The sequence below is a fragment of the Variovorax guangxiensis genome, assembly GCF_003952165.1.
Lineage (GTDB): Bacteria > Pseudomonadota > Gammaproteobacteria > Burkholderiales > Burkholderiaceae_C > Variovorax > Variovorax guangxiensis.
The window spans coordinates 111379-166540 of sequence record NZ_RXFT01000015.1; the positions used below are offsets into that span (position 1 = coordinate 111379).

At 66.9% G+C, this 55162-nt stretch carries 54 protein-coding genes, 2 tRNA genes and 1 pseudogene (2 of these 57 running past the window's edge); 35 read left to right on the plus strand and 22 right to left on the minus strand.

Annotation, left to right across the window (positions count from 1 at the left end; all coding sequences use genetic code 11):
* On the minus strand, positions 1 to 142 hold the start of the coding sequence (locus EJP67_RS27435; protein ID WP_126024900.1) for a glutathione S-transferase family protein. Its footprint begins 524 nt before the window's first position; the window shows 142 of its 666 coding nt (coding positions 1-142); the start codon lies at positions 140 to 142; its stop codon lies off the left edge, out of view.
* A 27-nt stretch (positions 143 to 169) separates the two neighbouring features.
* The gene (locus EJP67_RS27440) at positions 170 to 1291 is read right to left on the minus strand and encodes a 5-methyltetrahydropteroyltriglutamate--homocysteine S-methyltransferase (protein WP_126024901.1); all 1122 of its coding nucleotides are present in this window, start codon (positions 1289 to 1291) and stop codon (positions 170 to 172) included.
* A gap of 150 nt (positions 1292 to 1441) precedes the next feature.
* On the opposite strand from EJP67_RS27440, the gene EJP67_RS27445 reads away from it, so the two are divergent.
* The 8 genes from EJP67_RS27445 (at position 1442) to EJP67_RS27480 (ending at position 9210) form a co-directional block, all read left to right on the plus strand.
* A complete protein-coding gene (locus EJP67_RS27445; protein WP_126024902.1) occupies positions 1442 to 2548 on the plus strand; it encodes an aromatic ring-hydroxylating dioxygenase subunit alpha in 1107 nt (368 codons plus the stop codon).
* 5 nt (positions 2549 to 2553) lie between these two features.
* Complete coding sequence (locus tag EJP67_RS27450; protein WP_126024956.1) at positions 2554 to 3330, plus strand: GntR family transcriptional regulator; 777 nt, start codon at positions 2554 to 2556, stop codon at positions 3328 to 3330.
* 49 nt (positions 3331 to 3379) lie between these two features.
* Positions 3380 to 4369, plus strand: coding sequence for a PDR/VanB family oxidoreductase (locus EJP67_RS27455; protein ID WP_126024903.1), 990 nt, complete (start codon positions 3380 to 3382; stop codon positions 4367 to 4369).
* A 176-nt stretch (positions 4370 to 4545) separates the two neighbouring features.
* Positions 4546 to 5718, plus strand: a complete 1173-nt coding sequence (locus EJP67_RS27460; protein WP_126024904.1) for an ABC transporter substrate-binding protein — start codon at positions 4546 to 4548, stop codon at positions 5716 to 5718.
* Positions 5719 to 5871: 153 nt separating this feature from the next.
* Positions 5872 to 6744, plus strand: a complete 873-nt coding sequence (locus EJP67_RS27465; protein WP_126024905.1) for a branched-chain amino acid ABC transporter permease — start codon at positions 5872 to 5874, stop codon at positions 6742 to 6744.
* Positions 6745 to 7746 carry a branched-chain amino acid ABC transporter permease gene (locus EJP67_RS27470; RefSeq protein ID WP_126024906.1) on the plus strand — a complete coding sequence of 334 codons (1002 nt, stop codon included), beginning with the start codon at positions 6745 to 6747 and terminating at the stop codon, positions 7744 to 7746.
* A complete protein-coding gene (locus tag EJP67_RS27475; RefSeq protein WP_126024907.1) occupies positions 7743 to 8513 on the plus strand; it encodes an ABC transporter ATP-binding protein in 771 nt (256 codons plus the stop codon). The genes EJP67_RS27470 and EJP67_RS27475 overlap by 4 nt, the downstream gene beginning before the upstream one ends.
* Positions 8506 to 9210, plus strand: a complete 705-nt coding sequence (locus EJP67_RS27480; protein ID WP_126024908.1) for an ABC transporter ATP-binding protein — start codon at positions 8506 to 8508, stop codon at positions 9208 to 9210. The genes EJP67_RS27475 and EJP67_RS27480 overlap by 8 nt, the downstream gene beginning before the upstream one ends.
* A 16-nt stretch (positions 9211 to 9226) precedes the next feature.
* Here the strand turns inward: EJP67_RS27480 and EJP67_RS27485 are convergent, their stop codons facing one another.
* From EJP67_RS27485 to EJP67_RS27495, 3 genes and pseudogenes are all read right to left on the minus strand, one after another.
* A complete protein-coding gene (locus EJP67_RS27485; RefSeq protein ID WP_126024909.1) occupies positions 9227 to 9967 on the minus strand; it encodes a DsbA family protein in 741 nt (246 codons plus the stop codon).
* A pseudogene (locus EJP67_RS27490) lies at positions 9961 to 10854 on the minus strand (MBL fold metallo-hydrolase); the annotation flags it as partial. The pseudogene EJP67_RS27490 and the gene EJP67_RS27485, both read right to left, overlap by 7 nt.
* Before the next feature lie 122 nt (positions 10855 to 10976).
* Positions 10977 to 11879: a LysR family transcriptional regulator gene (locus EJP67_RS27495; protein ID WP_126024911.1), complete on the minus strand. Its 903-nt coding sequence runs from the start codon at positions 11877 to 11879 to the stop codon at positions 10977 to 10979.
* A gap of 113 nt (positions 11880 to 11992) precedes the next feature.
* On the opposite strand from EJP67_RS27495, the gene EJP67_RS27500 reads away from it, so the two are divergent.
* The 3 genes from EJP67_RS27500 to EJP67_RS27510 are packed head-to-tail and all read left to right on the plus strand — an operon-like array spanning position 11993 to position 15177.
* Positions 11993 to 12940 carry a hydroxymethylglutaryl-CoA lyase gene (locus EJP67_RS27500; RefSeq protein WP_126024912.1) on the plus strand — a complete coding sequence of 316 codons (948 nt, stop codon included), beginning with the start codon at positions 11993 to 11995 and terminating at the stop codon, positions 12938 to 12940.
* The gene (locus tag EJP67_RS27505; protein ID WP_126024913.1) at positions 12937 to 14145 is read left to right on the plus strand and encodes a CaiB/BaiF CoA transferase family protein; all 1209 of its coding nucleotides are present in this window, start codon (positions 12937 to 12939) and stop codon (positions 14143 to 14145) included. The genes EJP67_RS27500 and EJP67_RS27505 overlap by 4 nt, the downstream gene beginning before the upstream one ends.
* Before the next feature lie 42 nt (positions 14146 to 14187).
* Complete coding sequence (locus EJP67_RS27510; RefSeq protein WP_126024914.1) at positions 14188 to 15177, plus strand: tripartite tricarboxylate transporter substrate binding protein; 990 nt, start codon at positions 14188 to 14190, stop codon at positions 15175 to 15177.
* 19 nt (positions 15178 to 15196) lie between these two features.
* Here EJP67_RS27510 and sugE read toward each other — a convergent pair whose 3' ends face one another.
* The 4 genes from sugE to rpoD all read right to left on the minus strand — a co-directional run bounded on the left by sugE (position 15197) and on the right by rpoD (position 20197).
* Positions 15197 to 15517: a quaternary ammonium compound efflux SMR transporter SugE gene (gene sugE / locus EJP67_RS27515; RefSeq protein WP_126024915.1), complete on the minus strand. Its 321-nt coding sequence runs from the start codon at positions 15515 to 15517 to the stop codon at positions 15197 to 15199.
* A gap of 18 nt (positions 15518 to 15535) precedes the next feature.
* On the minus strand, positions 15536 to 16672 hold the full coding sequence (locus EJP67_RS27520) for an HPP family protein (protein ID WP_126024916.1): 1137 nt from the start codon (positions 16670 to 16672) through the stop codon (positions 15536 to 15538).
* Between the two features lie 4 nt (positions 16673 to 16676).
* Complete coding sequence (locus EJP67_RS27525; protein WP_126024917.1) at positions 16677 to 17912, minus strand: multidrug effflux MFS transporter; 1236 nt, start codon at positions 17910 to 17912, stop codon at positions 16677 to 16679.
* A gap of 101 nt (positions 17913 to 18013) precedes the next feature.
* Positions 18014 to 20197 carry an RNA polymerase sigma factor RpoD gene (gene rpoD / locus EJP67_RS27530; protein WP_240650803.1) on the minus strand — a complete coding sequence of 728 codons (2184 nt, stop codon included), beginning with the start codon at positions 20195 to 20197 and terminating at the stop codon, positions 18014 to 18016.
* Between rpoD and EJP67_RS34030 the strand changes: the two genes are divergently transcribed.
* The gene (locus EJP67_RS34030; RefSeq protein ID WP_240650804.1) at positions 20190 to 20630 is read left to right on the plus strand and encodes a hypothetical protein; all 441 of its coding nucleotides are present in this window, start codon (positions 20190 to 20192) and stop codon (positions 20628 to 20630) included. The genes rpoD and EJP67_RS34030 overlap by 8 nt on opposite strands.
* A gap of 15 nt (positions 20631 to 20645) precedes the next feature.
* Here the strand turns inward: EJP67_RS34030 and dnaG are convergent, their stop codons facing one another.
* Positions 20646 to 22682 carry a DNA primase gene (gene dnaG / locus EJP67_RS27535; protein WP_126024919.1) on the minus strand — a complete coding sequence of 679 codons (2037 nt, stop codon included), beginning with the start codon at positions 22680 to 22682 and terminating at the stop codon, positions 20646 to 20648.
* 81 nt (positions 22683 to 22763) lie between these two features.
* Between dnaG and EJP67_RS27540 the strand changes: the two genes are divergently transcribed.
* Positions 22764 to 23714 (plus strand): YihY/virulence factor BrkB family protein, encoded by a 951-nt coding sequence (locus EJP67_RS27540; protein ID WP_126024920.1) that lies wholly within the window; start codon positions 22764 to 22766, stop codon positions 23712 to 23714.
* Here the strand turns inward: EJP67_RS27540 and EJP67_RS27545 are convergent.
* Together EJP67_RS27545 and EJP67_RS27550 are read right to left on the minus strand one after the other, a co-directional pair.
* On the minus strand, positions 23662 to 24420 hold the full coding sequence (locus EJP67_RS27545) for a 3-hydroxyacyl-CoA dehydrogenase (RefSeq protein ID WP_126024921.1): 759 nt from the start codon (positions 24418 to 24420) through the stop codon (positions 23662 to 23664). The genes EJP67_RS27540 and EJP67_RS27545 overlap by 53 nt on opposite strands.
* 136 nt (positions 24421 to 24556) lie before the next feature.
* Positions 24557 to 25108 (minus strand): phasin family protein, encoded by a 552-nt coding sequence (locus tag EJP67_RS27550; RefSeq protein ID WP_019655862.1) that lies wholly within the window; start codon positions 25106 to 25108, stop codon positions 24557 to 24559.
* A gap of 242 nt (positions 25109 to 25350) precedes the next feature.
* Here EJP67_RS27550 and EJP67_RS27555 point away from each other — a divergent pair, with 242 nt between their 5' ends.
* The gene (locus tag EJP67_RS27555; RefSeq protein WP_126024922.1) at positions 25351 to 25806 is read left to right on the plus strand and encodes an acyl-CoA thioesterase; all 456 of its coding nucleotides are present in this window, start codon (positions 25351 to 25353) and stop codon (positions 25804 to 25806) included.
* 66 nt (positions 25807 to 25872) lie between these two features.
* Here EJP67_RS27555 and EJP67_RS27560 read toward each other — a convergent pair whose 3' ends face one another.
* Entirely contained in the window at positions 25873 to 26280 is a 408-nt protein-coding gene (locus EJP67_RS27560) for a hypothetical protein (RefSeq protein ID WP_126024923.1), read from the minus strand.
* A 69-nt stretch (positions 26281 to 26349) separates the two neighbouring features.
* Positions 26350 to 26583 carry a CsbD family protein gene (locus EJP67_RS27565; protein ID WP_126024924.1) on the minus strand — a complete coding sequence of 78 codons (234 nt, stop codon included), beginning with the start codon at positions 26581 to 26583 and terminating at the stop codon, positions 26350 to 26352.
* A gap of 177 nt (positions 26584 to 26760) precedes the next feature.
* Here EJP67_RS27565 and pncB point away from each other — a divergent pair, with 177 nt between their 5' ends.
* From pncB to EJP67_RS27595, 6 genes are all read left to right on the plus strand, one after another.
* Positions 26761 to 27981, plus strand: coding sequence for a nicotinate phosphoribosyltransferase (gene pncB / locus EJP67_RS27570; RefSeq protein WP_126024925.1), 1221 nt, complete (start codon positions 26761 to 26763; stop codon positions 27979 to 27981).
* A 35-nt stretch (positions 27982 to 28016) separates the two neighbouring features.
* Positions 28017 to 29432, plus strand: coding sequence for a sodium:proton antiporter (locus EJP67_RS27575; protein WP_126024926.1), 1416 nt, complete (start codon positions 28017 to 28019; stop codon positions 29430 to 29432).
* Between the two features lie 14 nt (positions 29433 to 29446).
* Positions 29447 to 30433, plus strand: coding sequence for a 2-hydroxyacid dehydrogenase (locus tag EJP67_RS27580; protein ID WP_126024927.1), 987 nt, complete (start codon positions 29447 to 29449; stop codon positions 30431 to 30433).
* Between the two features lie 22 nt (positions 30434 to 30455).
* Positions 30456 to 31850, plus strand: a complete 1395-nt coding sequence (locus EJP67_RS27585) for a DNA recombination protein RmuC (protein WP_126024928.1) — start codon at positions 30456 to 30458, stop codon at positions 31848 to 31850.
* Positions 31847 to 33010 (plus strand): MFS transporter, encoded by a 1164-nt coding sequence (locus EJP67_RS27590; protein ID WP_126024929.1) that lies wholly within the window; start codon positions 31847 to 31849, stop codon positions 33008 to 33010. The genes EJP67_RS27585 and EJP67_RS27590 overlap by 4 nt, the downstream gene beginning before the upstream one ends.
* 120 nt (positions 33011 to 33130) lie before the next feature.
* A complete protein-coding gene (locus EJP67_RS27595) occupies positions 33131 to 33802 on the plus strand; it encodes a TetR/AcrR family transcriptional regulator (RefSeq protein ID WP_126024930.1) in 672 nt (223 codons plus the stop codon).
* A gap of 41 nt (positions 33803 to 33843) precedes the next feature.
* On the opposite strand, the gene EJP67_RS27600 is transcribed toward EJP67_RS27595, so the two are convergent.
* The 3 genes from EJP67_RS27600 to earP form a co-directional block, all read right to left on the minus strand.
* The gene (locus EJP67_RS27600) at positions 33844 to 34707 is read right to left on the minus strand and encodes an LOG family protein (protein WP_126024931.1); all 864 of its coding nucleotides are present in this window, start codon (positions 34705 to 34707) and stop codon (positions 33844 to 33846) included.
* Positions 34708 to 34826: 119 nt separating this feature from the next.
* Positions 34827 to 35381 (minus strand): elongation factor P, encoded by a 555-nt coding sequence (gene efp / locus EJP67_RS27605; protein ID WP_126024932.1) that lies wholly within the window; start codon positions 35379 to 35381, stop codon positions 34827 to 34829.
* A 146-nt stretch (positions 35382 to 35527) separates the two neighbouring features.
* A complete protein-coding gene (earP, locus tag EJP67_RS27610) occupies positions 35528 to 36616 on the minus strand; it encodes an elongation factor P maturation arginine rhamnosyltransferase EarP (RefSeq protein WP_126024933.1) in 1089 nt (362 codons plus the stop codon).
* Between the two features lie 74 nt (positions 36617 to 36690).
* Between earP and EJP67_RS27615 the strand changes: the two genes are divergently transcribed.
* The gene (locus EJP67_RS27615; protein WP_126024934.1) at positions 36691 to 38124 is read left to right on the plus strand and encodes a M20/M25/M40 family metallo-hydrolase; all 1434 of its coding nucleotides are present in this window, start codon (positions 36691 to 36693) and stop codon (positions 38122 to 38124) included.
* A gap of 19 nt (positions 38125 to 38143) precedes the next feature.
* On the opposite strand, the gene EJP67_RS27620 is transcribed toward EJP67_RS27615, so the two are convergent.
* Entirely contained in the window at positions 38144 to 40228 is a 2085-nt protein-coding gene (locus EJP67_RS27620; RefSeq protein ID WP_126024935.1) for a gamma-glutamyltransferase family protein, read from the minus strand.
* 144 nt (positions 40229 to 40372) lie between these two features.
* Between EJP67_RS27620 and uvrC the strand changes: the two genes are divergently transcribed.
* The 3 genes from uvrC to EJP67_RS27635 are packed head-to-tail and all read left to right on the plus strand — an operon-like array spanning position 40373 to position 43844.
* Positions 40373 to 42334 carry an excinuclease ABC subunit UvrC gene (gene uvrC, locus EJP67_RS27625; protein ID WP_126024936.1) on the plus strand — a complete coding sequence of 654 codons (1962 nt, stop codon included), beginning with the start codon at positions 40373 to 40375 and terminating at the stop codon, positions 42332 to 42334.
* 48 nt (positions 42335 to 42382) lie between these two features.
* Positions 42383 to 42949, plus strand: coding sequence for a CDP-diacylglycerol--glycerol-3-phosphate 3-phosphatidyltransferase (gene pgsA / locus EJP67_RS27630; protein ID WP_093051202.1), 567 nt, complete (start codon positions 42383 to 42385; stop codon positions 42947 to 42949).
* Between the two features lie 4 nt (positions 42950 to 42953).
* Positions 42954 to 43844 carry a DMT family transporter gene (locus EJP67_RS27635; RefSeq protein WP_126024937.1) on the plus strand — a complete coding sequence of 297 codons (891 nt, stop codon included), beginning with the start codon at positions 42954 to 42956 and terminating at the stop codon, positions 43842 to 43844.
* A gap of 20 nt (positions 43845 to 43864) precedes the next feature.
* Here EJP67_RS27635 and EJP67_RS27640 read toward each other — a convergent pair whose 3' ends face one another.
* Positions 43865 to 44812 (minus strand): LysR substrate-binding domain-containing protein, encoded by a 948-nt coding sequence (locus EJP67_RS27640; RefSeq protein WP_165909713.1) that lies wholly within the window; start codon positions 44810 to 44812, stop codon positions 43865 to 43867.
* A gap of 53 nt (positions 44813 to 44865) precedes the next feature.
* On the opposite strand from EJP67_RS27640, the gene EJP67_RS27645 reads away from it, so the two are divergent.
* The 6 genes from EJP67_RS27645 to EJP67_RS27670 all read left to right on the plus strand — a co-directional run bounded on the left by EJP67_RS27645 (position 44866) and on the right by EJP67_RS27670 (position 50306).
* Entirely contained in the window at positions 44866 to 45828 is a 963-nt protein-coding gene (locus EJP67_RS27645; RefSeq protein ID WP_420824283.1) for an alpha/beta fold hydrolase, read from the plus strand.
* Positions 45825 to 46910, plus strand: a complete 1086-nt coding sequence (locus EJP67_RS27650) for a tartrate dehydrogenase (RefSeq protein WP_126024940.1) — start codon at positions 45825 to 45827, stop codon at positions 46908 to 46910. The genes EJP67_RS27645 and EJP67_RS27650 overlap by 4 nt, the downstream gene beginning before the upstream one ends.
* 222 nt (positions 46911 to 47132) lie before the next feature.
* The gene (locus EJP67_RS27655) at positions 47133 to 47405 is read left to right on the plus strand and encodes an HU family DNA-binding protein (protein WP_007830705.1); all 273 of its coding nucleotides are present in this window, start codon (positions 47133 to 47135) and stop codon (positions 47403 to 47405) included.
* 28 nt (positions 47406 to 47433) lie between these two features.
* Positions 47434 to 47509: transfer RNA gene (locus EJP67_RS27660), tRNA-Val, on the plus strand.
* A gap of 77 nt (positions 47510 to 47586) precedes the next feature.
* Positions 47587 to 49503: a SurA N-terminal domain-containing protein gene (locus tag EJP67_RS27665; RefSeq protein WP_126024941.1), complete on the plus strand. Its 1917-nt coding sequence runs from the start codon at positions 47587 to 47589 to the stop codon at positions 49501 to 49503.
* 128 nt (positions 49504 to 49631) lie between these two features.
* Positions 49632 to 50306, plus strand: coding sequence for a histidine phosphatase family protein (locus tag EJP67_RS27670; RefSeq protein ID WP_126024942.1), 675 nt, complete (start codon positions 49632 to 49634; stop codon positions 50304 to 50306).
* A gap of 30 nt (positions 50307 to 50336) precedes the next feature.
* On the opposite strand, the gene EJP67_RS27675 is transcribed toward EJP67_RS27670, so the two are convergent.
* Entirely contained in the window at positions 50337 to 50669 is a 333-nt protein-coding gene (locus tag EJP67_RS27675) for a hypothetical protein (protein WP_126024943.1), read from the minus strand.
* Between the two features lie 50 nt (positions 50670 to 50719).
* Positions 50720 to 50968 (minus strand): GlsB/YeaQ/YmgE family stress response membrane protein, encoded by a 249-nt coding sequence (locus EJP67_RS27680; RefSeq protein WP_019655888.1) that lies wholly within the window; start codon positions 50966 to 50968, stop codon positions 50720 to 50722.
* A gap of 47 nt (positions 50969 to 51015) precedes the next feature.
* Between EJP67_RS27680 and EJP67_RS27685 the strand changes: the two genes are divergently transcribed.
* The 3 genes from EJP67_RS27685 to EJP67_RS27695 all read left to right on the plus strand — a co-directional run bounded on the left by EJP67_RS27685 (position 51016) and on the right by EJP67_RS27695 (position 52602).
* Positions 51016 to 51816, plus strand: a complete 801-nt coding sequence (locus EJP67_RS27685; protein ID WP_240650805.1) for a YbhB/YbcL family Raf kinase inhibitor-like protein — start codon at positions 51016 to 51018, stop codon at positions 51814 to 51816.
* 77 nt (positions 51817 to 51893) lie between these two features.
* Positions 51894 to 51969 (plus strand) — tRNA-His (locus EJP67_RS27690).
* 285 nt (positions 51970 to 52254) lie between these two features.
* Complete coding sequence (locus EJP67_RS27695; RefSeq protein ID WP_126024944.1) at positions 52255 to 52602, plus strand: H-NS histone family protein; 348 nt, start codon at positions 52255 to 52257, stop codon at positions 52600 to 52602.
* A gap of 94 nt (positions 52603 to 52696) precedes the next feature.
* Here the strand turns inward: EJP67_RS27695 and EJP67_RS27700 are convergent, their stop codons facing one another.
* Positions 52697 to 53683, minus strand: coding sequence for an NADPH:quinone oxidoreductase family protein (locus EJP67_RS27700; protein WP_126024958.1), 987 nt, complete (start codon positions 53681 to 53683; stop codon positions 52697 to 52699).
* 128 nt (positions 53684 to 53811) lie between these two features.
* Between EJP67_RS27700 and surE the strand changes: the two genes are divergently transcribed.
* Positions 53812 to 54570: a 5'/3'-nucleotidase SurE gene (gene surE / locus EJP67_RS27705; protein ID WP_126024945.1), complete on the plus strand. Its 759-nt coding sequence runs from the start codon at positions 53812 to 53814 to the stop codon at positions 54568 to 54570.
* A gap of 1 nt (position 54571) precedes the next feature.
* Positions 54572 to 55162, plus strand: the 5' portion of a protein-coding gene (locus tag EJP67_RS27710) for a protein-L-isoaspartate(D-aspartate) O-methyltransferase (RefSeq protein WP_126024946.1). Its footprint extends 183 nt past the window's final position; 591 of the gene's 774 nt are visible here — the first part of the coding sequence; the start codon lies at positions 54572 to 54574; its stop codon lies beyond the right edge, outside the window.

Below are 55162 nucleotides of genomic sequence, written 5' to 3' on the forward strand. Positions count from 1 at the left end.
CCTCGGGGTGCTTGGGCTCATAGTGGTCGCCTTCGATGAAGGGCACCATGATCAGTTCGAAGGGCACGCCTTTCTCGCGTGCCGCGATCTCGACCTTGGCGCCGAACATGCTGAGGGGACCTGAGTAGATGCGAGTCGTCATGTCCCCGACTTCAACAGAAACGGCGCGTCAGGTCGAGCCCCAGACCTCCTGCGCCGTCTCGACCACCAGGCGCAGCTTGTTGCGCTGCGCTTCCACCGCGATGTTGTTGCCGTGCACGGTGCTGGAAAAGCCGCACTGCGGCGACAGCGCGAGCTGGTCGAGCGAGGCGTACTTGGCGGCGTCCTCGATGCGGCGCTTGAGTTCGTCCTTGTCCTCCATCTCGCCGAACTTGGTGGTCACGAGGCCGAGCACCACCGTCTTGCCCTTGGGCAGGTAGCGCAGCGGCTTGAAGTCGCCCGAGCGGGCGTCGTCGTATTCCATGAAGTAGGCGTCGAGGTCCATTTCCTTGAGCAGCGCTTCCGCCACGGGCTCGTAGTTGCCGGCGGCGGCGTGCGTGCTCTTGAAGTTGCCGCGGCACAGGTGCATGGCCAGCAGCATGCCCGGCGGCTTCTGCGCCACCACCTTGTTGATGAAGGCGGCGTAGCGGTGCGGCAGTTCGTTGGGGTCGTCGCCGCGCTTGCGGGCGGCCTCGCGCATGTGCTCGTCGCACAGGTAGGCGAGGTTGGTGTCGTCCATCTGCACGTAGGTGCAGCCGGCGGCAGCCAGCGAGCGCAGCTCGTCGCCATAGGCCTTGGCCACGTCGTCGTAGAAGGCGGGGTCGAGCTCGGGGTAGGCGTCCTTGCTGATGCCGGCGCGGCCGCCGCGGAAGTGCAGCATGGTCGGCGAGGGGATGGTCACCTTCGGCGTGCGGCCCGCCGACACCTGGCTCTTGAGGTACTGGAAGTCGGCCAGCTGGATGTCCTTGACGTGGCGGACCTTGTCGATCACGCGCATCGCCGGCGGGGCCAGCTCCTCGGTGCCGTCGGGCTTGCGGATGGTGACCGGGATGTCGGTCTTCACGCCGCCGAGCTGGTCGAGGAAGTCGATGTGGAAATAGGTGCGGCGGAATTCGCCGTCGGTGATGCTCTTCAGGCCGATGTCTTCCTGGAACCTGACGATCTCGGTGATCGCCTTGTCCTCGACGAGGCGAAGCTGCTCGGGCGTGATTTCGCCCTTGGCATTCTGCTCACGGGCTTCGAGAAGGTACTTGGGACGCAGGAAACTGCCCACGTGGTCGTAGCGGGCAGGCAAGGCGGCGTGCTGTGACATGGATGACTCCGTCGTGATCTTTGGGAGGAACGAACGGAACATCGTAGCGCCTGAGAAACGTTAATGACTGTATACAGCGAACTCGGTGTTTACCCTCTAATTGCTCAATTTCGCTGGAAATTTCACCATTTCTGTATACATTGAGTATTCATGAAAACGCCCACGACTGCCTTCCCCCTGAACGCCTGGTATGCCGCCGCCTACGACGTCGAAGTGCGCCACGCGCTGCTGCCACGCACCATCTGCAACCAGAAAGTGGTGCTGTTCCGTCGTACCGACGGGCAGGTCGCCGTGCTCGAGGACGCCTGCTGGCACCGCCTGATGCCGCTGTCGCTGGGCCGGCTCGAAGGCGACGAGGTGGTCTGCGGCTACCACGGCCTCGTGTACAACAGCCAGGGCCGCTGCACCCACATGCCCAGCCAGGAGACGCTGAACCCCTCGGCCTGCGTGCGCAGCTTCCCGGTGGCGGAGAAGCACCGCTTCGTGTGGATCTGGCCCGGCGACCCGGCCAAGGCCGACCCGGCGCTCATCCCCGACATGCACTGGAACGACGACCCGGCCTGGGCCGGCGACGGCAAGATGATCCGGGTCCACTGCGACTACCGCCTCGTGGTCGACAACCTCATGGACCTGACGCACGAGACCTTCGTGCACGGCTCCTCCATCGGCAACCGCGAAGTGGCCGAGGCGCCCTTCGTCGCCACGCACGGCGACCGCTCTGCCACCGTCACGCGGTGGATGGAGAACATCGATCCGCCGCCGTTCTGGGGCGGCCAGATCAGGCATGCGCGCGGCTACACCGGCAAGGTCGACCGCTGGCAGATCATCCGATTCGAAGGCCCGTGCACGGTGAACATCGACGTCGGCGTGGCCGAGGCCGGCAGCGGCGCGGTGCCCTCCGACGGAAACCCGGGCGACCGCAGCAAGGGCGTCAACGGCTACGTGCTCAACACCATCACGCCCGAGACCGACAAGACCTGCCTGTACTTCTGGGCCTTCGCGCGCAACTACTGCCTGGGAGAGCAGCGCCTGACGCACGAGCTGCGCGAAGGCGTCGCCGGCATCTTCCGCGAGGACGAACTCGTGCTCGAGGCGCAGCAGAAGGCCATCGACGAGCACCCCGACCACCAGTTCTACAACCTCAACATCGACGCCGGCTCGATGTGGGCGCGCAAGCTGATCGACCGCATGGTCGAGAAGGAGAGGCCCGCGCGCGCGGCGATCCCGATCCGGCCGGCCGAGAAGGAGGCTGCGTGAGCCGTGTGAAGGTCGCGGCCGTCTCCGCTGCCGCCGAGCCCGGCGACAGCGGCAGCTCGCAGGCCGTGAAGGCACAGCTGCGGCTGCGCGAGATGATCCTCGCGGGCGAACTGCCCGGCGGCGCGCGCATCGCCGAGGTGGCGATCTCCGAGCAGCTCGGCGTGTCGCGCACGCCGGTGCGCACCGCGCTGATGCGGCTCGAACAGGAAGGCCTGCTCGAGGCGCTGCCCAACGGCGGCTATGCGGTGCGCACCTTCTCGGAGCGTGACGTGGCCGACGCCATCGAACTGCGCGGCACGCTCGAAGGCCTGGTGGCCCGGCTCGCGGCCGAGCGCGGCGCCGCGCCGGTGGTGCTGCGCGAGGCGCGCGCCTGCCTGCAGCGCATCGACGAGCTGCTGCGCGAGCCCGCGCTCGACGACGCCGCCTTCTCGCGCTACGTGACGCACAACGAGCGCTTCCACGCGCTGCTGTGCGAGATGGCGGCCAGCCCCGTCATCGCGCAGCAGCTGGAGCGCGTGATCAACCTGCCTTTCGCCTCGCCCTCGGGCTTCGTCGTGGTGCAGGCCAATTCGCCGGCCGCGCGCGACATGCTCGTGGTAGCGCAGGACCAGCACGTGCAGGTGCTCGATGCCATCGAGTCCGGCGAGGGCTCGCGCGCCGAGGCGCTGATGCGCGAACACAGCCGCATCGCGCGGCGCAACCTGCGCGAAGCGTTGCACGGCACGCCCACCGCCGAGCAGCGTCCGCTGCCGGGCGTGCAGCTGATCCGCCGGCGCGGCTGATTTCCCTTCCTATTCCTGCTTCTTTCTTTTTCTCCCTTGGTGTTCCCCGATGAAAAGCGATCTTCAATGGATGCAGGCGCAGGTCGTCGCTCTGCGCGACGTGACGCCCACCGTGCGCGAGTTCGAACTGCGCCCCGAGAGCGGATTCGCCGCGCCCCATGAACCCGGCGCCCACCTCCAGGTGCAGGTGCTCACGGCGCAGGGCAGGGTGCAGACGCGCTCCTACTCGCTGGTGGGCGAGGGCGACGGCCGCTGCTGGCGCATCGCCGTCAAGCGTCTGGACGACGGCCGCGGAGGCTCGCTCGCGATGTGGCGGCTCGCGGTGGGCGACCGCCTGCAGGTGAGCGCGCCGCAGAACCACTTTCCGCTCGACCTGTCGGCCCCGGGCTACCTGCTGGTGGCCGGCGGCATCGGCATCACCCCGCTGGTGCTGATGGCGCAGCGGCTGGCCGCGCATGCGAAGCGCACCGGCGTGCCGGTGAAGATGCTCTACGGCGCTCGCAACGCCGACGAGTTCGGCTACCTCCCGCACCTGCGCGAGGCGCTGGGAGACGAAGGCGTCGAAGCCCACGAGGGTGCAGCACCCATCGACTTCGCAGCCGCCATCGCCGCGCTGCCGCCCGGCGCCCAGCTCTACACCTGCGGCCCGGTGCCGATGCTCGAGGCCCTCAAGCGCGCCTGGCAGGCGGCGGGCCGTCCCATCGCCGACCTGCGTTTCGAGACCTTCGGCAGCAGCGGCCGGCTGGCCACGCAGTCCTTCGAGGTGCGCATTCCGCGCCACGACCTGACCATCACCGTGCCTGCCGACTGCACGCTGCTCGATGCGCTCGATGCGGCGGGCGTACAGACGCTCTCGGACTGCAGGCGCGGCGAATGCGGCCTGTGCGCCATGGACGTGATCGCCGTCGACGGCGAGGTCGACCACCGCGACGTGTTCCTCAGCGAGCACGAGAAAAAATCGACCACCCGCATCTGCGCCTGCGTGTCGCGCGCCGTGGGCACGCTCACCCTCGATTCCGCCTACCGCGCCGACAGCTGATGCAAGCGGCCCGTGACGGGCCGAAGACTGCCTTGCGCGATGATCGCGCAGTTCATTTGTCAATCGCGCAACAAAGGTCAGCGACTGTGGCCGGCTAGGTGATTGCCTGCTGCGCCGGATGTTGCAAAGTGTTGAAAATAGCCCCGGTTCGCGTTCCGCCCCTCTAAGGAAAACACATGCAAAGACGCCATCTCATCCAGACCGCCGCCCTGTCGGCTCTTGCACTTTCGATGTCGCTGGCCAGTGCCCAGGACAACAAGTTCAAGATCGGCCTGATCCTTCCGATGACGGGCCAGTCGGCCTCCACGGGCCGCCAGATCGAAGCCGCCGCGCGCCTGTACATGGCCCAGAACGGCGACACCGTGGCCGGCAAGAAGGTGGAGCTCATCGTCAAGGACGACACCGGCCTGCCCGACGTGACCAAGCGCCTGGCTCAGGAGCTGGTGGTGAACGACAAGGTCAACGTGCTGGCCGGCTTCGGCCTGACGCCCCTGGCACTCGCCGTGGCGCCCATCGCCACCCAGTCGAAGACGCCCGAAGTCGTGATGGCCGCCGCCACGTCGAGCATCACCGAGGCATCGCCCTACATCGTCCGTTCGAGCTTCACGCTGCCGCAGGTGTCGGTGGCCATGGGCGACTGGGCGCCGAAGAACGGCGTGAAGACCGTGGTGACGCTGGTGGCCGACTACGGCCCCGGCAACGACGCCGAGAAGTTCTTCACCGAGCGCTTCCAGCTCAACGGCGGCAAGGTGCTCGACAAGCTGCGCGTGCCGCTGCGCAACCCCGACTTCGCTCCCTTCCTGCAGAAGGTGCGCGACGTGAAGCCCGACGCGCTCTTCGTCTTCGTGCCCTCGGGCGCCGGCGCCGCGGTGATGAAGCAGTTCCTGGAGCGCGGCATGGACAAGGCCGGCATCCGCATGATCGCCACCGGCGACGTGACCGACGACGACCAGCTCAACGACATGGGCGACGGCGCGCTGGGCGTGGTCACCTCGCACCACTACTCGGCCGCGCACCCCTCGGCGCTGAACAGGAAGTTCGTCGAGGCCTTCGAGAAGGCCAACCCCAAGATGCGTCCCAACTTCATGGCCGTGGGCGGCTATGACGGCATGCGCGTCATCTATGAAGCGCTCAAGGCCACCAAGGGCCAGGGCGGCGGCGAGGCGCTGCTGGCGGCCATGAAGGGCCAGGTCTTCGAGAGCCCGCGCGGCCAGGTGCTGATCGACGCGCAGACCCGCGACATCGTGCAGGACGTGTACCTGCGCAAGGTCGAGAAGAAGGACGGGCAGCTCTACAACGTCGAATTCGACGTGATCAAGGGCGTCAAGGACCCGGGCAAAGCCAAGTAATACGGGATCGGGCAGCCGAACGCAGAAGTCGCGAAGGTTCCGCGAAAGTCGCAGAAGGAAACCAAAGATGGTTTTCTCTGCGACTTTCGCGTAGTTTTTGTCTTCCTTCTGCGTTCGGCTGTGCGCTTTCGCGACTGCATCGAAGACCCTCGCATGCTCACCATTCTTTTCGACGGCATCGCCTACGGCATGCTGCTGTTCGTGCTCGCCGTCGGCCTGGCCGTGACGCTGGGGCTGATGAACTTCATCAACCTCGCGCACGGCGCCTTCGCCATGGCGGGCGGTTATCTCACGGTGTTCGCCATGCAGAAGCTGGGCGTGCCATTCCTGGCGTGCCTGCCGCTCGCTTTCATCGTCGTCGCGCTGGCCGGCGCGGTGCTGGAGCGCACGCTCTACCGCCCGATGTACGGCAAGCCGCACCTCGACCAGGTGCTGTTCTCCATCGGCCTGGCCTTCATGGCGGTGGCGGCGGTCGATTACTTCGTGGGCTCGTCGCAGCAGAACGTGCAGCTGCCCGAATGGCTGCGCGGCCGCACCGAGATCGGCGACGGCGCGCTGCTGCTGGGCATGGGGCACTACCGGCTCTTCATCATCGGCGTGTGCGCGGTGCTCACGGTGGTGCTGCAGCTCATTCTTTCGAAGACGCGCTTCGGCAGCCGGCTGCGCGCGGCGGTCGACGACCCGCGCGTGGCGGCGGGGCTGGGCATCAACGTGAACGTCGTGTTCCTGCTGACCTTCGCGGTGGGCTCGGGCCTGGCGGGGCTGGGCGGCGCGCTGGGCGCGGAGATTCTGGGGCTCGACCCGACCTTCCCGCTCAAGTACATGATCTATTTCCTGATCGTGGTGTCCGTTGGCGGCACCTCGTCGATCACCGGGCCGCTCGCGGCGGCGCTGCTGCTGGGCATCGCCGACGTGGCGGGCAAGTACTTCATTCCGAAGATGGGCGCGTTCACCGTCTACCTGCTGATGATCCTGATCCTGATGTGGCGCCCGCAAGGCCTCTTCACGCGCAAGGGAGGACGCTGAATGAGCACGCCTCTTCCCGTCGTCGCCGATTTCCAGTCGGCCCTGCTGCGCAAGGCGCGCTGGCGCCCGCTCGAATTCGTGGTCTGGGCCGCGGCCTTCGCGCTGCCGCTGGTGATGCCCTCGCACTCGCTGCTGGTCAACGAGATCGCCATCGTCGCGCTGTTCGCGATGTCGCTCGACCTGATCCTGGGCTACACCGGCATCGTGTCGCTGGGCCATGCCGCCTTCTTCGGCTTCGGCGCCTATGCCGCGGCGCTGTTCGCCAAGCTTGTGATGCCCGACCCGACCGTGGGCCTGCTCTTCGCAACCGTGCTGGCCGCGCTGCTGGGCATGGTGGCGAGCGTGACGATCCTGCGCGGCAGCGACCTCACGCGGCTGATGGTCACGCTGGGCACGGCGCTGCTGCTGCTCGAACTCGCCAACAAGCTCGACTGGCTCACCGGCGGCGCCGACGGTCTGCAGGGCGTGGTGATGGGGCCGGTGCTCGGCATGTTCGAGTTCGACCTCTACGGCCGCACGGCCGCCTGGTATTCGCTGGCGGTGATGCTGGTGCTGTTCCTGCTCATGCGCCGCCTCGTGCATTCGCCCTTCGGCGCCACGCTCAAGGCGATCCGCGACAACCGGCTGCGTGCCATGGCCATCGGCATTCCGGTGGTGTCGCGGCTGGTGGTGATCTACACCGTGGCGGCCGGCATCGCCGGCGCGGCCGGCGCACTGCTCGCGCAGACCACCGGCTTCGCCTCGCTCGACGTGCTGGCCTTCGACCGTTCGGCCGACGTGCTGCTGATGCTGGTCATCGGCGGCGTGGGCTGGCTCTATGGCGGCGTGGCGGGCGCCATCGTCTTCAAGCTGCTGCAGACCTGGCTCTCGGCCGTGACGCCGCAATACTGGATGTTCTGGATCGGCCTGATCCTGGTGCTGCTGGTGCTGGTCGGGCGCGACCGGCTGCTCAAGCCCTGGACCTGGATCGGCGCAGGCGGCAAGAAAGGCGGTGCGGCATGAGCGAAACCGTGCTTTCCACTCACGGCCTGGTGATGCGCTTCGGCGGCATCACCGCCACCAACAACGTGTCGATGGAACTCAGGCGCGGCGCGCGCCATGCGCTCATCGGCCCCAACGGCGCGGGCAAGACCACGCTCATCAACCAGCTCACCGGCGTGCTCACGCCCACCGAGGGCCGCATCACGCTGATGGGCGAGGACATCACCTCGCTCGCGCCGCACAAGCGCGTGGCGCGCGGGCTGGTGCGCACCTTCCAGATCAACCAGCTCTTCGACTCCATGACGCCGCTCGAAACGCTCGCGCTGGTGGTGTCGCAGCACCAGGGCGCGGGCGCGCAATGGTGGAAGCCGCTGGGCTCGAGCAAGGCCATCGCCGAGCGCGCGGCTCAACTGCTGGAGCAGTTCCACCTGAGCGACGTGGCACAGCAGCAGGTGAAGCACCTGGCCTACGGCAAGCGCCGCCTGCTCGAAATCGCGATCGCGCTGGCGTGCGAGCCGCGCGTGCTGCTGCTGGACGAGCCGGTGGCGGGCGTGCCCGCCGGCGAGCGCGAGGAGTTGCTGCAGACCGTGGCCGCGCTGCCGGCCGACGTGTCGGTGCTGCTGATCGAGCACGACATGGACCTGGTGTTCAGCTTCGCCGACCGCATGACGGTGCTGGTCAACGGCACCCTGCTGACCGAGGGCGACCCCGAGACCATCGCCAACGATCCGAAGGTGAAGGAGGTCTATCTGGGCCATGGCACGGCAACGGAGGCGGCACATGTCTGAGCTGCTGAGAATAGAAAACCTGAGCGCGGGCTACGGCGAGGCCGTGGTGCTGCACGACGTGGCCTTCACGCTCGGCGAGGGCCAGACGCTGGCGCTGCTCGGACGCAACGGCACGGGCAAGACCACGCTGATCAACACGCTCGCGGGCGCGACGCGCCAGCACGGGGGCAGCATCACGCTGGGCGGGCAGGCGCTGCACAAGCTCGCGCCGCACCAGCGCGCGGCGGCCGGCATCGGCTGGGTGCCGCAGGAGCGCAACATCTTCAAGTCGCTCACCGTGCACGAGAACCTCACGGCGGTGGAGCGGCCCGGCAAGTGGACGCCCCAGCGCGTGTACGAGATGTTCCCGCGCCTCGCCGAGCGCAAGACCAACCTGGGCACGCAGCTCTCGGGCGGCGAGCAGCAGATGCTGGCCGTGGGCCGCGCGCTGGTGCTCAACCCCGGGCTGCTGCTGCTCGACGAGCCGCTCGAAGGGCTGGCGCCGATCATCGTGGAAGAGCTGCTGCGCGCCATCCGCCGCATCACGCAGGACGAAGGCCTGTCCGCGATCATCGTGGAGCAGCACCCGCAGGCGATCCTCGCGATTTCCGACGAGGCGGTGGTGCTCGATCACGGCACCATCGTGCACACGGACAGTGCCGCTTCGCTGCGCTCCCAGCCGCAGGTACTCGACCGGCTGCTGGGCGTGGCGAGATAGCCGGAAGCTTTTTCTCTCAGATGGCGCAGCCATCGGGCCCGCAGGCCGGCGCCGAGGCGTCCGTGGCTGCCGGGGCCGGCTTCGATGCCCCGGCCACGTTCGCAAGCTGCGCCTTCCAATCGTCCGCACGACCGAGCCAGGGACCGATGTCGACGCGGCCGGCGCTGCCGTCGGGCTGCACCAGCACGAAGGTGGGAAAGCCCTGGCCGCCCGCGCGCTGCAGGAATTGGCGGCTCTCGGCGATGTGGCGCGAGGTGGCTTCCCCCGACTGGCGCTCGAAAGCCGATGCGAAGGCCTGTGCGTCGAAGCCGAGTTCGGCGGCGATCGCCTTCAGCACTTTCACATCGGCGATGCGGCGGCCATCGACGTAGTGCGCGCGCTGCAGGGCGTGGATCATGTCCAGCCCGCCGCCCGGGCGCAGCGACTCGGCCGCGAGGACGGCGGTGGTCGGCGGCTCGGAATCCATCACCGCGCCGGTGTCGCGCAGCAGTCCCTCGAAGTAGCGCTCGCCGAAGGGCTGGCCGGTCATCTCGGCGATGCGGTGGTCGTGCGGCAGCACGTATTCGCGCCACTGCGGCGTGATCGGCCGGCGGTTGGCGCCGGTCATCATGCCGCCGCCGTGGAACTCGACCTTCAGGCCCGGCACCTCGCGCGCCGCATCGACCAGCGGCGCGGCGGCATAGCACCAGCCGCACAGCGGGTCGAAGATGTAGTGCAGCGTCGCGCCTGCGCCTTGTGCGTCGTTCACTGCGGCCATTTCATTTCTCCCTTGATGACCTTCGCGCCGAGTTCCAGCGAGGAGGCGTCTTCCAGCTTCGGGTAGCGCTTCTTCATCGCGGCGATGAGCGCGCCCGAGTCCTTGGCCTTGGCGGCTTCGACTTCGAAGGCCTTCAGGTAATCGCGCGTGAACTTCACCGAAGCGAGCGAGTAGGGCGCGCTGCCGTTCGCGTTCGGCAGGTAGTGGCCGGGCACCACGGTCTTCGGGTGCAGCGCCTCGATGCGGCCCAGCGTCCTGATCCAGTCGCGGCGCGACTCGGGCGTCTGCGTGTCGGCCACCCACACGTGGATGTTTGCCGAGACGGGGATGCCGCCGACCACCGCCTTCAGCGAGGGAATCCAAGCGAAGCTGCGTTCGGGCGTGGGGCCGTCGAGGCCTACGACCTGGATCTTGCGGCCCTCCAGCTCGATGCTGTCGCCGGCCAGCGGCTGCGGCACCACCAGTGCCTTGGGCGCGTTGTCCTTCAGGACCGGGCCCCAGTGCGCGAGCTTGCCGTCCTTGGAGGCCTGGATGGCGGCCACGGTCTGCGGCGTGGCGACGATCTTCGCGTCGGGGAAGGCGGCCTGGATCACGTCGAGGCCGAAGTAGTAGTCGGGGTCGCTGTGGCTGATGTAGACCGTGGTGAGCTTCTTGCCCGTGGCCTTGATCTTCTGCACCAGCGCCTCGGCGTCGTTGCGCTGGAACTGGGCGTCGATGAGCACCGCGTCGGTCTGGCCGGTGACGATCTCGGAGGAGACGGGGAACATCGACTTCGCGCCGGGGTTGTACACCTCGAGCTTGAGCGGCTGGGCGGCCTGGGCGGCGAGCGGCGCGGCGAGACCGAAGGTGACGGCGAGGGCGGAGGAGAGGAGGGCTCTGCGGAACATGAAAACGGACTTTCTATGCGTGTGTGGATGGGTGACAGCGCTGAATGCCTTGAATATTAGGTTGCGCGAATCGAAACAAAAACCCGACGATCCACAACGAATAGTTTCCTAATTCGGTCGAATCAGTCCGTGGCACGGCGTTCCAGATGCGCCACCAGCAGCTGCGCAGAGGGCGACAGTTCCGTGTCGCCCCGGAAGCAGATCGCGAAGCGCCGCCGCGCCCAGGCGTCGGTCAGCGGCATCAGCCGCAGCCCGAAGGCTTCGGCGAAGGGCCGCGCCACTTCGGCCGGCACCACGCTGATCGCCAACCCGGCGCGCACCACGCGCAGCGCAGCGTCGAAGTTGGACACCAGCACCCGGTAGACCAGCGGCTTGCCCGCCACCGCCGCCTCGCGCGCCAGCATCAATTGCACGGCGCTCAGCGCCGGCATGCCGACGAATTCGTGGTCCAGCACCTGCTCGAAGCGCACGCTCTCGCGCTGCGCAACCGGGTGGGAGGGATGCGCCACGATGGCGAGGTGGTCGCAGCGGTAGTCGCGACGCTCCAGGCCCTCGAGGTCGGCCGCGTCCCAGCACAGGCCGATGGAGGCGCTGCCCTCGCGAATGCCGCGCACGATCTCGGGGCTCACGCGCTCTTCCATGTCCACGCGGATGTTGCGGTGCGCCGGGTCCTGCAGGAAGTCGGCCACGTCCTCGGCCAGCGACTCGGCCATGACCGATGCCGAGGCGAGGATGCGCACGTGCCCGCGCACGCCGCCCGCATACGCCGCCATGTCGCGCTCGATGCGGTTCACGCTGCCGAGCATCGCGCGGGCGTGCTCCAGCAGCGTCTCCCCGGCAGGCGTGGGCACCACGCCCCGGCGCTTGCGCAGCAGCAGCGGCGTGCCGACGGTTTCCTCCAGCTGGGCCAGCCGCTTGCTGATGGCCGAGCCGACGATGGCGGCCTGTTCGCCGGCGCGCGCGATGCTGCGCGTTTCGCAAACGGCCACGAAGAGCCGCAGGGTGGTCAGGTCGAGGTCTCTCATGATGTTCCGTTCTGGAATCGGATGGCTTCCAAAATATACCTTCTGGATCGAATTGGAACTCCTACCATCGGTGCCCTAGCCTGGATCACCCAGCATCACCACGGAGACAAGACTTGATTCACGCCTTCCTGCCGCCGCGCGCGGTCGTCCGCGAAGTGGGCCTGCGCGACGGCCTCCAGAGCATCGCGCGAGTGCTTTCCACCGAAAACAAGCTCGAATGGATCCGCGACGCGCACGCCGCCGGCCAGCGCGAGATCGAAGTCGGCTCCTTCGTGCCGGCGCGCCTGCTGCCGCAACTGGCCGACACGGCCGAGCTGCTGGCCTACGCGAAGACGCTGCCGGGGCTCTTCGCCTCGGTGCTGGTGCCCAACCTCAAGGGCGCCGAGCGGGCCATCGAGGGCGGCGCCGACCTGATGGTGGTGCCGCTGTCCGCCAGCCACGCGCACAGCCTCGCCAACCTGCGCAAGACGCCCGACGAGGTGGTGGCCGAGGTCGGCCGCATCCGCGCGGCGCGCGACGCCACGGGCTCGAAGACGCTCATTGACGGCGGCGTGGGCACGGCCTTCGGCTGCACGCTGCAGGGCCACGTCGATCCCGAAGAGGTGCTGCGGCTGATGCAGGCGCTGCTCGACGCCGGCGCCGACCGCGTGAGCCTCGCCGACACCGTGGGCTACGCCGATCCGGCGATGGTGCGCAGCCTGTTCGAGCGCGCCCTGCGCATCGCGGGCGACCGGCTGTGGTGCGGCCACTTCCACGACACGCGCGGCATGGGGCTCGCGAACGCCTATGCGGCGCTCGAAGTCGGCATCACCCGCTTCGACGCCTGCCTCGCCGGCATCGGCGGCTGTCCGCATGCGCCCGGCGCCAGCGGCAACGTCGACACCGAAGACCTGGTCTTCATGCTCGAGAGCATGGGCGTGGCCACCGGCGTCGACCTGCCGAAGCTGCTCGACCTGCGCAGGCGCGTGGCGGGCTGGCTCGAAGGCGAGACGCTGCAGGGCACGGTGTGGCGCGCGGGTTTCCCGAAGACTTTCACGGCCACGGAAGGCGTTGCGGCATGAGCACGACGGATACGCAACAGAAGCGCCTGCCGCTCGCCGGCATCCGCGTGGTCGAGTTCACGCACATGGTGATGGGGCCGACCTGCGGCATGGTGCTGGCCGACCTGGGCGCGGAAGTCATCAAGGTCGAACCCATCGAGGGCGACCGCACGCGGCACCTGCTGGGTGCGGGCGCGGGCTTCTTCCCGATGTTCAACCGCAACAAGAAGAGCATTGCGCTCGACCTGCGGCATCCGCAGGGGCTCGAAGCCGCGCTGCGGCTGTGCGTGAGCGCCGACGTGGTGGCGCAGAACTTCAAGCCCGGCACCATGGACAAGTACGGCCTGGGCTACGCCGCGCTCGGCAAGCTCAATCCGCGCCTCGTGTACGTCGACCACGCGGGCTTCCTGCCCGGCCCCTACGAACACCGCACCGCGCTCGACGAGGTGGTGCAGATGATGGGCGGCCTCGCCTACATGACGGGCCGCCCCGGCGATCCGCTGCGCGCGGGCACCAGCGTGAACGACATCATGGGCGGCATGTTCGGCGCCATCGGCGCGATCGCCGCTCTGATGCAGCGCATGCAGACCGGCAAGGGGCAGGAGGTGAAGTCGGCGCTGTTCGAGAACAACGTGTTCCTCGTCGGCCAGCACATGCTGCAGTACGCCATCACCGGCCAGGCGGCAGCGCCGATGCCCGAGCGCATCTCGGCCTGGGCGCTGTACGACGTGTTCACCGTGAAGGACGGCGAGCAGATCTTCCTGGCGGCGGTGAGCGACGCGCAGTGGAAGACCTTCTGCGACGCGCTGGGCTTCGACGACCTGAAGGCCGACCCCGCACTGGCCACCAACAACGACCGCGTGCGCATGCGCCCCACGCTGCTGGCCGACCTGCGCCAGCGCCTCGCGCAGCGTCCGGCGGCGGAGCTGTCGGCGATCTTCGAGGCCAGGGGCCTGCCTTTCGCTCCTATCACTCGGCCCGAAGACCTCTACGCCGATCCGCACCTCAAGGCCACGGGCGGCCTTGCCGACATCCGCCTGCCCGACGGCGAGCGCGCCGGAGAGATGGCGCAGACCACGCTGTTCCCGATCACGCTGGGCGGCGAGCGCCTGGGCGTGCGGCTGCATCCGCCGACCCTGGGCGAGCACACCCGCGAACTGCTGGCCGAACTTGGCTATGCGCGCGAGCAGGTCGACGCGATGCATGCGGAGTCGGCGGTGGCCTGAACAAGGCGCCTTTCCAGAAACATAAAGAAGAGAGACAAGACCATGACGAACACGCTTCCCCTGAAGATGAACCGCCGCGCGGTGCTCGGCCTCGGCGCCAGCGCGGCCGCGCTGGCCGCATGCCCCGCGTTCGCGCAGGGTTCGGACAAGCCCATCCGCCTGATCCTGCCGATCAGCGCGGGCTCGGGCGTGGACACCATCGCGCGCGCTGCCGCGCCCGCGCTGGGCAAGGCCTTCGGCCAGCCTGTGGTGATCGAGAACCTGCCGGGTGCGGGCGGCATCACCGGCGCGGCGGCCATCGTCAAGGCGGCGCCGGACGGGCTCACGCTGGGCATGGTGTCGAACAACCACGTCATCAACCCGGCGGTGTTCAGGAAGATGCCTTTCGACGCGATCAACGACATCACGCCGATCAGCGTGGTGGGCGCGACGCCCCTGGTGCTGCTGGCCAACCCGAAGCTGCCGGCGAAGAATGTGCCCGAGCTGGTTGCGCTGCTGCGCGCGAAGCCGGGCGCCTACAACTACGCCTCGTCGGGCAACGGCACCATCATCCATCTGGCGGGCGAGATGTTCATGGACGAGGCCGGCGTGAAGGCGCGGCACATTCCGTACAAGGGCACCGGGCCGATGATGACGGACATGATCGGCGGCCAGGTCGAGCTGGGCGTGGTGGCGCTGCCGGCGGTGCAGTCGCACATCAAGAGCGGCGCGCTGCGCGCCATCGGCCTGTGCGGCGCGCAGCGCTCGCCGGCCGCGCCGGACATTCCGACCATCGCCGAGCAGGGGCTGCCGAACTACGCGGTCGAGGGCTGGTTCGCGCTGATCGGGCCGGCGAAGATGCAGCCGGCGGACGTCGCCCGCATCCATGCCGCCGTGGTCGCGGCTTTTTCCAGCGCCGAGGTGCGCGAGGCGATGGACAAGCAGGGCAATGTCGTCAGGCCCACCACGCCCGAGCAGGCCGCCGGCTATTTCCGCAGCGAGGCGGCCCGCTACGCGGCGCTGGTGAAGAAGGCGAACGTGACGGTCGAGTAGGCGGGAAGGGAAGAAGAACTCAACCCTGGCTCGTGAACTTGAGCCCGATGATGCCGGCCACGATCAGCGCGACACACACGAGCCGCGCTGCGTTGGCAGGCTCGCCGAACAGCACGATGCCCAAGGCGACGGTGCCCACCGCGCCGATGCCGGTCCACACCGCGTAGGCCGTGCCCACGGGCAGCGAGCGCATCGCCCAGCCCAGCAGCACCACGCTGAGCACCATCGAGATCGCGGTACCCACCGAGGGCCAGAGCTTCGTGAACCCCTCGGTGTACTTGAGGCCGATGGCCCAGCCCGTTTCGAGCAGGCCCGCGATGAACAACACGATCCACGCCATGCGCGTGCTCCTTTCGCTTCAGTTGGGTTCGGGCCGCACGGCGCGATAGAGGGCGCGCACGAAGTCCGACTGGGTGATCATGCCGGCCAGCCGCTTTTCGTCGTCGATGATGGGAATGTGGTGGTGGCCGCCCTCGGAGAACAGCGGCACCAGGTCGACCACGGGCCGGTCGGCGCTGGCCACTCGCACCTGGCGCGTCATGATCTGGCCCACCACTTCGGGCTTGCTCGACATCACGGTGCGGGTGGCGCGGATCAGGTCGCGCAGCTTGGCGGCGATGCCTTCGTGGTGCTGCAGGTCGAGCTGGCGGAAGAAGTCGGCCTGCGTGACGATGCCCACCACGCGGCGCGTGCGGTCGGTGACGGGCAGGGCCTTGATGTGGCGCTCGTGCATCAGCGCCCAGGCTTCCTGCAGCGGCGTGCCGAACTCCACCGAGATCGGCACGTTGGACATGATGTCCGCGCAGCTCAGCGTGCCCAGCCGGCGCTTGTACGACTCCAGCTCGGTCTCCCGGATCAGCGATTCGAGGTCGTCGCGGCTGATGTCCAGCACCTGGTTGTAGCGGGCGAGCACGGCGTCGATGTCGGCCTGGCTGAAGCGCGCATCGGAGCCCGGCGGGCGCGCGGCGACCTGCACGTGCGGATAGCGCCGCCCGGTCAGCGTGTTGTAGGCCACGCCGGCCAGCACCAGCAGCAGCGAGTTGGTGAAGAAGGGAAAGAGGGCCGACGAGAAATGCGTGGTGTGGGTCAGCACCGCCAGCAGCGCTGCCGCGCCGCCGGGCGGGTGCAGGCAGCGCGCGCTGAACATCAGGCCGATGGCGCCCGCCACCGCGACGGCGGCGGCCAGCTCGGGCTGGGGAATCCAGTTGGCCGCCGCGATGCCGACCACCGCCGACAGCGTGTTGCCGCCGATCACCGACCAGGGCTGCGCGAGCGGACTCGCCGGCACCGCGAAAACCAGCACGGCGCTGGCGCCCAGCGGCGCGATCAGCCAGACCGAGGCGTGCAGCGGCCCGGCCAGCCAGTGCGACAGCAACGCGGCCACCAGCAGGCCGATGCCCGCGCCCAGGACGGCGCGCAGCCGCTCGCGCGCGTCGACGGTGGTGCGGCCCGGCAGCCAGGCGCGCGCGTGGGTGAGGAGGGCTGCGAAGCGCATGTTCTCAGCCTTCGTGCGCCACCTTGCGCCCGATGTCCGGCCAGCGGCCGTGCAGCCACACCCAGGCGACCAGCCCGATTGCGAGCATGCCCATGGAGGTCAGCGCCAGCGCGAGCGTGGAGTGCATCACCAGCGGCGCTACCGCGCCGGCCACGATGCCGTTGGCGGTGGAGCCGATCACCGCCTGCAGCGACGAGGCCATGCCGCGGCGCTCGGGGTGCAGGTCGAGCACCAGCAGCGTGACCACCGGCACCATCAGCGCCCAGCCGAAGGCGAACACCGCCAGCGGCCAAAGCGCCCACGCCACGTGTGCGTGGAAGAAGGTGTTGGCCACCACGTTGACCACCGAGGTGGCCAGCATGATCACGAAGCCGTCGCGGATCTGCCGCTTGGGCGCCACCTTGCCGGCCATGCGCCCGCTGGCGCGCGCGCCGAGCATGATGCCGCCGATGGTCAGCAGGAAGAACCAGAAGAACTGCTGAGGCTGCAGCGCGAGATGGTCGCCCAGGAAGGCGGGCGCGGCCAGCACGTAGAGGAACATGCCGTTGAAGGGCACGCCGCTGGCGAAGGCCAGCAGCAGAAAGCGCGGGTCGGAGCACAGGCTCCAGTAGCCGCGCATCAGGTGGCGCACCTGGAAGGGCTGGCGGTGGTCCTTGTGCAGCGTCTCCGGCAGCAGCTTGTAGTTGGCCGCGAACAGCGCCACGCCCACCGCCACCAGGAACCAGAACACCGCGTGCCAGCCCGCGTGCACGAAGAGGAAGCCGCCCACGATGGGCGCGATGGCCGGAGCCACGCCGAAATAGATCGTGACCTGGCTCATCACCCGCTGTGCCTCGGCCGGCGGGAACATGTCGCGGATCACCGCGCGCGAGACCACGATGCCGGCGCCGGTCGACAGGCCCTGCAGCCCGCGGAACAGCACCAGCTGCGTGATGTTCTGCGAGAGCGCGCAGCCCAGCGAGGCCAGCGTGAACACCGCCAGCCCCCACAGCACGACGGGGCGGCGGCCGAAGCTGTCGGACAACGCGCCGTGGAACAGGTTCATGAACGCGAAGCCGAAAAGGTAGGCCGACAGCGTCTGCTGCATCTCGGCCGGCGTCGCGCCGATGGACTGCGCGATGCCCGAGAAGGCCGGGATGTAGGTATCGATGGAGAAGGGCCCGAGCATGCCCAGCACGGCGAGCAGCACGGCAAGCGCCCAGCGCGGGGCCTGCCAGAGTTTGTCTGCATCGGGATTCATGGTGAGGTTTGCTCCATTCTTCTTATGCGAGTCTTGCGAGTACCAAAAAAGAAAGCGCCCTTGCGGGCGCCTCCTCGTCGGGGAAATACCGGGAGACCGGATCAGAGCGTATCAATAAAGCTGCGCAGCTTGTCCGAACGCGACGGATGCTTGAGCTTGCGCAGGGCCTTCGCCTCGATCTGGCGGATGCGCTCGCGGGTCACGTCGAACTGCTTGCCGACTTCTTCCAGCGTGTGGTCCGTGCTCATCTCGATGCCGAAGCGCATGCGCAGCACCTTGGCTTCGCGCGGCGTGAGGCTGTCGAGGATGTCCTTGACCACGTCGCGCAGGCCGGCCTGCATCGCGGCCTCGATGGGGGCCGTGTTGCTGCTGTCCTCGATGAAGTCGCCCAGGTGCGAATCGTCGTCGTCGCCGATGGGGGTTTCCATCGAGATTGGCTCCTTCGCGATCTTCATGATCTTGCGGATCTTGTCTTCCGGGATCTCCATCTTGGCGGCCAGGATGCCGGCGTCGGGCTCGAAGCCGAACTCCTGCAGATGCTGGCGCGAGATGCGGTTCATCTTGTTGATCGTCTCGATCATGTGCACCGGGATGCGGATGGTGCGCGCCTGGTCGGCGATCGAGCGGGTGATGGCCTGGCGGATCCACCACGTCGCGTAGGTCGAGAATTTGTAGCCGCGACGGTATTCGAACTTGTCGACCGCCTTCATCAGGCCGATGTTGCCTTCCTGGATCAGGTCGAGGAACTGCAGGCCGCGGTTCGTGTACTTCTTGGCGATGGAGATCACGAGGCGCAGGTTGGCCTCGATCATTTCCTTCTTGGCGTCGCGCGAGGACGATTCGCCCTCGTTCATGCGCTTGTTGATGTCCTTGAGCTCCGACAGCGGCACCACCACGCGCGACTGGATGTCGGCAAGCTTCTGCTGCAGTTCCTGCACCGGCGGAATGTTGCGCGCGAGCACCGAGCTCCAGGGCTTGCCGGCGGCGGCCTGCTTCTCGACCCACTTCAGGTTCAGCAGGTTGGAGGCGATGCGGTTGCCGTTCTTGTCGTAGCCGCTGAAGTCGCGGATGAACTCGTCCTGCGGGAAGCCGCATTTGTCCACGATGATGCGGCGCAGCTCGCGTTCCTTCTTGCGCACGTCGTCCACCTGCGTGCGCACCAGGTCGCACAGCTTCTCGATGGTGCGCGCGGTGAAGCGGATGGTCATCAGCTCGTCGGACACGGCCTGCTGGGCCTTGGCGTACGCCGGCGTGCCGTAGCCTTCCTTCTCGTAGATCTTGTGGATCTTCTCGAACAGCTCGGCGATGCGGTCGAAGCGCGAGAGGGCCTCGTTCTTGAGCTCTTCCAGCTTCTTGGTGAGCGCCTTGGAGCCGCCCTTGCCGTCGTCGTCGTCTTCCTCGTCGAATTCGTCGAAGTCTTCCTCGGCCACGTAGTCGTCGGCCTCGTTGGGGTTGGAGAAGCCGTCGACGATGGTCGAGATGACGACCTTGCCTTCACGGATCTCGCCGGCCAGGCGCAGGATCTCGGCGATGGTGGCGGGGGAGGCCGAGATGGCCTCCATCATGGCCATCAGGCCGCCTTCGATGCGCTTGGCGATCTCGATTTCGCCTTCGCGCGTCAGCAGCTCGACCGTGCCCATCTCGCGCATGTACATGCGCACCGGGTCGGTGGTGCGGCCGAATTCGCTGTCCACCGTGGAGAGCGCGGCTTCGGCTTCTTCCTCGGCTTCTTCCACCGTGGTGGCAGTGGGCGCGGTGTTGTTCAGCAGTAGGGTCTCGGCGTCGGGCGTCTGCTCGTACACCGCCACGCCCATGTCGTTGAGCATGGTGACCACGACTTCCATGGTCTCGGCGTCGACCAGCTTGTCGGGAAGGTGGTCGGAGATTTCGCCGTGCGTGAGGTAGCCGCGGGTCTTGCCCAGCGTGATCAGGGTCTTCAGGCGAGAGCGGCGCTTGGCCAGGTCTTCTTCGGAGAGCACGGTCTCGTCGAGACCGAACTCCTTCATCAAGGCGCGTTCCTTCGCCTTGCTGATCTTCATGCGAAGCGGCTTGACCTTCTCTTCGGTCGCCGCAGCCGCGGGCTCGTCACCCGCCAGGTCGTCCTCGATGTCCGACAGGTCGACGTCGCTCTCGGGGGCTTCCTTGTCGGCCTTGGGCTTGCGGCCGCGCTTGGCGCCGGTGGTGGCCGACGCGGTTCCGGCAGCCTTGGGCGGGCGGCCGACCTTCTTGGCGGCCGGGGCGGCGGCCTTCTTGGGATCTTCGAGGGAGGTCGATTTCGTGGGCACGGTTTTCACTTTCGTAGCGGCGGCCGATTTGGATGCGGCGGCGGCCGTCTTGGTTGCCGGTTTCGCACCGGCTTTCAACGGTTTTTCTGCTGCGGGCTTGGTGGCGACGCTTTTTGCAAGTGAAGGAGCAGGCTTCTTTGAACTGGGCATACGACCTCGTTACGGCAAGAAAAGACAAGCGGAATCACAGGCGCACCGTCATGCGGACGGCGCCACCAAGCCCGTGCACAGGCACGGACTGGAAACAAATGGGAAAGAGGAAGTGATTCCTCAACAGGCAAGATGTCGGGCGAACATTTGGTGTGCAGTCCTTGCGGTTATTGACCCTTTCCGCCGGAATCTACCGTTGGAGTGCATTGCGCTAGGGGTCGGCCCGGAGGTGCTGCTGTCGCTCTTGCCTATATTTCGCCAATTGCGAAGCCCTACATTATAGCGTGTTGCGCAAATTTCAAGCAGTTTCTGAGCCCGAGGAGCGCAATCTGGTGCGCAATTCGAGCCGCCTTGCCTGAATTGCCCTGAAACGGTTCGGCGCGTCCGGGTCTTTCCCGAAAGCCGCAATTGCCTCGTTTTCCTGCTTTTTCAAGAGTTCCTCGAGCATGAAGTCGAGCACGCTCGCAAGCTCCCGGGCGGCATCGGCCAGGTGTTGCGCTTCTTCTCCCTCGGGAACGGGCCCGGCTTCGGCGACGGACATCAGCCGCTCGGCCAGCGGCTCGAATTCGAGGCCGCGCAGGCCTTCGCGCAGGGCCGCCCAGGGCTGGACGCCGTGCTCGTGCAACTGGCTGTCGAGCCACGTGAAGAGGGCGCCGTGCTGGCCCGGCAGGTCGCACAGCATCACGTGGAGCTCGTGCGACAGCGCCTCCCACTGCGCCATGTTCGACAGCAGCAGCCGCACCGCCACGTCCGGCCGGCTGGGCGGCGTGCCGCGGCCGCGCAGGGGCTCGATCGGCTCCTCGAACTTGCCGCCCCAGCGCTTGCCGCCCTTGCCCGTGAACTTGCGCTGCTGGAACTTGGGTTTGCTATCGTTTTCGTAGCGCGCAGGTTCGTAGTCCTGTGGCGGCGGCATGTCGGGGTAGTAGTCGTCCGCGCCACCGTCGCCGTAGTTCGGAGGCTCGTCGTGGCGACGCTGCTGCTGCTGCGCGGGCCCGCCGCCGGCCTTGCGCGGACCGGGTGTGGAGGCCCACAGCTCCGACAGCGCCGGCGCGTCCAGTTGCACCAGCGTCGCGATTTCGCTCAGCAACTGCCGCTTGAGCGCGCCGTCGGGCATGGCGCTCCAGAGCGGGCGCACGTTGCTCGTCATGTGGGCGCGGCCCTCGGCGGTGGTCAGGTCGCAGCCTTCGCGGGCGGCCTCGATCATGAAGCGCGACAGCGGCGTGGCCTCGTTGACGAAGCGGGCGAAGGCCTCGGCGCCGTGCTCGCGGATGAAACTGTCGGGATCGTGCTCCGCCGGCAGGAACAGGAACTTGATGCTGCGCACGTCGGTGGCATAGGGCAGGGCACCGTCGAGCGCCTTGCGCGCGGCGCGGCGGCCGGCGGCGTCGCCGTCGAAGCTGAACACCACCGACTCGGTGAAGCGGAAGAGCTTCTGCACGTGGTCCGTGGTGCAGGCCGTGCCCAGCGTGGCCACCGCGTTCGGAAACCCGAGCTGCGCCAGCGCCACCACGTCCATGTAGCCCTCGGTGACCAGCGCATAGCCCTTGTCGCGGAAGGCAGCGCGGGCTTCGTAGAGGCCGTAGAGCTCGCGGCCCTTGCTGAACACGGGTGTTTCGGGCGAATTCAGGTACTTGGGCTTCTCGTCGCCCAGCACGCGGCCGCCGAAGCCGATGCATTCGCCCTTCACGTTGCGGATCGGGAACATCACGCGGTCGCGGAAGCGGTCGTAGCGCTTGGCTTCCTCCTCGCTGAGCTTGCCTTCCTCGTTGTTGACGATCACCAGCCCGCTCTCGGCGAGCAGCGGATCGTCGTAGTCGGGGAACACGCTTGCCAGCGCGCGCCAGCCGGCCGGCGCATAGCCGATGCCGAACTGCCTGGCGATCTCGCCCGAAACGCCCCGGCCCTTCAGGTACTCGATGGCGCCGGGGGCCTGGCGCAGGTGCTTGCGGTAGGCGTCGCCGGCCTTCTCGAGCACATCGGTCAGCGTGGCCTGCTTCTGGCGCTGGCTGGCGGCGCGGGCGCGCTCTGCGGGGGAGACATCGTCCTCGGGCACCTGCAGGCCGTACTGGCCGGCCAGGTCGTGGACCGCCTCGACGAAGCCCATGCCCCCATGTTCGATCAGGAAGCCGATGGCGTTGCCGTGCGCTCCGCAGCCGAAGCAGTGATAGAACTGCTTGGTCGGGCTGACGGAGAAGGAGGGCGATTTCTCGCCGTGGAACGGGCACAGGCCCATGAAATTGGCGCCGGCCTTCTTGAGTTGCACATAGCGGCCGACGACCTCGACCACATCGGCGCGCGCGATGAGTTCCTGGATGAATGAAGCGGGGATGGTCATGTAGGCGAAGAGCGGCAAATCATACGCAAGCGGCCGAACGTTCACTGCCGGGCGGCATACTGAAAGCGACCGGATTCACGCATGACGACGCCCAAACCCCTGCAACACGTCGCGCCGCTGCTGCGCCACCCCCTGAGGTTCATCTGGGAAGCCCTCAAGGAATTCCGCGCCAACCAGGGCCTGCTGCTCGCGGGCGCCGTGGCGTACTACGCGCTGCTGTCCATCGTGCCGCTGCTGATCGTGAGCGTGATCGCGCTGTCGCACGTCATCGAGCAGGCCGAGCTGCTGCGCACCATCGGGCGGTACCTCGAATGGCTGCTGCCGGGGCAGTCGAAGGCGATCGTGGCGGAGCTTTCGAGCTTCCTGGACCATCGCGACGTGCTGGGGCCGGTGCTGCTGGTGACGATGATCTTCTTCAGCTCGCTGGCCTTCAGCGTGCTCGAAAGCGCGATGGCGGTGATCTTTCACCACCGCAAGGCGGATCACAAGCGCCATTTCCTGGTGTCGGTGGCCATGCCCTACATCTACATCCTGTGCCTGTGCGTGGGGCTGCTGCTGGTCACGCTGGTGTCGGGGGCGCTGCAACTGGTGGGGCAGGAAAGCGTCGACCTGCTGGGGCGCAGCTGGTCGCTGTCGGGCGTATCGGGGCTGCTGCTTTACCTGCTGGGGCTGGGCGGCGAGATCTTCATGCTGACCTCGCTCTACCTCGTGATGCCGGCCGGGCGCATGTCGCTGCGCCATGCGCTGCTGGGCGGGGTGACGGCCGCGCTGCTGTGGGAGGCCACGCGGCGCGTGCTGATCTGGTATTTCTCGACGCTCTCGCAGGTGAACGTGGTCTACGGCTCGCTCACCACGGCCATCGTGGTGCTGCTGAGCCTGGAGATCGCCGCCACGCTGGTGCTGCTCGGGGCCCAGGTGATCGCGAACTACGAGCGCCTGGACCGCACCGGCACCACCAGGGTGCCGGAATCCGAAAGGCTCAGCGGGGAGCCAGTCGAATCGCTCCGTCCAGGCGGATCACCTCGCCGTTGAGCATGTCGTTCTCGATGATGTGCTTGGCCAGCTTGGCGTAGTCCTCGGGCGTGCCCAGGCGCGAAGGGAAGGGCACGCTGGCGGCCAGTGCGTCCTGCACTTCCTGCGGCATGCCGAAAAGCATGGGCGTACCGAAGATGCCGGGCGCGATGGTCATGTTGCGGATGCCGCTGCGCGCGAGGTCGCGGGCGATGGGCAGGGTCATGCCAACCACGCCGCCCTTGGAGGCGCTGTAGGCGGCCTGGCCGATCTGGCCGTCGTAGGCGGCTACGGAGGCGGTCGAAATCAGCACGCCGCGCTCGCCGGTGGATTCGGGCTCGTTCCTGCTCATGGCGTCGGACGCGAGCCGGATCATGTTGAAGCTGCCGATCAGGTTGACCGTGACGGTCTTGCTGAAGGTGGCCAGCGCGTGCGGGCCGTTCTTGCCCACGGTCTTCTCGGCCGGAGCGATGCCGGCGCAGTTGACGAGGCCGGCCAGCTTGCCCAGCTTGAGCGCCGCGGCCACGGCCGCCTGGCCGTCGGCCTCCTGGCTCACGTCGCACTTGACGAACACGCCGCCGATTTCCTTGGCAACGGCTTCGCCCTTTTCAGCCTGCATGTCGGCGATCACCACCTTGCCGCCGTTGGCGGCCAGCATGCGCGCCGTGCCCTCGCCGAGGCCCGAAGCGCCACCGGTCACGATAAAAACCTTGCCGTCGATCTGCATAAGAAGTCTCCTGGGATAAGCCCGCCATTATCGAAGACGCTCGCAGGACGAAAAAAAGGGCCTCATCCGGAGATGAGGCCCCTGAATTGGATCCGTGAGGACCCAAGGAGACAACTGGTGGTGGTCGGTCGCTTGCTTAGCGCTTGCGCGAGGCGGTAGCGGTCTTGGCAGCGGCGACGGCCTGGCTCGACACGGCGTTGAAGTTGGCTTCGGCGACGTCCGAAGCTTGCTTGACGGCCTTCTGAACCGATTCGAAAGCGTTGTTGGCGGCGGCCACGGCGCTCTTCAGGACGGCAACGGCGGTTTCCGAACCGGCGGGAGCGTTCTTGGAAGCGCTGTCGACCAAGCCGACGAAGGCTTGCTGGGCTTCGGTGGCCTTGGCTTCGAAAGCCTTGGTGAACTCGGCGCCGGTGCCTTGGGCGATGTCGTACAGGTGACGGCTGTAGGCGGCGGTCTTCTCGGCCAGGGGCTGGAACAGGCTGGCTTGCAGCGTCAGCAGCTCTTGCGCGTCCTTCACGCTCAGGGCGGCCTGGGCGGTGTTCTGGGCTTCGGCCAGGGCGGCCTTCGAGGCGGTCACGTTCAGTTCGACGAGCTTCTCGACGCCTTCGAAAGCCTTGGTGGTCAGGCCGAACAGGGTTTCGAGGTTTGCTTTTTGAGCGGCGAGGATTTGGTCAGCGGTCAGGGCCATTTGGGATCTCCAGAAGGGATGATTGAGTGGTCGGTTCACGTTGCGCTGTCTCGCCGTCAATGTTGCGGTGCAGCATGGGCTCAAGTATAGGCAGCTGGTTTCTGCGATCAAGGGGTTTTTGCTGCCATGCAGCAATTTAGAAGCGGCCTTCTAAATTCGGCTGCGCAGCGGTTGCCGGCTGGCTGCGTACCGGTCACCAAGGTTGCCTTCCGCCGCAAAAGCCGCTGGCAGAATGCCGCGCGATGAGCGCACCGACCACCAGACCCACTCCCCATTCGCGCAACGGCTACCGCGCATTCCGCAGCATCCCGACGCGCTGGGCCGACAACGACATGTACGGCCACGTCAACAACGTCGTCTACTACAGCTGGTTCGATACGGCGGTGAACGCCCTGCTCATCGAGCGCGGCGCGCTCGACATCCACCATGGCCAGACCATCGGCTTCGTGGTGGAGACCCAGTGCAACTACTTCGCGCCGATCGCCTTCCCGCAAACGGTGGAGGCGGGCGTGCGGGTGGCGCAGGCGGGCCGCTCCAGCGTGCGCTACGAGATCGCCCTGTTCGCCGAGGGCTGCGACACCGCGGCGGCGCAGGGCCACTTCGTGCACGTCTACGTGGATCGCGCCACCCAGCGCCCGGTGCCGCTGCCCGAGGCCCTGCAGCAGGTGGTCGATTCGCTCAAGTCTCGAGACCCCTGAAGCCGTTTCCGCAAAGGAAAACGGCGCCCCGGGGCGCCGTTTTCACTGGGCTCGAGCGAAGAGACCTTACATCTTCTTCTTCATGGCGTTGATCTCGGCCTTGCCCTGGGCTTCGTCAGCCTTGGCCTGCTTCTCGCAGGCGGTCTTGGCTTCGCCCTTCTGGTCGTCGCACTTTTCCTTCGCGACTTCGTAGGCGGCCTTCACCTTTTCCTCGGCCACCTTGCGGGCGTGGCTGTCGCTGGGCTGGTATTGCTGCTCCAGCTCGGCCTTGGCAACGTCTTCCTTGCCCTTGGCTTCCTTCATGCAGACGTCCTTGGCGTTGTCCTTCATCGTGTCGCACTGGGTCTTGGCGACCTTGTAGTCGGCCTCGATCTTTTCCTTGGCGACCTTGTATTCGTCCTTGGTCATTGCGCTGGCCTGGGTGGCCACGAAGCAGGTGGATGCGAGGGCCAGCATGAGAAGGTGCTTTTTCATGGGATGTTCTCCTTCGGGGATTGGATGGATCGGATTCGGCAGGGATGCCAGGGGGATGTCCGGCGGCGCTCAGTTGCGCTCGAACCAGAGCGCGTCCGGCGAGCGGCCGTCACGCGATTCCCAGTCCTTGACCTGCTTCTCGGCTTCGTCGCGGCTGATGCCGTGGCGTTCCTGGATGCGGCCGAGCAACTGGTCGCGCTTGCCGGCGATGACGTCGAAGTCGTCGTCGGTCAGCTTGCCCCATTGCTCCTTGACCTTGCCCTTGAGCTGTTTCCAGTTGCCTTCGATGGTGTCCTTGTTCATGCGAATCTCCTTTGGGACTGTTGAGCCGGCGGGGCTTGTCCGCCGCCGTGAAAACAATGTCGCCGCGAGGATTCGCCGCGTCGGTAGGACGTGCTGTTCGCCCCCCGTAGGCAGAGGCCGACGCGTCCCGTGATAATCGAACGGCCGCCGAAAGTTTGAGACAACGCGCCCAGCACCATGATCATCCACAGCCTGCTCGACACCGACCTCTACAAGTTCACGATGATGCAGGTGGTCCTGCATCACTTCCCCGGGGCAAGGGTCGAGTACCGCTTCAAGTGCCGCAATCCGGGCGTCGACCTCGCCCAGTTCGCCGGGCAGATCCGCGAAGAGGTGCGCGGCCTGTGCTCGCTGCAGTTCCGCGACGCAGAGCTCGCCTACCTGCGCTCCATGCGCTTCATCAAGAGCGACTTCGTCGACTTCCTCGGGCTCTTCAGGCTCAACGAGAAGTACATCAACATCATTCCCCAGCCCTCGGGCGAACTCGAGATCCGCATCAAGGGGCCCTGGCTGCACACCATCCTGTTCGAGATCCCGGTGCTGGCCATCGTCAACGAGGTCTACTTCCGCAACACGCAGAAGAAGCCCGACTTCGATGAGGGCCGCCGCCGGCTCGAGACCAAGCTGGCGCAACTGCAGGAGGCCGGCCTCGGCGACCTGAAGATCGCCGACTACGGCACGCGCCGCCGCTTCTCCAAGGACTGGCACGAAGAAGTGCTGCGCACTTCGGCCGCGCGGCTGGGCGCCGTCACCTCGCCGCCGGTGCAGTCGCAGCCGGGCGCGCGGCTGCCGCAGCTGGCGGGCACCAGCAACGTGCTGTACGCGATGAAGCTGGGCATGATCCCGCTGGGCACCATGGCGCACGAGTACCTGCAGGCCTGCCAGGCACTGGGCCCGCGGCTGCGCGACAGCCAGATCTTCGGCTTCGAGAGCTGGGCGCGCGAGTACCGCGGCGACCTGGGCATCGCGCTGTCCGACGTGTACGGCATGAGCGCCTTCCTGCGCGACTTCGACCTGTACTTCTGCAAGCTCTTCGACGGCGCGCGCCACGACAGCGGCGACCCGTTCGTCTGGGGCGAGCGCATGCTGGCGCATTACATCGCCAACCGGGTCGACCCGCGCACCAAGACGCTGATCTTCAGCGACGGCCTCACGGTGCCGCGCACCATCGAGCTCTACCAGCAGTTCCGCGGCCGCTGCCAGCTGGCCTTCGGCATCGGCACCAACCTCACCAACGACCTGGGCTACGAGCCGCTGCAGATCGTCATCAAGATGATCGAGTGCAACGGCCAGCCGGTGGCCAAGCTGTCGGACACGCCGTCCAAGAACATGTGCGAGGACGAGAAGTACCTGGCCTACCTGCGCCAAGTGTTCGAGATCGAACAACCCCCGGCCTGAAAGCTGTACTGACCCGTCTGGTACGGTACGGCCCCATGCAAAAGAAGACCCCACCCAAGGCGGCCGCGCTGCCATTCCTGCTCCTGTTCCCCGCACTGGCCTCGGCCGCCGAATTCGACGGCGGCAGCCTCTCTCCGCTGTGGGGTGTGCCCTTCGCGGGCATCCTGCTGTCGATCGCGCTGCTGCCGCTGCTCGCGCCTGCCTTCTGGCATCACCACTACGGCAAGGTCTCGGCGGCCTGGGCGCTGGCGTTCCTGGTGCCCTTCGCCACGATCTTCGGCCTGCCGCTGGCCGGCGGGCAGTTCGTGCATGCGCTGGTGGCGGAGTACATCCCGTTCATCATCCTGCTGACGGCGCTCTTCACCGTGGCGGGCGGCATCCACATCCGGGGCAACCTTCACGGCGCGCCGGGGCTTAACACAGCGATCCTCGCCATCGGCGCGGTGCTTGCGAGCTTCATGGGCACCACAGGCGCCTCGATGCTGCTGATCAGGCCGCTGATACGCGCCAACGACAACCGCCTGCACAAGGCGCACGTGATCGTGTTCTTCATCTTCATCGTGTCGAACGCCGGCGGCTCGCTCACGCCGCTGGGCGATCCGCCGCTGTTCCTCGGCTTCCTGAAGGGCGTGGGCTTCTTCTGGACCGTGCAGCACATCCTGCCCGAGACGCTCTTCATCGTCGGCTTGCTGCTGGCGCTCTTCTATGCGATCGACCGCCACTACTACCGCAAGGAAGGCGTGCTGCCGGTCGACCCCACGCCCGACACGCCCCGCATCGGGTTCGACGGCGCCGCCAACTTCTGGCTGCTGGGCGGCGTGGTCGCGCTGGTGCTGCTGAGCGGCTTCTGGAAGTCGCCGGTGGTCTTCGACGTGTTCGGCACCGAGGTCGGCCTGCCGGGGCTGGTGCGCGACATCGGGCTGATCGCGATCGCAGTGGTCTCGTACAAGCTGACCTCGCCCAAGGTGCATGCCGACAACCAGTTCGAATGGGGCCCGATGGCCGAGGTGGCCAAGCTCTTCGCGGGCATCTTCCTGACCATCATCCCGGTGATCGCGATGCTGAAGGCTGGTACGCAGGGGCCGTTCGGCGCCATCGTCTCGGCCGTGACGCGCGCCGACGGCCAGCCCGATCCGGCGGCGTACTTCTGGGCCACGGGCGTGCTGAGCTCCTTCCTGGACAACGCGCCGACCTACCTGGTGTTCTTCAACACCGCGGGCGGCGACCCGGCGGCGCTGATGACCACCTACGCGAGCACGCTCGCCGCCATCTCCGCCGGCGCCGTGTTCATGGGCGCCAACACCTACATCGGCAACGCACCCAACCTCATGGTCAAGGCCATCGCCGAGAGCCGCGGCGTGCGCATGCCGAGCTTCTTCGGCTACATGGCGTGGTCGTGCGCCATCCTGGTTCCGCTGTTCGTCCTGTCCACCTTCCTCTTCTTCCGCTGAGAGACAAACCCATCATGAGCAAGCCCAAGATCCTGGTCGCGCGCGCGGTCTTTCCCGAGACCATCGAGCGCCTGTCGCAGCATTTCGAGGTCGAGTCGAACCAGACCGACGAGAGCTGGAGCAAGGAACAGCTGATCGCGAAGCTGCAGGGCAAGCAGGGCGCCTTCACCACCGGCAGCGAGCGCATCGACGCCGCGGTGCTCGACGCCTGCCCCGACCTGAAGATCTGCGCCAACATGGCCGTGGGCTACAACAACTTCGACGTCGACGCGATGGCCGCGCACGGCGTGCTCGGCACCAACGCGCCCGACGTGCTGACCGAGACCACGGCCGACTTCGGCTTCGCGCTGCTGATGGCCACGGCGCGCCGCATCTCCGAGAGCGAGCATTTCCTGCGCGCCGGCAAGTGGCAGAAGTGGAGCTACGACATGTTCGCCGGCTCCGACATCCACGGCTCCACGCTCGGCATCATCGGCATGGGCCGCATCGGCCAGGGCATCGCGAAGCGTGGCGCGCACGGCTTCGGCATGAAGGTGGTCTATCACAACCGCTCCAGGCTAGACGCGGCGCTGGAGGCCGAATGCAAGGCCAGCTACGTGAGCAAGGAAGAGCTGCTGAAGACGGCCGACCACGTGGTGCTGGTGGTGCCGTATTCGGCGGCGTCGCACCACACCATCGGCGCGGCCGAGATCGCGCTGATGAAGCCGACCGCCACGCTGGTCAACATCGCGCGCGGCGGCATCGTCGACGACGCCGCGCTGGCCGTGGCGCTGCGCGAGAAGCGCATCGCCGCCGCCGGCCTCGACGTGTTCGAGGGCGAGCCCAAGGTCCATCCCGACCTGCTGACCGTGCCCAACGTGGTGCTGACGCCGCACATCGCCAGCGCCACCGTGCCCACGCGCCGCGCCATGGCCGATCTCGCCGCCGACAACCTGATCGCGTACTTCGGCGGCAAGGGACCGCTGACGCCCGTGACGCCGGTTCCGGCGGCAAGCAAGTAAGCAGCAGGAGCGCAACCGGACCTTGGACTCCTCGCTGATCCTCGTCGGACTGGCCGTGCTCGCGGCCATCCAACTCGTGCTGGTGATCTGGCTGCTGGCCCGCCGGCAGCCTCCGCCCGACCTCAGCGAGGTGTCGCGCATGCTGGCCACGCTGGGCGCGGCCAACGAGCGCACCGAGCGTGAGCTGCGCAACGACATCGGCGAGAGCTCGCGCGGTGCCCGGCAGGAAACCGCGCAGGCCTTCGCCACCTTCCAGCGGGCACTGGTGCAGCAGGGCGCCGAGGCCACGCGCACGCAGAACGCGCAGCTCGACGCCTTCGCGCTGCAGCTCGCGTCGCTGCAGAAGACGCTGGCGGACACGCTCAACAACCAACTGCAGGGGCTGAGCGAATCGAACGCGCGGCGCCTGTCGGAAGTGCGCGCGACCATGGAGGCGCAGCTCGCGCAGCTGCAGCAGACCAACGCCGCCAAGCTCGACGAGATGCGCAAGACCGTCGACGAGAAGCTGCAGACCACGCTTGAAGCGCGCCTTGGCGAAAGCTTCAGGCAGGTGGCCGACCGGCTCGAGCAGGTGCACAAGGGCCTGGGCGAGATGCAGACGCTGGCCGTGGGCGTCGGCAGCCTGCAGCGCGTGCTGACCAACGTGAAGACGCGCGGCATGTTCGGCGAAGTGCAGCTGGAGGCGCTTCTCGAGCAGGTGCTCACGCCCGAGCAGTACGCCAGGCAAGTCGAGACCAAGCCGCGCAGCGGGCAGCGCGTGGACTTCGCCATCCGCTTTCCCGGCCGCGGCGACGATGGCGCGCCGGTGTGGCTGCCCATCGACGCCAAGTTTCCGCGCGACGACTATGAGCGGCTCATCGACGCGCACGAGCGCGCCGATGCGGCGGGCGTCGAACTCGCGGCGAAGGCATTGGAGGCGCGCATCCGCACCGAGGCCAAGTCCATCGCCGACAACTACCTTGCGGCACCGCACACCACCGATTTCGCGATCCTGTTCCTGCCCGTGGAAAGCCTCTACGCCGAGGTGCTGCGGCGGCCCGGCCTGATGGACGCGCTGCAGCGCCAGCACCGCGTGACGCTGGCCGGCCCCACCACCTTGCTCGCGATGCTCAACAGCCTGCACATGGGCTTTCGCACGCTCGCGCTGGAGCGGCAGGCCTCCGAGGTCTGGAAGGTGCTGGGCGCGGTCAAGACCGAATTCGAGCGCTACGGCGAGTGGGTCGCCCGCATCAAGGAGCAGGTGGCCAAGGCCTCCGACACCATCGACAAGGCCGACACGCGCGCCCGGCAGATGCGCCTGGCGCTGCGCAAGGTGGAGGCACTGCCCGAGGCACAGGCCCAGGCGCTGTTGCCGCCCACCACCTCCGGCACCGAAGCCGACAACAACGAGAAAGAAGAGGGCGAGAACTCCCCGTGAAAGGTTCCGAACTGCTGCGTGTGATCGGCGCCCAGGTGTGCCTGCACGCGACCATGGCCGGCATGCGGCTCGCCACGCCGCTGCTGGCGCTCCAACAGGGCTACAGCGCGGCGGCGGTCGGCGTGCTGATCTCCCTCTTTGCGCTGACCCAGGTTTTTCTCGCACTGCCGGCGGGGCGCTTTGCCGACCGGTACGGCTTCAAGCGGCCGCTGTGGCTGTCCGTCGTCGCCGCGGTCGTCGGCGCGGGGCTGGTGGTGATCTTTCCGGTATTCCCGGTGATGTGCCTCGCGGCGCTGTTGACCGGCGGCGCCACCGGCGCGACGGTGATCGCGCTGCAGCGGCACGTGGGGCGCTCGGCCACCAACGCGACGCAGCTCAAGCGCGTGTTCAGCTGGCTGGCCATCGCGCCGGCCGTCGCCAACTTCGTCGGGCCGTTCCTGGCGGGCATGCTGATCGACCACGCGGGCCGCGCGCCGGCCGACATGCTCGCGTTCCGAATCTCCTTCGCGGTGATGGCGGCGCTGCCCATCCTCTGCTGGATGCTTGCGCGCGGCGCGGACGAACCGCCGCCAGCTCCGCCGCCCGCCGGCGCCAAGCCGACGCGCGCCTGGGACCTGCTGCGCGAGCCGATGTTCCGCCGCCTGCTGTTCGTGAACTGGCTGCAGTCGTCGAGCTGGGACGTGCACGCCTTCGTGCTGCCGATCCTGGGGCACGACCGGGGCATCAGCGCTTCGGTGATCGGCTCGATCCTCGGCGCCTTCGCCATCGCGGCGGCGGTGATCCGCGTGGTGCTGCCGGTGATCGCCTCGCGCGCCTCGGAACGCAACGTGATCCTGACCTCGACAGCGGTCACGGCGCTGGTGTTCGCGGTGTATCCGCTGCTGGATTCGGCCTGGACCATGGGCATCTGCTCTGTGGTGCTCGGCTTCGCCCTGGGCGCGGTGCAACCGATGGTGATGAGCATGCTCCACCAGATCACGCCGCACACACGGCACGGCGAGGCACTGGGGCTGCGGCTGATGACCATCAACGCGTCGAGCGTGGCGATGCCGATGCTGTTCGGCTCGCTCGGCGCGCTGATCGGCATTGCCGGTGTGTTCTGGGTGGTGGGAGGTGTGGTGGCGATCGGAGCGAGAGCGACCTGGGGCCTGAAGGTTTGATCCGGCGGGCGCGTGGCTCGTAATCCACATCCGGGACAGGAGTACTTCCCATCCCTTTGACAATCTACTGACCCGAAGTCAGTATCTAGGCCTTCATCAACGGCCCGAAGGCGACGATAGATGACCCCGAGCGGCGACACCGCCACGAATTCCCCCGGTGCCGATGGCGAGCTTTCCCAGCGCCGGCGCACCAAGGCTCCCGAGACGCGCGCAGCCGCGCTGATGGAGGCGGCCCAGCGCCTCTTCATCGACAAGGGCATCGCCGCCACGAGCATCGACGACATCGCCGCCGGCGCGCAGGTGGCCAAGGGCACCTTCTATCTGTACTTTCCGTCGAAGGAGGCGCTGCTCGGCGCCTTGCAGCAGCGCTTCGTCGACATCTTCTGCGAGCGGCTGCAGGAGGCCATGGACCGCCAACGGCCGGGCAACTATCACGCCCGGCTGAAGGCCTGGGTGGAGACGGGGCTCGAGATCTACCTCGACAACGTCGCACTGCACGACGTCGTCTTCCACGAATACCGCCCCGAAGACCGCCGCATGCGCAACGACAACGCCGTCATCGCGCAGTTGGCGGGCTTGCTGAAGCAGGGCGATGGCGCCGGCTTCTGGGACGTGGAGGATGCGACGCTCACGGCCGTGATCCTCTTCAATGCGCTGCACGGCGTGGCCGACGATGCCGTGGCGACCGGGCAGACCGGCGCTTCGGAGCGCAAGCGCCGCGCGCGGGCGCTCACGAGGTTCTTCGAGCAGGCGCTGCATCCGGCGGAGGATGAGGATGACAGCGCCGATTGATGCACCGACCGAGGCGATCAAGCGGCGGCTTCAGTGCACGTTCAGAGTTTGTAGAAGCGCTTGATCGCGCTCCAGGCATCCTCGGGCGCATCGACGTATTCGAAGAGCTTCACGTCGCCCGGCGAGATCACGCCCTCGTCGACGAGGAAGTCGAAGTCGATCAGCCGCTTCCAGTAGTCGGAGCCGAAGAGCACGATCGGCACCGGCTTCGACTTCTTGGTCTGTACCAGCGTGATCACCTCGAACAGCTCGTCGAGCGTGCCGAAGCCGCCCGGGAATGCCACCAGCGCCTTCGCACGCATCATGAAGTGCATCTTGCGGATGGCGAAGTAGTGGAACTTGAAGCTCAGCGCCGGCGTGACGTAGGGGTTGGCTTCCTCTTCCATCGGCAGCGCGATGGCCAGGCCCACCGAAAGCCCGCCGCCTTCGTGCGCACCGCGGTTGGCCGCCTGCATGATGCCGGGGCCGCCGCCGGTGCAGATGAAGAGCTTGTCCTGCGGCTCCCTGTCGTTGCTGTACTGGGCCACCAGCTTGCCGAATGCGCGCGCCTTCTCGTAGTAGTGCGAGTTGCGCGCCAGCCGGCGCCAGCGCTCGGATGCGGCCGTGTCGCCGCTGAGCTCGGCCTGCGCGATCATGGCCGCTGCGTCTTCCTCGCTGCGGAAGCGCGCACTGCCGAACACCACCACGGTGTTCTCGATGCCATGGGCGCGCTGCTCGATGTCGGGCTTCATCAGCTCGAGCTGCATGCGGATGCCGCGCGTCTCGCGGCGCAGCAGGAATTCGGGGTCGGCGAAGGCGATGCGCGAAGGATCGGGGTCGAGCGGAAGGCCCTGGTCCGCATGGGCCTGGAGCGTGGCCCAGGCATCGGCCAGGCGCTTGTCGTGAAGGTTGTGCGTGTTGTTCATGGAGAAAGCGGACAGGTTGTCCGGGTGATTGTGCAGCGTCGCAACCATCATGCCCGGAAACGAAAAAGGCTCCTTGCGGAGCCTTTTTCGGGGTGGTGGTCAGCCGGGGAAGCCGGGACTCAGACGCGCTTGCGGTATTCGCCGGTGCGCGTGTCGATTTCGATGCGGTCGCCTTGCGAGACGAAGAGCGGAACCGGCACTTCGAAGCCGGTGGCGATCTTGGCGGGCTTCATGACCTTGCCCGAGGTGTCGCCCTTGACGGCCGGCTCGGTCCAGGTGATTTCGCGCTCGACGCTGGTCGGCAGTTCCACCGAGATGGCCTTGCCTTCGTAGAACACCACTTCGACGGCCATGCCGTCTTCGAGGTAGTTCAGGGCGTCGCCCATGTTCTCGGCTTCGACTTCGTACTGGTTGTATTCGGTGTCCATGCAGACGTACATGGGGTCTGCGAAGTACGAGTAGGTGCACTCCTTCTTGTCGAGCACGATCTGGTCGATCTTGTCGTCGGCCTTGAAGACCACTTCGGTGTTGAAGTTGGCGATCAGGCTCTTCATCTTCATGCGCACGGTGGCGGAGTTGCGGCCGCCGCGGCTGTATTCGGTCTTGAGGACGACCATCGGGTCCTTGCCGTGCATGATGACGTTGCCGGCGCGGATTTCTTGAGCGATTTTCATAACAGGGTCTCTGGATGTTGGCCGCTCGGTGCGCGGGGCTTTGGTTTGCCGTTCGGCTGGCCCCGCGGTACATGTCCCGCGGCAGGTTTAGCGGAAGACATTCCGGATCGATGAAATCCGGGCCGAAATCCGCAAAGCCCACCATTTTAGCTTTTTTGGGTGACGAATTTCCGCAATTGGGTAATCAGGTCGTCCTGCGCGAGCAGCCGCGCGCGGGCGTCCCGGGCTGTTTCCAGCCACGGGCCGTGCATTTCCGGCTCGGGGAGGGCTGTGTCGCCAAAGCCGTTCCACGCGTGGTGGAAAAGCCTCAGCGAGGGCGGTGCGCCTAGCCAGTCGAGCCAGGCGTTCAGCTTTTCATGGTGGGCGTCGTCGTCCTGCGGATAGATCTGCCAGATCAGCGGCGCTCCGGCCCAGAGCGCGCGCACCAGCGAATCCTCGCCACGCACGAAGTTCAGGTCGCAGGCCCACAACAGGTGGTCGAAGTCGGGCTGGGTGAGATAGGGCAGATATGAAATTGATAGCGCGCCGCGGCCATGGAGCAGCGGCGCGCTTCCCTGCAGAGCCTGGACCGCCTGCGCGGCACGGCCGGCCGTTACCAGCAGGCGAGTGGGCTGCCTGCTTTCGGCGAGGCGAGCCAGCAGTCCGGCCAGCGCGGGGGGCTCGTAGCAGAAGAGGGAGACGAGGCGTTCGTCCTGCCGCCAAGGGATCTGTCGTGCCGACAGCCAGGATGCGCGATCGAAGCGCGACCTGCGCTCCATCAGGTCGGGCTCGCGAAGCAGTCCGCCGGTGGCGCTCGTGAAGCCGGGATAGAAGAAGCGCTTGGTCAGTCCGGCGCCGGGGCCCTTGAACACCGGCGAGGGCAAGCCGTGCAGCCGCTCCACGTACGGCTCCGCAGACAGGTATTCGAGGTTGATCCAGGCAATGCCCGGTCGCTCGGCGAAACGGGCGACCAGCTCCGGCGCCGGGTCGCAGCCGAAGCCTTCGATCAGCACGTCGGGCGCTGGCTGCGCCACGGCCGCCCGCAGCGCCGAGGGATCGAGCCAGTCGATCACTTGCACGCCGTCATGGCCCGACGGCGCCATCCAGCCCAGCGCCGTCGCATCGTCGATCCACAGCCGCACGCGCTCGCCGAGGGCGGCCAGCTGGCGGGCAAGCCGCCAGCAGACGCCCAGGTCGCCGTGGTTGTCGATGACCTTGCAGAAGATGTCCCACTGCTTCGATTGGCTGGATTGCATGGTCGCGAGTGTGCCCGTGTTCGCCGATGGCGCTTGCTATGCTGTCCGGACAACCACCACCGGAGAGAGAACCCATGAGGATGCAGACCTTCCGCGCCGCAAAGACCGTGCTCGCCGTCTCCCTGGCCCTCTGCGGCTTCTGCGGCACGACAGCCGCAGTGGCGCAGCCGCAGGCTCCGCAGTCGCTCACGCCGCAGCAGCAGCGCTTCCACGACATCTACAAGGAGCTGATCGAGATCAACACCACCCACTCGGTCGGCGACAACACCGCGGCGGCGCGGGCCATGGAAAAGCGCCTGATCGAGGCGGGCTTCGCCCCCGGCGACATCCAGATATTCGAACCCTTCCCCAAGAAGGGCAACATGGTGCTGCGCTTCAAGGGCGACGGCAGCAAGAAGCCGCTGCTGCTGCTGGCGCACATCGACGTGGTCGAGGCCCGGCGCGAGGACTGGAAGACCGACCCGTTCAAGCTGCAGGAGACCGGCGGCTACTTCACCGCGCGCGGCGCCATCGACGACAAGGCCATGGCCGCGGCGCTGGTCTCCGTGGTGGGGCAGCTCAAGCAGGAAGGCTTCAGGCCGAAGCGCGACGTCATCCTCGCGCTGACCGCCGACGAGGAACGCGGCGACGCGCTGAGCAACGGCGCCTTCTGGCTCATCAACAACAAGCCCGAGCTGTTGCAGGCCGAGTTCGGCATCAACGAAGGCGGCGGCGGTGAGCTGCGCGGCGGCAAGCCCAACCTGCACCGCATGCAGGTGGCCGAGAAGATGTACACCACCTACATGCTGGAGGCGCGCGACGTGGGCGGCCACAGCTCGGTGCCGACCAAGACCAACCCGATCTACGCACTCTCGGCCGCGCTGGAGCGGCTGGGCAACTACAGCTTTCCGGTGAAGCTCGCCGACGTCACCAAGACCTACTTCGCGCGCAGCGCACCGTTCGCCACCGGCCAGCTCGCCGAGGACATGCGCGCGGTCGGCAGCGGCAACCCCGACGCGTCGGTGATCGAGCGCATGTCGGCCAACCCGGCCTACAACGCCCAGTTCCGCACCACCTGCGTGGCGACCATGGTGCAGGCCGGCCATGCCGAGAACGCGCTGCCGCAGTCGGCGAAAGCTACGGTCAACTGCCGCATCCTGCCGCACGACGACCCGGACGAAGTCGAGCGCCAGCTGACCCAGGTCGTGGGCAACGACAAGATCGTGGTGCGCAACATGGGCAAGCCGCTGCGCAGCCCGGCCTCGCCGCTGAACGGCGACCTGGTCAAGACGGTGGAATCGATCACCCAGCAGATGTGGCCCGGCGTGCCGGTGATACCCGCGATGAGCACCGGCGCCACCGACAGCCGCTTCATGCGCAACGCCGGCATCCCGATGTACGGCGTGAGCGGCCTGTTCGTGGAGCCCTCCGACGCGCGCTCGCACGGGCTGGACGAGCGCATCGAGATCCAGCGCCTGTACGACGGGCGCGAGTTCCTGTACCGGCTGGTCAGCGAACTCGCGAAGTAAGGCGTAGTACGCGGCCCGTTCAGGGCGTGAAGGTGTCGCCCAGCACGATGCCTTCGCGCCGCGGGTCGGCGCCGCCGGTCAGCACGGTCTTGCCGCCGACGTTCGTGCGGATGACGGTGCTGACACCGCTGGACTGGGCGCCGAAGTTCACCGTGTGACCCAGGGCACGCAGTCCCACGATCAGCGGGTCGTCGTTGCCGTTGTTGCCGGTGTTCACGTTGGGATGCTCGCCGCCCACGTTGGTGGCGCTGTAGCTGGCACCGGCGCTGGCGGGAGAGTTGGTGGCGCCGAAGTCGACCAGCGACGTGGCCTGTTGTGCATCGAGGCCCCAGTCGAGCGCGCCCACCAGTGTCTTCACGACGTACTGGATGATCGTGCCGCCGCCTGGCGAGCCGGTGCCCATGACGAACTCGCCCATGCTGCCGTCGGCGTTCTTCCTGAACACAAGCGTGGGAGCCATCGTGCTGCGCGGACGCTTGCCGGGGGCGACGCGGTTGGCGACCTTGACGCTCGGAGTCACGCTGGTGTCGTCGGGGTTGGCCGAGAAGTCGGTGAGCTGGTTGTTCAGCATGAAGCCCTGCGTCATGTGGAACGAGCCCAGCGTGCTTTCCACCGTGGTGGTCATCACGACCACGTTGCCATTCTTGTCCACGATGGTGAAGTGCGTGGTGCCGTGCTCCTCGGTCTTGTCGATGCCCAGCGGAACCGAACCCAGGTTGCCGGCCTGCGCGAGGCCCATGCTCTTCGACAGGCTGATGAGGCTGGCGCGGCTCTGCAGGTAGGGCTTGTTGATCATGGTGTCGACCGAGTTGCCCGGCAGCGGCACGAAGTCGGTGTCGGCCACGTACTTGTCGCGGTCGGCATAGGCCAGGCGCTCGGCCTCGCTCACCAGATGCACGCCCATCACGGTCGGCTTGCCGCCTTCGATGTCGATGGCCGTCGGCTTGTACAGGCTCATGTTGAAAGTCTCGAGGATGCCCAGGCTGGCCACCACCGCGATGCCGCCCGATGACGGCGGCGACATGCTGCACACGTAGTAATCGCGATAGGTGCCGCAGACCGGGTCGCGACGCTTGGCCTTGTAGTTGGCCAGGTCGGCCATGGTGGTCATGCCGGGCGTGATGGCCGAGCCGTCGTTCGCGGCGGTCGTGATGCCGATCTTGTCGACCATGCCTTGCGCGATGCTGCCCGTATAGAAGGCGTTGGCGCCTTGCGTGGCGATGGCGTTCAGCGTCTTCGCATAGGCCGGGTTCTGCAACTTCGTGCCCAGCGTCTTCGGTGACCCGTCGGCGTTGAAGAAGTAGGCCGTGGCCTCGGCGTCGCGCTTGAGGCTGGTGGCCGACGACGAGATGGCAGCGGCCATGCGTCCACCGATCTGGAAACCGTCCGATGCCAGCGTGATGCCGTAGCTGAAGAGGTCTTTCCACGGCAGCTTGCCGTGGTCCTGGTAGGCGATGTCGAGCATGCGCACCGCGCCCGGCGTGCCGATGGAGCGCCCGCTGGCACGCGCGCCGCCGGGCTTGGGCGGGGTTGTGTCGGCGCCGGTCGGGTCGATGTAGCGCAGGTAGTTCTCGTTGGCGGCAGCCGGCGCGGTCTCGCGGCCATCGTAGGCCTGTACCTTCTTCGTCGCCGCGTCATAGTGCAGCATGAAGGCGCCGCCGCCCAGGCCGCTGGACTGCGGTTCGACCAGGCCCAGTACCGCCTGGACGGCTACCGCCGCGTCGACGGCGCTGCCGCCGGCCTTCAGCACGTCGCAGCCTGCGCGGGTGGCCAGCGGATGGTTCGCGACCACCATGTAGTTCTTGGCGTAGACCAGCTTGTGGCCGGGCACGTAGCCCGATGCAGGCTCGGGGGCTGCGGGGTCGCCGGCGTCGCCGGAGCCGACCACCACGGACGAGCTGCCGCTTGGGATGAGGCAGCCGTTATCGGGTGCGGCCGGAGCCGGCTGGTTCGCTGCGTTGATCGCGGCGATGACCGCGAGGGCGGCCGCCGTGTTCTGCGCATCGTTGTTGTTGGAGCCGCCCCCGCAGGCCGCCAGGCTCAGCGAGAGCGCGACGGGCGTGAGCGCGCACCAGACGGCGCGTCTGTTGTTGTTTTGAGTCATGAGATTTCCCGAGTAGGTATGTGTGAAAACCACGGGCGCTCCTCGCGCCCGCGCCCTATCTTCAGCACATTCCGTTCCAGTCGGTGTCGGGGTTTGCGCGCAGGCGGCCGCCGGGGCCGCATGGCGCGCGCCACAATAGCCGCCATGTCAGACGTGCATTCCGAACAACTGCTCAGCGAAGTCGCGGCCCTGCCGCAACTGCCCGGCGTGTACCGCTATTTCGACGCGGCCGGGGCGGTGCTCTACGTGGGCAAGGCGCGCAACCTGAAGAAGCGGGTCGCCAACTACTTCCAGAAGAACCACGGCGGCACGCGCATCGGGCACATGATCTCGAAGATCGTGCGCATGGAAACCACGGTGGTGCGCTCCGAGGCCGAGGCGCTGCTGCTCGAGAACAACCTCATCAAGACGCTCAAGCCGCGCTACAACATCCTGTTTCGCGACGACAAGAGCTACCCCTACCTGAAGATCGCCTCGCACCAGTTTCCGCGGCTGGCCTACTACCGCGGCGCGGTCGACAAGAAGCACCGCTATTTCGGGCCGTATCCGAGCGCATGGGCGGTGAAGGAATCCATCCAGCTGCTGCAGAAGGTGTTCCGACTGCGCACCTGCGAGGACACGGTGTACGCCAACCGCACGCGGCCCTGCCTGCTGTACCAGATCAAGCGCTGCAGCGGCCCCTGCGTGGGCCACATCGGCCCCGAGGCCTATGCGCAGGACGTGGCCAGCGCCGAAGCCTTCCTGATGGGCGACACGCAGCTCGTGCTCTCCAAGCTCGAGCAGCGCATGACGGCGCATGCCGAGAAGCTCGAATTCGAGCAGGCGGCCGATCTGCGCAACCAGATGTCGGCCATCTCGCGCGTGCTGCACCAGCAGTCCATCGAGATCGCATCCGACAAGGACGTAGACATCCTCGCGGTGAAGGTGCAGGGCGGAAAGGCCTGCGTGAACCTCGCGATGGTGCGCGGCGGACGGCACCTGGGCGACCGGCCGTACTTCCCTGTGCACGTGGAAGACGCGGCGCAGATCCATCACGGCGAGCTCGACGACGAGGAGGGCGCGCCGCCGGCCGTCGCGGATCCGGTCGAGGTGCAGGTGCTGGAGGCCTTCATCGCCCAGCACTACATCGACGTGCCCGTGCCCGCCACGCTGGTGCTGAGCGAGCAGGTGAGCCGGGAGCTGATCGAGGCCATCTCGCAGCAGGCCGGCTCGCGCGTGACGGCGGTGTTCCAGCCGCGCGAGCAGCGCCGCCACTGGCTGGAAATGGCCGAGACCAACGCCAAGCTTCAGCTGGCCCGGCTGCTGGCCGAAGAGGGCTCGCAGCAGGCGCGCACGCGCGCGCTGGCCGATGCGCTGGAGCTGGCTTCGGACGACCTCGACAACTTCCGCGTCGAATGCTTCGACATCTCGCACACCGCGGGCGAGGCGACGCAGGCCTCCTGCGTGGTGTTCGAGCACCACGCCATGCAGAACAAGGAGTACCGCCGCTACAACATCGAGGGCATCACACCCGGCGACGACTACGCCGCCATGCGCCAGGTGCTGCACCGCCGCTATGGCAAGCTGGCCGAGGCCATGGCCGCCGAGACCGACGCCCTGCCTCCGGGCGATGCCGAAAGCGACGGCAGCGAGGCGCCGCCCAAGCCGCGCACCGCCCGCATGCCCGACCTGGTGCTGGTCGATGGCGGCAAGGGGCAGGTGTCGATGGCGCGCGAGGTGTTCGGCGAACTGGGCCTGCCGCTGTCGCTGATCGTGGGGGTCGAGAAGGGCGAGGGCCGCAAGGTAGGCCTTGAAGAGCTGGTGTTCGCCGACGGCCGCGAGAAGGTCTACCTCGGCAAGGACTCGGCCGCGCTGATGCTGGTGGCCCAGATCCGCGACGAGGCGCACCGCTTCGCCATCACCGGCATGCGGGCCAAGCGCGCGAAGGTGCGCGTGGGCGGCAGCCAGCTCGAAGACATCCCGGGCATCGGGCCGAAGCGGCGCGCGCGCCTGCTGCAGCGCTTCGGCGGCATCCGGGGCGTGGCGGCGGCGAGTATCGAGGACATCGCCTCGGTCGAGGGCATCGCCTCCGACCTGGCGGAAGAAATCTACAAGGCGTTGCATTGAGCGCCTGACCCCCGCGAGGGGGTGGCGCGGCCATGACACAATCAAGCGATGTTCTGGACCCTGCCGACCATCATGACCTGGACGCGCATCGTCGCGATCCCTTTGATCGTCGGTGTGTTCTACCTGCCGATGGCCGAGCCGATGCGCAACCTGATCGCCACGGTCATGTTCATCGTCTTCGCCGCCACCGACTGGCTCGACGGCTTCCTGGCCCGCCGGCTCAACCAGACCTCGGCCTTCGGTGCCTTTCTCGATCCGGTGGCCGACAAGTTCCTGGTGTGCGCGTCGCTCCTGGTGCTGGTGCACCTGAACCGGGCCGACGTGTTCGTGGCGCTCATCATCATCGGCCGCGAGATCGCCATCTCGGCGCTGCGCGAATGGATGGCGCAGATCGGCGCCAGCAAGAGCGTGGCGGTGCACATGATCGGCAAGGTCAAGACGACAGTGCAGATGATCGCCATTCCGTTCCTGCTCTATGACGGGCGCCTGTTCAAGGTGATCGACACCGGCGTCTGGGGCCAGTGGCTGATCTGGATCTCGGCCGTGCTCACCATCTGGTCGATGGTGTATTACCTGCAGAAGGCCATTCCGGAAATCCGGGCCCGAACCAAATAATCAAATGACATCGGCAACCCCGGCCCGCGGCGCGGGCTGGCTGCGGGCGATGCCCGCGGTCTTCGTGCTGATCTGGAGCACGGGTTTCATCGTCGCGCGCTACGGCATGCCGTATGCGCCACCCCTCAAGTTCCTCGCCGTGCGCTTCGCGCTGTCGCTGGCCTGCTTCGCCGCGTGGGTCGCGCTGGCGCGGGTCGAATGGCCGAAGCAGCGGGCCCAGTGGGCGCACCTCGCCGTCACCGGCATCCTGATGCAGGCGGGCTACCTCGGCGGCGTCTGGGCCGCGGTGCGCGAAGGCATGGGCGCGGGGCTGGTGGCGCTGCTGGTCGGCATCCAGCCGGTGCTGACGGCCGTGTGGCTCTCCTTCACCGGCGGGCGAATCACGGGGCGCCAGTGGGTCGGGCTGGGATTGGGCTTCGCCGGCCTGGTACTGGTTGTGCTGCGCAAGCTGGGGCAGGGCGGCGAGGTCAGCGTGGAGACGATGTCGCTCGCGCTGATGGCGCTGCTGTCGATCACCGCGGGCACGCTGTACCAGAAGCGCTTCGTCGCGCCCTGCGACGTGCGCAGCGCGAGCGCCGTGCAGATGGCGGCCGCCGTGCTCGTCACCCTGCCGTTCGCGGCGCTGGAGACGGACAGCATCCAGTGGAACCTGCATTCCGGCGGCGCGATGGCCTGGTCGGTGCTGGCGCTGTCGCTGGGTGGCAGCTCGCTGCTCTACATGCTGATCCAGCGCGGGACGGCCACTGCCGTCACCAGCCTGCTCTACCTGGTGCCACCCTGCACGGCCGTGATGGCGTGGCTGCTGTTCTCCGAGCCGATCACGCTGGTGACGGTGCTGGGCATCGGGCTTACCGCCGTGGGGGTGAGCCTCGTGGTGCGAAGCGGCAGCCGCTGAACTGCCTTCCTTTCTTATATCTAGCGTGATTCGGCCTTGCCCGGCTTCCAGGGCTCGCTGCGGAACTGCTCGACGAGGTGGTCGACCAGCAGTCGCACGCGGCGCGGCGTCTTCGGCCGCCAGGGCGCGATCCAGTGGATGTCGGCCTCCGCCATCGCGTACTGCGGCAGCAGGCGCACAAGCTCGCCGCTCGCGAGCTGCGGTGCGATGTCCCACAAGCTGCGCAGCATGATGCCGTGCCCGGCCATGCACCAGTCGCGCACCATCTCGCCCGAATTGCTGGCCAGCGGCCCCTGCACGCGCACGCGCGCCGTGCTGCCGTCGCGCGCATGGCGCAGCGTCCAGACCGCGTGCTGGCGCTGGCCGGCGGCGTCGCCGTTCTCGCGGGCGACCAGGCAGTCGTGCGAGGACAGCGCCTCGATGGTGGCTGGCGTGCCACGGCGCTTCAGGTAGTCGGGCGCGGCGGCCAGCACGCGCTGGTTGCGCGCGATGCGCCGCGAGACCCAGTCGGCAGCGTGGCGCTGCTGCACGGCCCAGAGCCACACCGCGCCGTCGTAGCCCTCGGCGCCGAGATCGGGCAGTTGCTCGGTGAGCACCAGCTCTATCTGCAGCGCCGGATGCCGCGCCTGGAAGGCGGCCAGCGCCGGGCCCAGCCAGAGCCTGCCGAAGCCGAAGGTGGCAGCCAGCCGGAGCGTGCCGGTCAGCTCGTTCTGCCGTTCGCCAAGCTCGCTCTCCAGCGCGGCGAACCCTTCGAGCAGCGCCCGCGCATGCAGGCAGATGGCCTCGCCCTCGGCCGTGGCGCTGAGGCGCCGCGTGGTGCGCTCGAACAGGCGCTGGCCCAGGCGAGCCTCCAGCGCGCCCAGCCGCTTGGTGACGACGGATGGCACCACGTCGAGCGTGGCAGCCGCGCCCGCGAGGCTGCCCTGGTCGCGGATCGCGAGCACAAGCGCCAGGTCGCTTCGTTCCATCGTAGGTTGATTCATGCCAGATCGGAAAGTATGAATTGGCCGATTGTTGCTTGATGGCAGGAGGGGCGCAACGCACAATCGTCGCCGTGACGGCCACTTCCTTTCTTTCCTTCCCCACTTTCGACATCGAGCGCAACGGCGTGCGCATTCACGGACGCACCGGCGGGCAGGGGGCTCCCTTGCTGCTGCTCCACGGCCATCCGCAGACGCATGCGATCTGGCACCGCGTGGCGCCGGCGCTGGCCGAGCGGTTCACGGTGGTGGCGGTCGACCTGCGCGGCTATGGCGATTCGGGCCGGCCGGCGGCGGATGCCGAGCATGCGGTCTACAGCAAGCGCGAGATGGCGCTCGACGCGCTCGCGGCCATGCGGCACCACGGCTTCGAGCGCTTCGGCGTCCTGGCGCACGACCGCGGTGCGCGCGTTGCGCACCGGCTTGCGATGGACCATCCCGAGGCGGTCGAGCGCATGCTGCTGCTCGACATCGCGCCCACGCTCGCCATGTACGAGCAGACCTCGGAAGCATTCGCCAAGGCCTACTGGCACTGGTTCTTCCTGATCCAGCCGCCGCCGCTGCCCGAGGCGCTGATCGCCTCGGACCCGGTGCGCTACGTGCGCAGCGTGATGGGCGGCCGGCACGCCGGCCTCGCGCCCTTCGCGCCGCAAGTGCTGGCCGAATACGAGCGCTGCGCCGCCATTGCCGGCACCGCCGAATCCATCTGCGAGGACTATCGCGCCTCCGCCACCATCGATCTCGTGCACGACCGGGCCGACATCGCCGCCGGGCTGCAGCTGAGGCAGCCCTTGCGCGTGCTGTGGGGCGAGCACGGCGCGGTCGGCAAGGCCTTCGACGTGCTGGCGCTGTGGCGCGAGCGCGCCGCCGATGTGTCAGGCCGGGCCCTGCCTTGCGGCCACTATGTTCCCGAGGAGGCCCCGGACGAGCTGCTCGCCGAGGCCCTGGCCTTCTTTCCTCTTCTTCCATCTTCGCAACACGCACACGCAGGAGACACTCCATGAGCACCCACAGAATCGCAGTCATCGCCGGCGACGGCATCGGCAAGGAAACCATGCCCGAAGGGCTGCGCGTGCTCGATGCTGCGGCGCGCAAATTCGGCATCGACCTGAAGTTCGACCACTTCGACTTCTCGAGCTGGGACTACTACGAGAAGCATGGCCAGATGCTGCCCGACAACTGGAAAGACCAGATCGGCGGCCACGACGCCATCTTCTTCGGCGCGGTGGGCTGGCCCGAGAAGATTCCGGACCACGTGTCGCTCTGGGGCTCGCTGCTGATGTTCCGCCGCGAGTTCGACCAGTACATCAACCTGCGTCCGGCGCGCCTGATGCCCGGCATCATCGCGCCGGTGGTGCGCCGCGACGGCACGCCGCGCGAGCCCGGCGAGATCGACATGTACATCGTGCGCGAGAACACCGAGGGCGAATACTCCAGCATCGGCGGGCGCATGTACCAGGGCACGCCGCGCGAGATCGTGGTGCAGGAGACGGTGATGTCGCGCGTGGGCGTCGACCGGGTGCTGAAGTTCGCGTTCGAGCTCGCGCAGTCGCGGCCCAAGAAGCACCTGACCAGCGCCACCAAGTCGAACGGCATCTCGATCACCATGCCCTACTGGGACGAGCGCGTGGCCGAGATGGGCAGGAACTACCCCGGCATCAAGCTCGACAAGTTCCACATCGACATCCTCACCGCGCATTTCGTGCAGCGGCCCGACTTCTTCGACGTGGTGGTGGCGAGCAACCTGTTCGGCGACATCCTGTCCGACCTCGGGCCGGCCTGCACCGGCACCATCGGCATCGCGCCGAGCGCCAACCTCAACCCCGACCGCACCATGCCGTCGCTGTTCGAACCGGTGCACGGCTCGGCGCCGGACATCGCCGGCAAGGGCATCGCCAACCCGATCGGGCAGATCTGGTGCGGCGCGATGATGCTGGAATTCCTGGGCCACAAGCAGGCGCACGACGCCATCCTGTCGACCATCGAGAAGGTGCTCGCGCCCCAAAGCGGAGCACCGCGCACCCCCGACATCGGTGGCACTGCCAGCACCGCCGACCTGGGCAAGGCCATTGCCGATGCGCTTTGAGAGCCTTTGAAAAAGGACTTCACGAAACGCCCCTAAAATCGCGCGCTCCGCTGCTCTGCATGGCCTCGCGTCTTATTGACACCCTGCAGACCAGTGGTTGTAATCCTCGCTGGCAGCGCGCTGCCGAGGCGTCAGGCCTGCCAGGTTCTTGTGTCGCACCGTTTGCGGCCAGGTCGCAGCTGACGAAAGCCGACCAACTTTTTTCTTCTACAAGGGGCCCTTGTGAACAAGACCGAACTGATTGAGCACATCGCAAAGAACGCCGACATTTCCAAAGCCGCAGCGACCCGCGCGCTCGAATCCACCATCGGCGCCATTCGTACCACGCTCAAGAAGGGCGGTTCCGTTTCGCTCGTCGGTTTCGGCACTTTCGCAGTAGGCAAACGCGCGGCCCGCACCGGCCGAAATCCCCGCACCGGCGACGCGATTAAAATCAAGGCCGCCAAGATCCCGAAGTTCCGTCCCGGCAAGGCGCTGAAAGACGCGCTGAACTGAGGCGTTAGACTCGGAGAGTTTTCCGGTGGGGTGCTTAGCTCAGTTGGTAGAGCGGCGCCCTTACAAGGCGTAGGTCGGGGGTTCGAGCCCCTCAGCACCCACCACCACCCGATGCAAAGGCGAACCACAAGTTCGCCTTTTTTATTGCCGTCCGACTGCTGTCGAAAAAGAGTGTTCAAGCATGTTTGATACCTTCCGCAAGTACAACAAGATCGTGATGATCATCTTGTTCTTGCTGATCATTCCGTCGTTCGTGTTGTTCGGCGTCGAGCGCTACCAGGGCTTCGGTCGCGACGAGAAGGTCGCGCGCATCGAAGGGCACGACATCACCAAGCCCGAGTGGGATCAGCAGCACCGCGTCGAGACGGACCGCATCCGCCAGCAGTCGCCCAACGTCGATCCGACGCTCCTCGAGTCCGACGCCATGCGCTATGCCACGCTGGAGCGCATGGTGCGCGACCGCGTACTGGCCGCAGCGGCGGCCAAGGCCAACATGACGGTGTCCGAAGAGCGCCTCTCGCGCATCTTCGCGCAGGACCCGGGCCTCGCCACCTTCCGCACGCCCGACGGCAAGTTCGACCGCGAAAGCTTCCAGCGCGTGACCGGCCGCACGCCCGAGCAATACGAAGCCTCCGTGCGCGCCGACATGGCGACGCAGCAGGTGTTGCTGGGCATCTCGGCCACGGCCTTCACGCCGCCCGCACTGGCCGCGACCACCATCAACGCCTTCTACGACACTCGCGAGATCCAGGTCGCCCGCTTCGCGCCCGATGCCTTCGCCTCGAAGGTGACGGTGAGCGATGCCGACATCGAGACCTACTACAAGGATCACACGGCGCAGTTCCAGGCGCCCGAGCAGGCCAGCATCGAGTACCTGGTGCTCGATCTCGACGCGGCCAAGAAGAACGTCGTCGTGAACGAGGCGGACCTCAAGACCTACTACGAGCAGAACGCTTCGCGCTTCGGCACGAAGGAAGAGCGCCGCGCGAGCCACATCCTGATCACCGCGCCGGCCAGCGCATCCGCCGCCGACCGCGAGAAGGCCAAGGCGAAGGCCGAGCAACTGCTGGCCGAAGTGAAGAAGGCTCCCAACACCTTCGCCGAAGTGGCGCGCAAGAATTCGCAGGACCCGGGTTCGGCGGAGAAGGGCGGCGATCTCGACTTCGTGACGAAGGGCGCGATGGTCAAGCCTTTCGAAGACGCGATGTTCGCGCTCAAGAAGGGCGAGATCAGCGGCGTGGTCGAAACGGAATTCGGCTATCACATCATCCACCTGACCGACATCAAGCCGGCAGTGATCCCGCCCTTCGAGCAGGTGCGTGCGACCATCGAGAACGACATGCGCTCGCAGCAGGCCACGCAGGAATTCGCGAAGGCCGCCGAGACCTTCACCGACGCGGTCTACCAGACGCCCGACAGCCTCAAGCCGGCGGCCGAGAAGCTGAAGCTCACGATCCGCACGGCCGACAACGTCGCGCGAACGCCCGCGCCGGGCACCAACGGCCCGCTGGCGAACCGCAACTTCCTGAGCGCGCTGTTCGCTGCCGACTCGCTCGAGCGCAAGCAGAACACCGAGGCGATCGAAGTAGGCCCGAGCCAGCTCGCGTCGGGCCGCGTGACGAAGTACACGGCGGCGCATCCGGTGCCGCTGGCTGACGTGAAGGACAAGATCCGCGCGCAGCTCGTTTCCGAGCGCGCCGCCGTGCTGGCCAAGGCCGAAGGCGAAGCGAAGCTCGCCGCGTGGACTGCGAAGGCCGATGGCGCGACCTTCGGCGCGCCCGTGACGGTGTCGCGCCGCGATGCGCAATCGCAGCCGCTGCCGGTCATCGACGCCGCGTTGCGTGCCGACGCCTCCAAGCTGCCCGTGCTCGTTGGAGTGGACCTGGGCGCGCAGGGCTACACGGTGGTGCGCGTGACCAAGGTGGTTCCGCGCACGCCGCCGCCGGCCGAGCTCGCGAAGCAGGAGCAGACGCAGGTCGGCCAGTCCGTGGCCGCCGCTGAAGACGCTGCCTATTACAACCTGCTGAAGGACCGCTTCAAGGCGGAGATCCTGGTGCCGAAGCCGGCGGATACACTGCCGGTCGCAGCGGGCCGCTGATACGCGCTTCGCTCCCCCGCGAACGAGCAGACAAGGCCCGGGCCAATGGCTCGGGCCTTTTTCTTTGCCGCGCGAACAGGTCGCACGAGGGACAACCCGCACCTTCGCTTCTTGCCAGAATTCCGCCCATGGGAACCCTCTACCTCGTGCGCCACGGGCAGGCCAGCTTCGGCGCTGCCGACTATGACAACCTGAGCGAACTCGGGCATCGGCAGGCTGTTCGCCTCGGCGAATACTGGCGCGAGCGCGGCATGAAATTCGATGCTGTCATCACGGGCACGCTCAGGCGCCATCGCCAGACCTGGGAAGGCATCGCCAAGGGGCTCGGCCTGGAGCGCGACGACGTGCTGCCGTGGCCCGGCCTCAACGAATACGACAGCGAGGCGGTCATCGCCACCATCCACGAAGGCAAGCTGCAGAAGCCCGATACGCCCGAGATGTACCGCCATCACTTCCGTCTGCTGCGCGAAGGCCTGGGCGCGTGGATGCAGGGCAGGACTTCGCCGGTGGGCATGCCGAGCTATGTCGACTTTCTCGCGGGTGTGACGACGGCGCTCGACCACGTGCGCGACAGGCACCACGGCGCGAAGGTGCTGGTGGTGTCGAGCGGTGGGCCGATCAGCACGGCGGTGGGTCATGTGCTGGGCACGAGCGCGGAGACGACGATCGAGCTCAACCTGCGCATCCGCAATACCTCGGTGACGGAGTTCGCCTTCACGCCGAAGCGGCACATGCTCGTCACGTACAACACGCTGCCGCATCTGGATGGGCCGGCGTATGAGGACTGGGTCACCTACTCCTGAAGAGCTGGCGCCTGATTGCCAGGCTGAGCCTCAGGCCTGCCAGACGCCGTAGCCGGCCTTGCGCAGCGCGATACCGAGGTCGACTTCCATCAGCCGGGCGTCCTCGTAGGTCATGGGGTTGTAGCGCTCGTAGAGCGCGGGCAGCAGGTGCAGGCCGAACTCCTGCACGAAGCTGTTGGCCTGGATGCCGGCCTTGTGCTTATCGAAACGGATGTCGGGGTCCAGGCCGGTCATGCCGACATAGACGAAGGGTTTGCCGAACTGGTAGTCGGGGTTGGCGCGCCTGAAGCGGCCGTTGTTCCATACGCGGTCGTCCAGCTCGACCACATACACATGATGCTTGGCGCGCGCTTTGCGGGGCATCGCTGGGTGGCCGTGCGCACGAGGCGGCACGGCCTTCTTTCCTGTATCGATCAGCTCTTGCGCTTGATCATTCCGTAGATGAAGAGCAACACGATCGCGCCCAGCACGGAGGCGATGAAGCCAGCCCCCTGGCCCGCGGTGTACCAGCCCAACGACTGGCCGACGTAGGTGACGATCAGCGAGCCGGCGATGCCGATGATGGTGGTGACGATGAAGCCCGCGGAGTCGTCGCCCGGCTTGACTGCCCGCGCCACAAGACCCACGACGAACCCGATCAGGATAGTCCAGACGATGCTCATGAAGATATTCCTTTGGTGTGGTGAAGTGGTGGAACTGGCCGTAAGCCATGCCCCTGCGCAAGGGGCGCATTCATGATAGCGGAGCGCTGTGCGTGCCGGCCGATGCGGCCGCGCAGCGGGCGCTGCACCCGAGAACTTGTGCCCGACTTCGTGACGCAGGTGCTGCGCGGCGTCCTACAGATTCGCCACTGGCGCGGCGGTACACCATTCGCATGCTGGAAAAACTACCCGAAGTCATTGGGCAGGCCCTGCAGGGCGTGCGTGCCGGTCTGGACAACATCGTCTTCAATACGCTCGGAATGCGCGAGGGACTGGGATCGATCGAACTCGCCAGCATGGCGTTCGCCGACCATGCGCCGCTGCCGCAGCGCTGCACCGCCGATGGAGAAGGTGTCTCGCCTCCGCTTCAGTGGAGCGGTCTGCCTGTGGGCACGACATCGTTGCTGCTGATCGTGGAGGACGCCGATTCGCCCACGCCGAATCCGCTGGTGCATGCCATCGTGGTGGACCTGGAGCCGCAGAGTGGGGCGCTGGCAGAAGGAGCCATTCCAAGCCAGGGAAACGAGGGTGCAGCGGGGCTGCATGTTGGACGCAATTCGGCCTTGCAGGCGGCCTGGCTGCCGCCCGATCCGCCGCCTGGGCATGGAGTGCATCGGTATGCGTTCCAGCTGTTTGCGTTGGCAAGTCGTCCCGAGTTTTCCGAAACGCCCGGAAGAGACGAAGTCGTCGACGGCTTGCGCGAACATGCCGTCGCCAGCGGACTGCTGGTCGGTACTCACGAAAGATCCGATGGATCGATCAGGATTCCGGATGCCGTGCCACCGGGCGGATCGGCGATTGCGGGGTGAAATGCTGCTCTTTCTGGCTCTTTGTGCATTGCGCCGTCAAAACCGCGATTTTTAACGCTACAATCGTAGGCTCTGTGGTGGCTGTAGCTCAGCTGGTAGAGTCCCAGATTGTGATTCTGGTCGTCGTGGGTTCGAGTCCCATCAGCCACCCCAAAATATCTCCTTTGTGCTATTGCGCAATAGCACATTCAAAGGAACAAAAACGCCGGGTTTGTCCCGGCGTTGTCTTTTTCGGTCCCCGCATCTTCTGCGGTCCCTTCGCGCCGAAGCCTCTTTTTCTCTCTTGCCCAGCTATAGGCCGCTCACCGGCGCCCATCGCTTTATGTTGCGAGTTGTTGCACTAATGCAATGCGGCGCCGTTTTTTCACTCGTTAAGGCACTTGTGTCAAATGTAAACTGAATTAAAATCGCCCCGTTTTCAATTTCAGGAGTCCAAGAATGGCTTCGACCCTCGCCGATATCAATTCCCAGATCAAGAAGCACGACGAGCAGATTGCGCAATTGCGCAAGCAGGCCGAAGACCTGCGCAACCAGGAACGCGCCGGCGTGATCGAAGAGGTGCGCCGGAAGATCGCCGAATACGGTTTGACGGCCTCTGATCTGAAACTGACCGGCCGCGCTGCTGGTTCCGCCAAGCGCGGTGCAAGCGCCGCTCCGGCCAAGGCCGCCGCCAAATACCGCAGCCCGACCGGCGAAACCTGGTCTGGCGGCCGTGGTCGCAAGCCGCGCTGGGTGACCGAGGCGTTGGCTGCGGGCAAGTCTCTTTCCGATTACGAGATCAAGTAAGTGCCCCTGTTTTCGCTGGGCAGATGCCCAATAAAAAAGCCCGCTCATGCGGGCTTTTTTATTGGGGCGCAAGAAGCGCAGAAAGGCGGTGCGCTCAGTTCACCATCACCAGTTTTCCTTTGACGCCGCGCGAACCCATGTGGGCGTACGCGGCCTTCAATTCGGCCATCGGCATCGTGCTGTCGATCACCGGCTTGATCTTTCCCTGGCCGTACCACTGCGCCAATTCGGCCATCATCTGCGCATTGGCCTTGGGCTCGCGCTTGGCGAAATCGCCCCAGAACACGCCGACCAGCGAGGCGCCTTTCAGCAGAGTCAGATTCAATGGCAGAGACGGAATCGGGCCCGACGCAAAACCGACGACCAAATAACGGCCGCGCCATCCGATGGAGCGAAAGGCCGGCTCCGCAAAATCGCCGCCGACGGGGTCGTAAATGACATCCGGCCCTTTGCCGTCGGTCGCGGCCTTGATGGCATCGCGAAAACCGTTGGGCAGGGCGTGCGTTGTGTAGTTGATCGTTGCGTCGGCGCCGATGGAGCGGCAGAGCTCGCATTTCTCGTCCGTGGAGGCGGCAGCGATCACCTTGGCGCCGGCGGCCTTGGCGATCTGGATGGCCGCGGTGCCCACGCCGCCGGCAGCGCCTAGCACCAGCACGGTTTCGCCGGCCTTCAGTTGAGCGCGGTCCATCAACGCATGCCAGGAGGTGGCGTAGATCATGATGAACGCGGCCGCGTCTACATGGCTGAAGCCTTCGGGCAGCGGCATGCACAGCGCCGCGGGCGCCAGCGTGTGGGTGGCGAAGCCGCCCGTGCCGGAGAGGCACGCCACGTTCTGCCCGACCTTCAGGTGCGTGACGCCTTCGCCCACCGCCTGGATGACGCCCGCGTACTCGGAGCCCGGAACGAAGGGCAGCGGGGGTTTCATCTGGTACTTGTTCTGCACGATCAGCAGATCAGGAAAGTTCAGGCTCGCCGCCTTGATCTCGATGAGCACCTGGCCCGGGCCCGGCGTGGGGGTGGGCAGTTCCTTCCAGGTCAGCGCGTCGACGCCGACGGGGTTTTCGCAAAGCCATGCGTGCATGCCAGGGGTCTCCTTCAGACAGGTAATGTTGGGGCAATGACTGCGGGCATGATAGGGGTCGCGGCAGGGCGGGCTTGTCCCTGCTGCGACGCACCCGACGCCTACAATCCGGTGCATCCAGAAGCATCATGAAGATACTTATTTCCAATGACGACGGCTTCCAGGCGCCGGGCATCGTCGCTCTGCACGACGCGCTCAAGGACATCGCCGAAGTCGAGGTAGTCGCACCCGAACACAACAACAGCGCCAAGTCGAACGCGCTGACCCTGGCGGCGCCGCTCTATGTGCGCGAGGCGCACAACGGTTTCCGCTACGTGACGGGCACGCCGGCCGACTGCGTGCACATCGCGCTCAAGGGCCTGCTCGACTACCGGCCCGATCTGGTGGTATCCGGCATCAACAACGGCGCCAACATGGGCGACGACACCATCTATTCGGGCACCGTCGGTGCGGCGATGGAGGCCTACCTGTTCGGCATTCCCGCCATTGCCTTCTCGCAGATCGAGAAGGGCTGGGCCCACGTGGATGCGGCCGGCCAGGTGGCGCGGCGTCTGGTGCAGCAGATCGAGCGCGAGCGCATGCACGAAGGTGGCGCCTTTCTGCTCAACGTGAACGTGCCGAACCTGCCGTTCGACGAACTGAAGCCCGTCAAGGTCTGCCGCCTCGGCAGGCGCCATGCGGCCGAGAAGGTGATCACGCAGGACAGTCCGCGCGGCGAGACGATGTACTGGATCGCCGGTGCCGGCGGCGCCAAGGACAGCGGCGAAGGCACCGACTTCCACGCCACCGCGGCCGGCCACATCGCGCTGACGCCGCTGCAGATTGACCTGACCGATCACGCCAACCTTGGCCAATGGCGCGAGACGGTGGCCCGTCTCGGCAACTGACATGGCCACCCAGCGGCCCGGTTTTCCTGTTCGCCTGACACCCACCGCCTCGGCCGCCACGCGCGGGCGCATGCCCGCCGCGCCGGTCAAGCCTGTGGCACCGTCCACGCCTTCGATGGCGTCCGACGCCGTGAGGGCGCGCATGGTGCAGAAGCTCGCGGCGCAGGGCATTTCCGATGCGCGCGTATTGCGCGCGATGGGCGCAGTGGAGCGCCACCGCTTCGTCGACAGCGCTCTGGTCAACCAGGCCTATGAGGACACCAGCCTGCCGATCGGACTGGGGCAGACCATTTCCAAGCCCAACGTGGTGGCTCGCATGATCGAACTGCTCATGGGCGCTCCTGCCCTGGCGGGAAAGCCCGAGGGCAAGCTCGGCAGGGTGCTCGAGATCGGCACTGGCTGCGGCTACCAGGCTGCAGTGCTGAACCATGTGGCGACCGAGGTCTACAGCATCGAGCGCCTGCGCGGTTTGCATGAGCGGGCGCGCGCCAACCTGCGGCCCTTCCGGCTCGCAACCGTCCACCTGATATTGGGCGACGGAATGATCGGCTACGCGAAGGGTGCGCCCTATGCCGGCATCATCGCCGCTGCA

Coding starts and splice junctions, on each gene's coding strand:
- EJP67_RS27440 (WP_126024901.1), bottom strand. CDS start 1,291: ATGTCACAGCACGCCGCCTTGCCTGCCCGCTACGACCACGTGGGCAGT.
- EJP67_RS27445 (WP_126024902.1), top strand. CDS start 1,442: ATGAAAACGCCCACGACTGCCTTCCCCCTGAACGCCTGGTATGCCGCC.
- EJP67_RS27455 (WP_126024903.1), top strand. CDS start 3,380: ATGAAAAGCGATCTTCAATGGATGCAGGCGCAGGTCGTCGCTCTGCGC.
- EJP67_RS27460 (WP_126024904.1), top strand. CDS start 4,546: ATGCAAAGACGCCATCTCATCCAGACCGCCGCCCTGTCGGCTCTTGCA.
- EJP67_RS27465 (WP_126024905.1), top strand. CDS start 5,872: ATGCTCACCATTCTTTTCGACGGCATCGCCTACGGCATGCTGCTGTTC.
- EJP67_RS27470 (WP_126024906.1), top strand. CDS start 6,745: ATGAGCACGCCTCTTCCCGTCGTCGCCGATTTCCAGTCGGCCCTGCTG.
- EJP67_RS27475 (WP_126024907.1), top strand. CDS start 7,743: ATGAGCGAAACCGTGCTTTCCACTCACGGCCTGGTGATGCGCTTCGGC.
- EJP67_RS27480 (WP_126024908.1), top strand. CDS start 8,506: ATGTCTGAGCTGCTGAGAATAGAAAACCTGAGCGCGGGCTACGGCGAG.
- EJP67_RS27485 (WP_126024909.1), bottom strand. CDS start 9,967: ATGGCCGCAGTGAACGACGCACAAGGCGCAGGCGCGACGCTGCACTAC.
- EJP67_RS27495 (WP_126024911.1), bottom strand. CDS start 11,879: ATGAGAGACCTCGACCTGACCACCCTGCGGCTCTTCGTGGCCGTTTGC.
- EJP67_RS27505 (WP_126024913.1), top strand. CDS start 12,937: ATGAGCACGACGGATACGCAACAGAAGCGCCTGCCGCTCGCCGGCATC.
- EJP67_RS27510 (WP_126024914.1), top strand. CDS start 14,188: ATGACGAACACGCTTCCCCTGAAGATGAACCGCCGCGCGGTGCTCGGC.
- sugE (WP_126024915.1), bottom strand. CDS start 15,517: ATGGCGTGGATCGTGTTGTTCATCGCGGGCCTGCTCGAAACGGGCTGG.
- EJP67_RS27520 (WP_126024916.1), bottom strand. CDS start 16,672: ATGCGCTTCGCAGCCCTCCTCACCCACGCGCGCGCCTGGCTGCCGGGC.
- EJP67_RS27525 (WP_126024917.1), bottom strand. CDS start 17,912: ATGAATCCCGATGCAGACAAACTCTGGCAGGCCCCGCGCTGGGCGCTT.
- dnaG (WP_126024919.1), bottom strand. CDS start 22,682: ATGACCATCCCCGCTTCATTCATCCAGGAACTCATCGCGCGCGCCGAT.
- EJP67_RS27540 (WP_126024920.1), top strand. CDS start 22,764: ATGACGACGCCCAAACCCCTGCAACACGTCGCGCCGCTGCTGCGCCAC.
- EJP67_RS27545 (WP_126024921.1), bottom strand. CDS start 24,420: ATGCAGATCGACGGCAAGGTTTTTATCGTGACCGGTGGCGCTTCGGGC.
- EJP67_RS27550 (WP_019655862.1), bottom strand. CDS start 25,108: ATGGCCCTGACCGCTGACCAAATCCTCGCCGCTCAAAAAGCAAACCTC.
- EJP67_RS27555 (WP_126024922.1), top strand. CDS start 25,351: ATGAGCGCACCGACCACCAGACCCACTCCCCATTCGCGCAACGGCTAC.
- EJP67_RS27560 (WP_126024923.1), bottom strand. CDS start 26,280: ATGAAAAAGCACCTTCTCATGCTGGCCCTCGCATCCACCTGCTTCGTG.
- EJP67_RS27565 (WP_126024924.1), bottom strand. CDS start 26,583: ATGAACAAGGACACCATCGAAGGCAACTGGAAACAGCTCAAGGGCAAG.
- pncB (WP_126024925.1), top strand. CDS start 26,761: ATGATCATCCACAGCCTGCTCGACACCGACCTCTACAAGTTCACGATG.
- EJP67_RS27575 (WP_126024926.1), top strand. CDS start 28,017: ATGCAAAAGAAGACCCCACCCAAGGCGGCCGCGCTGCCATTCCTGCTC.
- EJP67_RS27580 (WP_126024927.1), top strand. CDS start 29,447: ATGAGCAAGCCCAAGATCCTGGTCGCGCGCGCGGTCTTTCCCGAGACC.
- EJP67_RS27595 (WP_126024930.1), top strand. CDS start 33,131: ATGACCCCGAGCGGCGACACCGCCACGAATTCCCCCGGTGCCGATGGC.
- EJP67_RS27600 (WP_126024931.1), bottom strand. CDS start 34,707: ATGAACAACACGCACAACCTTCACGACAAGCGCCTGGCCGATGCCTGG.
- efp (WP_126024932.1), bottom strand. CDS start 35,381: ATGAAAATCGCTCAAGAAATCCGCGCCGGCAACGTCATCATGCACGGC.
- earP (WP_126024933.1), bottom strand. CDS start 36,616: ATGCAATCCAGCCAATCGAAGCAGTGGGACATCTTCTGCAAGGTCATC.
- EJP67_RS27615 (WP_126024934.1), top strand. CDS start 36,691: ATGAGGATGCAGACCTTCCGCGCCGCAAAGACCGTGCTCGCCGTCTCC.
- EJP67_RS27620 (WP_126024935.1), bottom strand. CDS start 40,228: ATGACTCAAAACAACAACAGACGCGCCGTCTGGTGCGCGCTCACGCCC.
- uvrC (WP_126024936.1), top strand. CDS start 40,373: ATGTCAGACGTGCATTCCGAACAACTGCTCAGCGAAGTCGCGGCCCTG.
- pgsA (WP_093051202.1), top strand. CDS start 42,383: ATGTTCTGGACCCTGCCGACCATCATGACCTGGACGCGCATCGTCGCG.
- EJP67_RS27635 (WP_126024937.1), top strand. CDS start 42,954: ATGACATCGGCAACCCCGGCCCGCGGCGCGGGCTGGCTGCGGGCGATG.
- EJP67_RS27640 (WP_165909713.1), bottom strand. CDS start 44,812: ATGGAACGAAGCGACCTGGCGCTTGTGCTCGCGATCCGCGACCAGGGC.
- EJP67_RS27645 (WP_420824283.1), top strand. CDS start 44,866: ATGGCAGGAGGGGCGCAACGCACAATCGTCGCCGTGACGGCCACTTCC.
- EJP67_RS27650 (WP_126024940.1), top strand. CDS start 45,825: ATGAGCACCCACAGAATCGCAGTCATCGCCGGCGACGGCATCGGCAAG.
- EJP67_RS27665 (WP_126024941.1), top strand. CDS start 47,587: ATGTTTGATACCTTCCGCAAGTACAACAAGATCGTGATGATCATCTTG.
- EJP67_RS27670 (WP_126024942.1), top strand. CDS start 49,632: ATGGGAACCCTCTACCTCGTGCGCCACGGGCAGGCCAGCTTCGGCGCT.
- EJP67_RS27675 (WP_126024943.1), bottom strand. CDS start 50,669: ATGCCCCGCAAAGCGCGCGCCAAGCATCATGTGTATGTGGTCGAGCTG.
- EJP67_RS27680 (WP_019655888.1), bottom strand. CDS start 50,968: ATGAGCATCGTCTGGACTATCCTGATCGGGTTCGTCGTGGGTCTTGTG.
- EJP67_RS27685 (WP_240650805.1), top strand. CDS start 51,016: ATGCCCCTGCGCAAGGGGCGCATTCATGATAGCGGAGCGCTGTGCGTG.
- EJP67_RS27695 (WP_126024944.1), top strand. CDS start 52,255: ATGGCTTCGACCCTCGCCGATATCAATTCCCAGATCAAGAAGCACGAC.
- EJP67_RS27700 (WP_126024958.1), bottom strand. CDS start 53,683: ATGCACGCATGGCTTTGCGAAAACCCCGTCGGCGTCGACGCGCTGACC.
- surE (WP_126024945.1), top strand. CDS start 53,812: ATGAAGATACTTATTTCCAATGACGACGGCTTCCAGGCGCCGGGCATC.